Annotated in this window: 54 protein-coding genes (2 of these 54 cut by a window edge); 37 read left to right on the top strand and 17 right to left on the bottom strand. The window is 63.4% G+C overall.

Annotation, left to right across the window (positions count from 1 at the left end; all coding sequences use genetic code 11):
• Positions 1-38: the 3' portion of a DoxX family protein gene (locus AB0N72_RS05965; RefSeq protein WP_363930041.1), read on the top strand. It extends 403 nt beyond the left edge of the window; 38 of the gene's 441 nt are visible here — the last part of the coding sequence; its start codon lies beyond the left edge, outside the window; its stop codon occupies positions 36-38.
• Between the two features lie 28 nt (positions 39-66).
• On the opposite strand, the gene AB0N72_RS05960 is transcribed toward AB0N72_RS05965, so the two are convergent.
• From AB0N72_RS05960 to AB0N72_RS05930, 7 genes are all read right to left on the bottom strand, one after another.
• On the bottom strand, positions 67-1,137 hold the full coding sequence (locus AB0N72_RS05960) for a Gfo/Idh/MocA family oxidoreductase (RefSeq protein WP_363930040.1): 1,071 nt from the start codon (positions 1,135-1,137) through the stop codon (positions 67-69).
• Between the two features lie 78 nt (positions 1,138-1,215).
• Positions 1,216-1,908: an ABC transporter ATP-binding protein gene (locus AB0N72_RS05955; protein WP_363930039.1), complete on the bottom strand. Its 693-nt coding sequence runs from the start codon at positions 1,906-1,908 to the stop codon at positions 1,216-1,218.
• A gap of 2 nt (positions 1,909-1,910) precedes the next feature.
• The gene (locus tag AB0N72_RS05950) at positions 1,911-3,356 is read right to left on the bottom strand and encodes an FtsX-like permease family protein (protein ID WP_363930038.1); all 1,446 of its coding nucleotides are present in this window, start codon (positions 3,354-3,356) and stop codon (positions 1,911-1,913) included.
• Positions 3,357-3,544: 188 nt separating this feature from the next.
• Entirely contained in the window at positions 3,545-4,642 is a 1,098-nt protein-coding gene (locus AB0N72_RS05945) for a sugar-binding protein (protein ID WP_363930037.1), read from the bottom strand.
• Positions 4,643-4,713: 71 nt separating this feature from the next.
• Complete coding sequence (gene mmsB / locus AB0N72_RS05940) at positions 4,714-5,985, bottom strand: multiple monosaccharide ABC transporter permease (protein WP_363930036.1); 1,272 nt, start codon at positions 5,983-5,985, stop codon at positions 4,714-4,716.
• A gap of 45 nt (positions 5,986-6,030) precedes the next feature.
• The gene (gene mmsA / locus AB0N72_RS05935) at positions 6,031-7,587 is read right to left on the bottom strand and encodes a multiple monosaccharide ABC transporter ATP-binding protein (RefSeq protein WP_363930035.1); all 1,557 of its coding nucleotides are present in this window, start codon (positions 7,585-7,587) and stop codon (positions 6,031-6,033) included.
• Positions 7,588-7,717: 130 nt separating this feature from the next.
• Positions 7,718-8,908, bottom strand: a complete 1,191-nt coding sequence (locus AB0N72_RS05930; RefSeq protein WP_363930034.1) for an ROK family transcriptional regulator — start codon at positions 8,906-8,908, stop codon at positions 7,718-7,720.
• A gap of 264 nt (positions 8,909-9,172) precedes the next feature.
• Here AB0N72_RS05930 and AB0N72_RS05925 point away from each other — a divergent pair, with 264 nt between their 5' ends.
• Positions 9,173-10,015, top strand: a complete 843-nt coding sequence (locus AB0N72_RS05925; RefSeq protein ID WP_363930033.1) for a carbon-nitrogen hydrolase family protein — start codon at positions 9,173-9,175, stop codon at positions 10,013-10,015.
• On the opposite strand, the gene AB0N72_RS05920 is transcribed toward AB0N72_RS05925, so the two are convergent.
• Both AB0N72_RS05920 and alr read right to left on the bottom strand, forming a co-directional pair.
• Entirely contained in the window at positions 10,012-11,619 is a 1,608-nt protein-coding gene (locus AB0N72_RS05920) for a PucR family transcriptional regulator (RefSeq protein ID WP_363930032.1), read from the bottom strand. The genes AB0N72_RS05925 and AB0N72_RS05920 overlap by 4 nt on opposite strands.
• Entirely contained in the window at positions 11,609-12,841 is a 1,233-nt protein-coding gene (gene alr, locus AB0N72_RS05915) for an alanine racemase (protein ID WP_363930031.1), read from the bottom strand. The genes AB0N72_RS05920 and alr overlap by 11 nt, the downstream gene beginning before the upstream one ends.
• Before the next feature lie 110 nt (positions 12,842-12,951).
• On the opposite strand from alr, the gene AB0N72_RS05910 reads away from it, so the two are divergent.
• Entirely contained in the window at positions 12,952-14,466 is a 1,515-nt protein-coding gene (locus AB0N72_RS05910) for an amino acid permease (RefSeq protein WP_363930030.1), read from the top strand.
• Entirely contained in the window at positions 14,463-16,169 is a 1,707-nt protein-coding gene (locus AB0N72_RS05905) for an FAD-dependent oxidoreductase (protein WP_363930029.1), read from the top strand. Before AB0N72_RS05910 ends, AB0N72_RS05905 begins: the two co-directional genes overlap by 4 nt.
• Before the next feature lie 91 nt (positions 16,170-16,260).
• Here AB0N72_RS05905 and AB0N72_RS05900 read toward each other — a convergent pair whose 3' ends face one another.
• Positions 16,261-16,782: a gamma carbonic anhydrase family protein gene (locus AB0N72_RS05900; protein WP_363930028.1), complete on the bottom strand. Its 522-nt coding sequence runs from the start codon at positions 16,780-16,782 to the stop codon at positions 16,261-16,263.
• A gap of 89 nt (positions 16,783-16,871) precedes the next feature.
• On the bottom strand, positions 16,872-17,723 hold the full coding sequence (purU, locus tag AB0N72_RS05895; protein WP_363930027.1) for a formyltetrahydrofolate deformylase: 852 nt from the start codon (positions 17,721-17,723) through the stop codon (positions 16,872-16,874).
• A gap of 231 nt (positions 17,724-17,954) precedes the next feature.
• Here purU and glyA point away from each other — a divergent pair, with 231 nt between their 5' ends.
• The 14 genes from glyA to AB0N72_RS05825 all read left to right on the top strand — a co-directional run bounded on the left by glyA (position 17,955) and on the right by AB0N72_RS05825 (position 30,094).
• Positions 17,955-19,253 (top strand): serine hydroxymethyltransferase, encoded by a 1,299-nt coding sequence (gene glyA, locus AB0N72_RS05890; protein ID WP_363930339.1) that lies wholly within the window; start codon positions 17,955-17,957, stop codon positions 19,251-19,253.
• Positions 19,254-19,386: 133 nt separating this feature from the next.
• Positions 19,387-20,280, top strand: coding sequence for a bifunctional methylenetetrahydrofolate dehydrogenase/methenyltetrahydrofolate cyclohydrolase (locus AB0N72_RS05885; protein ID WP_363930026.1), 894 nt, complete (start codon positions 19,387-19,389; stop codon positions 20,278-20,280).
• Positions 20,281-20,468: 188 nt separating this feature from the next.
• The gene (locus tag AB0N72_RS05880) at positions 20,469-21,665 is read left to right on the top strand and encodes a histidine kinase (RefSeq protein WP_363930025.1); all 1,197 of its coding nucleotides are present in this window, start codon (positions 20,469-20,471) and stop codon (positions 21,663-21,665) included.
• The gene (locus tag AB0N72_RS05875; protein ID WP_363930024.1) at positions 21,662-22,327 is read left to right on the top strand and encodes a response regulator transcription factor; all 666 of its coding nucleotides are present in this window, start codon (positions 21,662-21,664) and stop codon (positions 22,325-22,327) included. Before AB0N72_RS05880 ends, AB0N72_RS05875 begins: the two co-directional genes overlap by 4 nt.
• A 139-nt stretch (positions 22,328-22,466) precedes the next feature.
• A complete protein-coding gene (locus AB0N72_RS05870) occupies positions 22,467-22,787 on the top strand; it encodes an SHOCT domain-containing protein (protein ID WP_363930023.1) in 321 nt (106 codons plus the stop codon).
• Between the two features lie 153 nt (positions 22,788-22,940).
• Positions 22,941-23,870, top strand: a complete 930-nt coding sequence (locus AB0N72_RS05865) for an ATP-binding cassette domain-containing protein (protein WP_363930338.1) — start codon at positions 22,941-22,943, stop codon at positions 23,868-23,870.
• A 7-nt stretch (positions 23,871-23,877) separates the two neighbouring features.
• Complete coding sequence (locus tag AB0N72_RS05860) at positions 23,878-24,729, top strand: ABC transporter permease (RefSeq protein ID WP_363930337.1); 852 nt, start codon at positions 23,878-23,880, stop codon at positions 24,727-24,729.
• The gene (locus tag AB0N72_RS05855; RefSeq protein WP_363930022.1) at positions 24,726-25,559 is read left to right on the top strand and encodes an ABC transporter permease; all 834 of its coding nucleotides are present in this window, start codon (positions 24,726-24,728) and stop codon (positions 25,557-25,559) included. The genes AB0N72_RS05860 and AB0N72_RS05855 overlap by 4 nt, the downstream gene beginning before the upstream one ends.
• Before the next feature lie 125 nt (positions 25,560-25,684).
• Positions 25,685-26,251 carry a hypothetical protein gene (locus AB0N72_RS05850; protein WP_363930021.1) on the top strand — a complete coding sequence of 189 codons (567 nt, stop codon included), beginning with the start codon at positions 25,685-25,687 and terminating at the stop codon, positions 26,249-26,251.
• 10 nt (positions 26,252-26,261) lie between these two features.
• The gene (locus AB0N72_RS05845; protein ID WP_363930020.1) at positions 26,262-27,104 is read left to right on the top strand and encodes an exodeoxyribonuclease III; all 843 of its coding nucleotides are present in this window, start codon (positions 26,262-26,264) and stop codon (positions 27,102-27,104) included.
• 11 nt (positions 27,105-27,115) lie between these two features.
• Positions 27,116-28,228 (top strand): tryptophan--tRNA ligase, encoded by a 1,113-nt coding sequence (gene trpS / locus AB0N72_RS05840; protein WP_363930019.1) that lies wholly within the window; start codon positions 27,116-27,118, stop codon positions 28,226-28,228.
• Positions 28,229-28,232: 4 nt separating this feature from the next.
• Positions 28,233-28,910, top strand: coding sequence for a 2'-5' RNA ligase family protein (locus AB0N72_RS05835; protein WP_363930018.1), 678 nt, complete (start codon positions 28,233-28,235; stop codon positions 28,908-28,910).
• Positions 28,837-29,922 carry a YihY/virulence factor BrkB family protein gene (locus AB0N72_RS05830; RefSeq protein WP_363930017.1) on the top strand — a complete coding sequence of 362 codons (1,086 nt, stop codon included), beginning with the start codon at positions 28,837-28,839 and terminating at the stop codon, positions 29,920-29,922. The genes AB0N72_RS05835 and AB0N72_RS05830 overlap by 74 nt, the downstream gene beginning before the upstream one ends.
• Before the next feature lie 19 nt (positions 29,923-29,941).
• Positions 29,942-30,094 carry a hypothetical protein gene (locus tag AB0N72_RS05825; RefSeq protein ID WP_363930016.1) on the top strand — a complete coding sequence of 51 codons (153 nt, stop codon included), beginning with the start codon at positions 29,942-29,944 and terminating at the stop codon, positions 30,092-30,094.
• A 7-nt stretch (positions 30,095-30,101) separates the two neighbouring features.
• On the opposite strand, the gene AB0N72_RS05820 is transcribed toward AB0N72_RS05825, so the two are convergent.
• Positions 30,102-33,212, bottom strand: coding sequence for a glycoside hydrolase family 43 protein (locus AB0N72_RS05820; protein WP_363930015.1), 3,111 nt, complete (start codon positions 33,210-33,212; stop codon positions 30,102-30,104).
• Between the two features lie 109 nt (positions 33,213-33,321).
• On the opposite strand from AB0N72_RS05820, the gene AB0N72_RS05815 reads away from it, so the two are divergent.
• The gene (locus AB0N72_RS05815) at positions 33,322-34,623 is read left to right on the top strand and encodes a sugar ABC transporter substrate-binding protein (RefSeq protein WP_363930014.1); all 1,302 of its coding nucleotides are present in this window, start codon (positions 33,322-33,324) and stop codon (positions 34,621-34,623) included.
• A gap of 77 nt (positions 34,624-34,700) precedes the next feature.
• Here the strand turns inward: AB0N72_RS05815 and AB0N72_RS05810 are convergent, their stop codons facing one another.
• From AB0N72_RS05810 to sdhC, 5 genes are all read right to left on the bottom strand, one after another.
• The gene (locus tag AB0N72_RS05810) at positions 34,701-35,477 is read right to left on the bottom strand and encodes an alpha/beta fold hydrolase (protein ID WP_363930013.1); all 777 of its coding nucleotides are present in this window, start codon (positions 35,475-35,477) and stop codon (positions 34,701-34,703) included.
• 117 nt (positions 35,478-35,594) lie between these two features.
• A complete protein-coding gene (locus AB0N72_RS05805) occupies positions 35,595-36,377 on the bottom strand; it encodes a succinate dehydrogenase iron-sulfur subunit (RefSeq protein WP_142939921.1) in 783 nt (260 codons plus the stop codon).
• A complete protein-coding gene (gene sdhA, locus AB0N72_RS05800) occupies positions 36,377-38,176 on the bottom strand; it encodes a succinate dehydrogenase flavoprotein subunit (protein ID WP_363930012.1) in 1,800 nt (599 codons plus the stop codon). Before sdhA ends, AB0N72_RS05805 begins: the two co-directional genes overlap by 1 nt.
• Positions 38,177-38,288: 112 nt before the next feature.
• Entirely contained in the window at positions 38,289-38,765 is a 477-nt protein-coding gene (locus AB0N72_RS05795; protein WP_026542860.1) for a succinate dehydrogenase hydrophobic membrane anchor subunit, read from the bottom strand.
• A gap of 3 nt (positions 38,766-38,768) precedes the next feature.
• The gene (gene sdhC / locus AB0N72_RS05790) at positions 38,769-39,149 is read right to left on the bottom strand and encodes a succinate dehydrogenase, cytochrome b556 subunit (protein WP_018777254.1); all 381 of its coding nucleotides are present in this window, start codon (positions 39,147-39,149) and stop codon (positions 38,769-38,771) included.
• Between the two features lie 253 nt (positions 39,150-39,402).
• Between sdhC and AB0N72_RS05785 the strand changes: the two genes are divergently transcribed.
• The 18 genes from AB0N72_RS05785 to AB0N72_RS05700 all read left to right on the top strand — a co-directional run.
• A complete protein-coding gene (locus AB0N72_RS05785) occupies positions 39,403-40,536 on the top strand; it encodes a sugar phosphate nucleotidyltransferase (RefSeq protein WP_363930011.1) in 1,134 nt (377 codons plus the stop codon).
• A 109-nt stretch (positions 40,537-40,645) separates the two neighbouring features.
• Positions 40,646-41,851 carry an amidohydrolase gene (locus AB0N72_RS05780; RefSeq protein WP_363930010.1) on the top strand — a complete coding sequence of 402 codons (1,206 nt, stop codon included), beginning with the start codon at positions 40,646-40,648 and terminating at the stop codon, positions 41,849-41,851.
• A 121-nt stretch (positions 41,852-41,972) separates the two neighbouring features.
• Positions 41,973-42,407 (top strand): MarR family transcriptional regulator, encoded by a 435-nt coding sequence (locus AB0N72_RS05775; protein WP_363930009.1) that lies wholly within the window; start codon positions 41,973-41,975, stop codon positions 42,405-42,407.
• 37 nt (positions 42,408-42,444) lie between these two features.
• Positions 42,445-42,876: an organic hydroperoxide resistance protein gene (locus tag AB0N72_RS05770; RefSeq protein WP_363930008.1), complete on the top strand. Its 432-nt coding sequence runs from the start codon at positions 42,445-42,447 to the stop codon at positions 42,874-42,876.
• A complete protein-coding gene (locus AB0N72_RS05765) occupies positions 42,873-43,889 on the top strand; it encodes an NADP-dependent oxidoreductase (protein WP_363930007.1) in 1,017 nt (338 codons plus the stop codon). Before AB0N72_RS05770 ends, AB0N72_RS05765 begins: the two co-directional genes overlap by 4 nt.
• 282 nt (positions 43,890-44,171) lie before the next feature.
• Complete coding sequence (locus tag AB0N72_RS05760; protein WP_363930336.1) at positions 44,172-45,239, top strand: BMP family ABC transporter substrate-binding protein; 1,068 nt, start codon at positions 44,172-44,174, stop codon at positions 45,237-45,239.
• A 128-nt stretch (positions 45,240-45,367) separates the two neighbouring features.
• Positions 45,368-46,888, top strand: a complete 1,521-nt coding sequence (locus tag AB0N72_RS05755; RefSeq protein WP_363930006.1) for an ABC transporter ATP-binding protein — start codon at positions 45,368-45,370, stop codon at positions 46,886-46,888.
• Positions 46,878-48,227: an ABC transporter permease gene (locus AB0N72_RS05750; RefSeq protein WP_363930005.1), complete on the top strand. Its 1,350-nt coding sequence runs from the start codon at positions 46,878-46,880 to the stop codon at positions 48,225-48,227. The genes AB0N72_RS05755 and AB0N72_RS05750 overlap by 11 nt, the downstream gene beginning before the upstream one ends.
• On the top strand, positions 48,224-49,513 hold the full coding sequence (locus AB0N72_RS05745; protein ID WP_363930004.1) for an ABC transporter permease: 1,290 nt from the start codon (positions 48,224-48,226) through the stop codon (positions 49,511-49,513). The genes AB0N72_RS05750 and AB0N72_RS05745 overlap by 4 nt, the downstream gene beginning before the upstream one ends.
• Before the next feature lie 2 nt (positions 49,514-49,515).
• Positions 49,516-49,920 (top strand): cytidine deaminase, encoded by a 405-nt coding sequence (locus AB0N72_RS05740; protein ID WP_363930003.1) that lies wholly within the window; start codon positions 49,516-49,518, stop codon positions 49,918-49,920.
• Positions 49,917-51,227, top strand: a complete 1,311-nt coding sequence (locus AB0N72_RS05735; RefSeq protein WP_363930002.1) for a thymidine phosphorylase — start codon at positions 49,917-49,919, stop codon at positions 51,225-51,227. Before AB0N72_RS05740 ends, AB0N72_RS05735 begins: the two co-directional genes overlap by 4 nt.
• Before the next feature lie 87 nt (positions 51,228-51,314).
• On the top strand, positions 51,315-51,965 hold the full coding sequence (locus tag AB0N72_RS05730; protein ID WP_363930001.1) for a DedA family protein: 651 nt from the start codon (positions 51,315-51,317) through the stop codon (positions 51,963-51,965).
• A 174-nt stretch (positions 51,966-52,139) separates the two neighbouring features.
• Entirely contained in the window at positions 52,140-52,850 is a 711-nt protein-coding gene (locus tag AB0N72_RS05725) for a DedA family protein (RefSeq protein WP_363930000.1), read from the top strand.
• Positions 52,851-52,878: 28 nt separating this feature from the next.
• Positions 52,879-54,021 carry an adenosine deaminase gene (locus AB0N72_RS05720; RefSeq protein WP_363929999.1) on the top strand — a complete coding sequence of 381 codons (1,143 nt, stop codon included), beginning with the start codon at positions 52,879-52,881 and terminating at the stop codon, positions 54,019-54,021.
• A 61-nt stretch (positions 54,022-54,082) separates the two neighbouring features.
• Positions 54,083-54,682: a MazG nucleotide pyrophosphohydrolase domain-containing protein gene (locus tag AB0N72_RS05715; RefSeq protein WP_363930335.1), complete on the top strand. Its 600-nt coding sequence runs from the start codon at positions 54,083-54,085 to the stop codon at positions 54,680-54,682.
• Positions 54,683-54,798: 116 nt separating this feature from the next.
• Positions 54,799-56,079: a phosphopyruvate hydratase gene (gene eno / locus AB0N72_RS05710; RefSeq protein ID WP_363929997.1), complete on the top strand. Its 1,281-nt coding sequence runs from the start codon at positions 54,799-54,801 to the stop codon at positions 56,077-56,079.
• Positions 56,080-56,208: 129 nt separating this feature from the next.
• A complete protein-coding gene (locus AB0N72_RS05705; RefSeq protein WP_363929996.1) occupies positions 56,209-56,934 on the top strand; it encodes a septum formation initiator family protein in 726 nt (241 codons plus the stop codon).
• 68 nt (positions 56,935-57,002) lie between these two features.
• Positions 57,003-57,671, top strand: the 5' portion of a protein-coding gene (locus AB0N72_RS05700) for a DUF501 domain-containing protein (RefSeq protein ID WP_363929995.1). It continues 6 nt past the right edge of the window; the window shows 669 of its 675 coding nt (coding positions 1-669); it begins with the start codon at positions 57,003-57,005; the stop codon falls past the right edge of the window.

Below are 57,671 nucleotides of genomic sequence, written 5' to 3'. Positions count from 1 at the left end.
GCAAACTGGCAAGGCAGCCGGGCAGGCGCGGCGCGTAACCTTCGGCTTAACCCGCGCGGGTTAACATCAGCGGGCATCGTTCGGATAGCGGACCCCCAGCTGTGATCGAACGCCGTCGAAGAGGCGCATCACATTGATCGAGTCTTCAAGCGGCATCACCGGACTTTCGGTGAGTCCCTGCTGAACACAGCGCGTCACCTCGCGGAGTTCGTACGTGTACCCGGTGCCTGCGACGTCGAAGCGCTCGGTCCGCGGTTCGTCCCAGCCAATCCTGACAAGCAGCTCGCGGGGATTGTTCACTGAACCCACGGTCTGCAGGAATCCGAGTCCTCCTGCCACGGTCGCGGTCCTGGGCCCGTGCGCCATCAAGGATGAGGTCAGTTGAGCTTGGGCACCTGTGTCGTAGCCGAGGGTCAGGGCATTCTGCGTGTCCACTCCGTCCTCGTTCAGCGCACCAATCGCAGTGACGGACTGGGGAAAGCCGAGTGTACCCAGCGCCCACAGCAAGGGATACACCGTGATGTCCAGCAGCGCGCCGCCACCGTCGTTGAGGGCCCAAATACGGGCTGAAGGATCATATGGTGCCGGAAATCCAAGGTCCGCGCTGACCCACTGGAGCTGCCCCAGCTCACCGGATGCCGCGATCTCAAAAGCCCGCTGCATGCTGGGCAGGAAGCGGCTCCACACAGCCTCCATGAAAAACACGTTCTGCTCACGGGCGATCCTTACCAGCTCCGCGGCCTCCCGGGCGTTGATGGTGAGGGCCTTCTCGCACAGCACATGCTTCCCGGCACGCAAGGCCGCCGACGCAATATGGAAGTGCTGGGCATGGGGTGTTGCCACGTAGACCACGTCCACTGCGGGATCCTCCACCAAACGCTGGTAGCCGGGTACCCCGGCGTCGTCTCCGTACGCCTTGGCGAACCCCACCTCGTGGGCGAAGGCGTCCGCGGCAGCCTGCGTGCGGGAGCTGACGGCGTAAAGTTCCGCGTCCTCCAACAGTGACAGGTCCTGGGAGACGCTGTTGGCGATGTTTCCCGTGGACACTACACCCCACCGCAGAGTCCTCCCTGTGCCTGCCCGGGGATCTTTGTTGCTTTGCGAGGACAACCACGGCACGGCGATAGGAAGAGTCATGAGTGACATCCTCTCACTTCCCGAAAGTAACCGGAGAAACCCGTCGCCGTAGGGGACAACCCATTCATCGCGTCAAGGTCATCGACGCGATCCGGTTCTGACCTCCTCGGTGAGCCGGCCTTGCTGAAGGCGGAAGCAGCGTTCCGTTTTCTGCGCCAGGGTGCGGTCGTGCGTAACCACCAGGATGGTGGTGTTGTGATCGCGGCTCAACGAGCTCAACAGTTCGATGATGTGCTCACCGGTTTGCTCGTCGAGGTTGCCGGTGGGCTCATCGGCCAGGATGAGTTTGGGCTCGTTGGCCAGCGCCCGCGCAATCGCCACGCGCTGCTGCTCCCCGCCGGACAGCCGGTTGGTACGGCGCGAGTGCTTTTCAGGATCCAGCTGCACCTGCTCCAGCAACTCCTTGGCCCGGTTCAGCCTCGCCCCCTTGCGGACACCCGCGAACTCCATGGGCAGCATGACGTTGTCCACGGCACTGAGGTTCGGGATCAGGTTGAACTGCTGGAACACGAACCCGATGTCCCGCCGGCGGTACTCGGTCAGCTTGCCGTCCGGCAGCCCCGCCAGGCTGACGCCGTCCACGACGACGTCCCCTGACGTGGGCTTGTCGAGCGCACCCAGGAGGGACAACAGTGTGCTCTTGCCGCTGCCGCTCTTGCCCACGATGGATGACAACGAGCCCCTTTCGAGTTCGAAGCTCACACCGTTGACCGGCTTGATGGTCCGGTCTCCGGACTTGAATTGGCGGACCAGGTCTTTGACTTCAATCACGGCTATTCTCCTCGGAGTACTTCGATGGGACGGATACGTGCGGTCAGCAGCGCCGGAACCAGCGCGCCGATGATGGCGACGGCGAACACAGCTGCGATGCCCGCTGCAAGGACGCCGGGGGAGACGCTCGCGGTAACGGAGGTGAGCAGTTGCGAAGCCCCGCCGAACGCACCGCCACGGCCACCGAAACCCCCGCCACCGGGGATAGCGCCGTTTGGCACGGCACCGGCGAGGCCGCCCGCACGCTGGGTGGGTGCCGCCGTCGTGGTGGTATTCGAACTGATCAACGCCGACGCGATGCCGCCGCTGGCGAACGAGGCAATGACCGCGCCTACTACGCTGCCCATGGCTACGAGCACCAGTGACTCGAGCACAAACTGCAGTCCTATGGTTCGGTTGGGGGCGCCGATGGCCTTCAGCACACCGATTTCGCGACGGCGCTCGCGGACCAGCATGACCATGATCAGGAGGATGATGATCCCGGCCGTCGCGAGGGCCGCGATGAAGGCAACCATGGAAATGCCCTTGACGCTGTCCAGGGAGCTGACGGCGGTTTCCAGGTTCCGTTGGCCCTGGGTGACGTCCGCCTTGTCCGCACCGAGCGCGCTCTGGACTGCCGTTTTGGTGCTGTCCACGTTCTCCATGCTGTTGACCGTGACGATCATGGTTGAGAGTTCGTCGGGTGTAGCGGCCAGGGTCTGGGCTTCGGGGAGGGTCACGTAGACGGCGTTGTTGCCGAACGCTGTTCCGGCGTCGAAAATGCCTGCAACGGTGAAGGACTTGTCCTGGATGGTGAACGTGGACCCGACGCTCAAGTTGTTCTTTTCCGCCAACGAAGTACCCACCAGAGCCTTCTCCGCGGCCGTGGTGTAGTCGCCCAAGCCGGTGCCGCTGGTGATATTCAAGGCCTTGCCGGTGGTGTCCACCTCCGCGCCGATACCGGTAGCCGTGATGGGAAGGGATCGTGCGGGCTGGGCTGTGGCGCCGGTGGTGCCTGTGTTTCCGTTCGCGTTGTTGCGGTTGCCCAATGTGCCGGCGTCGATGGCGGCCGTCAGGCTGGTGCTGACCGACGCCTGCTGGCCGCCGGGACCGAAGCCCCCACCCGGGCCGGCCTGTTGCGTAGTGCCGGTAGTGCCAGTTGTGGCGGTCTGCAGGCGCAGGGCCTTCGTTCCCACCACCGACGTCACATTGGCGACCGATGCCGCCGTCTGGGCTTGCGCCGTCGTCAGTGGTTCGCCGCCGCCTTCGAAACCTTGCCCACCGGCGGGGTTCACCGTCAAGGTGGTCCCAACTGAAGCGTTAAGCTCCTGGACCTTGGCCCCCACGGCCTGGTTGGCCACGAGCATGGCCAACGCCAAGCCGATTGCTACGGCGAGGACGGCGACCACCGCCGCCGTTCTGATTTTGTTGCGGAAGGCATTGCCTACGCTCCGGGCAAGGACGCTCACGTTTCTCCTCTGGACCTGCAAGTTTGTCGGCCCACACGGCGCGGGCTGCAGGTCCAACATTGCTGAGTGCTGCTGTGCGGCGCACCAGCCGAAGCTATGCGTGGGCTGTGAAATCCCGGCTGAACACAGAAAAAGACCCGGCCCGCCTAGTGGCGGACCGGGGCTTCCCGTGCTGTGAAAAAGCGGTGTTACTTGGTGATCGGGCCCAATACCGGATCGTCGACGTATGCCGTCTTGACGTTCTCCTTGGTCACGATCTGTGGCGGCAGGAGGAAGGCCGGAACGGTCTTGACGCCGTTGTTGTAGGAGTCCTTGTCGTTGATTTCCAGCTGCTTACCAGCCTGGAGGTCCTTCACCATGGTGATGGCGTGCTCAACGAGCTTGCGGGTGTCCTTGTTGATGGTGGAGTACTGCTCGCCAGCCATGATCGACTTCACGGACTCAACCTCGGAGTCCTGGCCGGTCACGATGGGGAGCGGCTTGCCTGCACTCCGGACGGAGGTCAGTACCGCGCGGGCCAGGGTGTCATTCGGGGACAGGACACCGTCCAGGGCAGCGGTGCCGTAGCTGCCCGAGAGCAGTGCGTCCATGCGCTTCTGGGCGTTTTCCGGCTTCCAGCCCTGGGTAACGGCCTGCTCGAACGAGGTCTGGCCGGAGACTACCTTGAGGGTGCCGTCGTCGATCTTCGGCTTCAGCACGCTCATGGCGCCGTTGAAGAACACCTTGGCGTTGGCATCATCCGGGGAACCGGCGAAGAGCTCGATGTTGTACGGACCGCTTGCCTTCTTGGCCTTCATGCCGTCCAGCAGGGCCTGGCCCTGGAGCACACCAACCTTGAAGTTGTCGTACGCCACGTAGTAGTCCACGTTGTCCGTGTTCAGGAGCAGGCGGTCGTAGGCGATAACGGTAGCGCCGGAGTCCTTGGCCTGCTGGAGCTGCGTACCCAGCTGGGCGCCGTCGATGGCTCCCACGATGATGACCTTGGCACCCTTGGTGACCATGGCACTGATCTGGTTCTGCTGCTCGGACACGCCGCCGTTGGCGAACTGGACGTCGGCCTTGAAGCCGGCGCCGGTGAGGCCATCGTTGAACAGCTTCTCCGCGAGAACCCAGTTTTCACTGGTCTTCTGCGGAAGTGCGACGCCGATCAAAGAGTCCTTGGGGAACGCTTCCCCGCCTGCTGTGCTGCTGCTTGAGCCGCTGTCAGTGCGGCCGCAGGCTGTCAGCGCCAGTGCCGCGATGGCAGCGACTGCTGCTGCCTTTCCTGCTTTACCAAACATTCGCATATCTTGAGTCACTTTCTGTGTGGGTGGGGTGGAGCGAGTCTTCTGGGTGGAGAAGTGTGAAGTGAAACCGCTCAGGCTTCCTTGGAGATGACCTCCCTGGTGGAGGTGGCTTCGTCGGGCTTGAGCTCGTTGTTGTTGCGCTGGAAATTCTTGAGCAGCATGCCGGTGATGGAACGCTTGCCTTGGGACTTGTTGTAGACATCGAAGGCAACGGCTGCCAGGAGCACCAGGCCCTTGATGATCTGGGTGAGGTCCGCGCCGACGCCCAGGAGCTGGAGGCCGTTGTTGAGCACTGCCATGACCAAACCACCGACGATCGAGCCGATCACCGTACCAACACCACCGGTAACGGCAGCGCCACCAATGAAGACGGCGGCGATGGCGTCCAGTTCCCAGCCCACGCCGTCGAACGGACCCGATGCCGTGGAACGGCCAACGAAGATCATGCCGGCAAGACCTGCCAGGACGGACATGTTCATCATGACCATGAAGTTGACCTTCTTGGACTGGACACCGGACAGCTCGGCTGCGTGGCGGTTGCCACCCACGGCGTAGACGTGGCGGCCAAGGACCGTCTTGTCAGCGATGAAGCCGTAGATGAGGACCAGGACTGCGAGGATCAAGCCCGGGATGGGGAAGGACGTTCCAGGGCGGCCAGTGGCGAAAAGGTACGTGGCGTAGAGGATGGCGCCGCAGATCAGGACCAGCTTGGTGACCTCAACCCAGAGCTCGGGAACGTCGGCACCCAGTGCTTTGTTCGCGGCGCGGGCACGCAGGGACATGATGATGACGAACGCTGCGGCAAGGATGCCAAGGAGCAACGTGAGGTTGTTGAAGCCCGTGTTCGGTCCGATTTCAGGCAAGTAGCCGGAGCCGAGGAACTGGAAGTCCTTGGAAACGGGGATGGTGTTGGACTTGCCCACGAACTGGTTGAAACCGCGGAAGAGGAGCATGCCTGCCAGCGTCACGATGAACGCAGGGATGCCCACGTACGCCACCCAGAATCCTTGCCAGGCGCCAATCACAGCACCAAGGAGCAAGCCGAACAGGACGCCCGCCCACCAGGGGAGCCCCCAGTCGCGCATTGCCAGGGCTACGAACACGCCCACGAATGCTGCCACGGAACCCACAGAGAGATCGATGTGGCCGGCGATGATGACCAGGACCATGCCGATGGCCAGGATGAGGATGTAGGAGTTGCCGTTGAAGAGGTTGATCACGTTGCCGGGGGTCAACGTGCGGCCGTCGGTGAAGATCTGGAAGAAGACGATGAGTGCCACCAGGGCGAAGATCATGCCGAACTGGCGGGTATTGCCACCAAATAGCTTCTTGAGCGCGTTCATTGTTTTGGTCCTTGTGTCAGGAAGGGGCGGGGCTGGGCCAAAGGGTCAAGCTGCTTTGCGGGAGGAAGTCATCAGCTTCATGAGGCTTTCCTGGCTTGCTTCGTTCTTGTCGAGGACACCGGTGATGGCGCCTTCGAAGATGGTGTAGATGCGGTCGGACAGGCCCAGGAGTTCTGGAAGCTCCGAGGAAATGACAATCACTCCCTTGCCTTGGTTCGCCAGCCTTTGGATGATGCCGTAGATCTCATACTTGGCGCCGACGTCAATGCCACGTGTGGGTTCGTCCAGGATGAGCAGGTCCGGATCGGTGAACATCCACTTCGCCAGCACCACCTTTTGCTGGTTGCCACCGGAGAGTTTGGCTACGCCTTCCTCAACCGATGGGGTCTTGGTCCGGAGCGACTTCCGGTATTCCTCCGCGACGCTGAATTCCTTGCGGTCATCCACTACCGAGTAGTTGCTGATGGCGCGAAGGTTGGCCGCCACGGTGGTCGTCTTGATGTCGTCCAGCAGGTTCAGACCCAGCGACTTCCGGTCCTCGGTCACGTAGCCGAGTCCGGCGTCGATCGCGGCGCGGACGCTGCGGATCTGGATCGGCTTGCCGTCCTTGTAGATCTGGCCCTTGATGAACCGGCCGTAGGAGTGGCCGAACACCGAGCGAGCCAGTTCCGTGCGGCCGGCGCCCATGAGGCCTGCGAAGCCAACGATTTCGCCGCGACGCACAAAGAAGTTGGAGCCCTTGCAAATCAGCCGGTCCTGGATCTGCGGGTGTCCCACGGTCCAGTCCTTGACCTCGAAGAAGACCTCGCCGATCTTGGGCTCGTGGTCCGGGAAGCGGGATTCAAGCGTCCGGCCCACCATGCCCTTGATGATGCGGTCCTCGTCCACGCCGTCGCGCTTGACGTTCAGTGTTTCAATCGACTTTCCGTCGCGGATGATGGTGATTTCGTCCGCGATCTGTTCGATCTCGTTGAGCTTGTGGGAAATGATGATCGAGGTGATGCCGCGGCCCTTGAGGCCGAGGATCAGGTCCAGCAGGTGTTGGGAGTCCGATTCGTTCAATGCTGCCGTGGGCTCGTCCAGGATCAGGAGCTTCACGGATTTGTTCAACGCCTTGGCGATCTCCACCAGTTGCTGCTTGCCGACGCCGATTTCCTTGATGGGGGTGTCCGGGTCTTCCCGCAGGCCAACGCGCGCAAGGAGCTCGAGGGAGCGCTTACGTGCCTCCGCCCAGTCAATGACGCCCCACTTTGTGGGCTCATTGCCAAGGAAGATGTTCTCCATGATGGACAGTTCCGGGATCAGTGCCAGTTCCTGGTGGATGATCACGATGCCCGCTGCCTCGCTGGCGCGGATGTCCTTGAACTGCTGCGTCTCGGCCTGGTACACGATGTCGCCCGTGTAGCTGCCGTAGGGGTAAACCCCGGACAGGACCTTCATCAGCGTGGATTTGCCTGCACCGTTCTCACCACAAATAGCGTGGATCTCGCCGGCCATTACGCGCAGGCTTACATTCGACAAGGCTTTCACTCCAGGGAATTCCTTGGTGATGGAGCGCATCTCCAAAAGGATGGGCTCGCCTTGCGTGTCGAGGGTTGTCATCAGCCCTTACGCCTCCAATGCATGACTTCGTTGTCGGCCCCGCAAACGGCGGAGCTGTCTGATGAAAAAGTAAACTGGATCACCTATCTTGTCGTCAAGACTTGAACGCATGATCCAGCTAACGATTTCGTTACCTACCAGTAATACCCGCGTGCTGGAACACCAATGCGGCCGCTCCAAGGGCCTCCGCGCGCGCACCCAGCGAGGACATTGCAAGGTGCGTTGTTTCGCCAACTACGGGCACGGCGTGCCGCACCAGGCCCCGCCGGATGGGGTCCAAAAGGAGGTCCCCAAGTCCTGCCAGCGGTCCACCGACAACAATCACTTCGGGGTTGATCAGGTTCGAAACGTTCCCCAAAGCACGGCCCACGGCGAGGCCGGCGTCGTCCACTACGCGTTGGGTCGCGGAGTCTCCGGCGAGGCAATTGCGGACGATGTCCTGCGGCGTCAACAGGGTGTCCTGGCCGCGCCCCAACAGCTCGATCATGGTGGTGGTGGACGCTATCGTTTCGAGGCAACCCCGGTTCCCGCAGCGGCACACGAGGCCGTGCTCGTGGATGGTCGCGTGGCCGATTTCACCGGTGATGCCAACGTTGCCGTAGTACGGGAATCCATTGAGGATCAGGCCCGCGCCGATACCCGAACCGATCTTGAGGAACATGAGGTTGGAGACCCCGCTGTGGGGCCCCCATGTAACTTCGGACAAGGCGCCGAGATTGGCGTCGTTATCAACAAAGACGGGGCAATTCAGGGCTTCTTCCAGCCGATGGAGGATGTCGATGCCCACCCACTCGGGGAGGATGGCGCCCTGTGCCACCGTGCCGGATCTGCGGTCGATCGGGCCGGGAATGCCGGCCCCGGCACCCACCACCGCGGTCCTGTCGATGCCGTTTTCGCGGAGCAGTTTTTCGAGCAAACGGACTGCTGCGGCGATGCCTTCCTCGGCCTGGTGCCCCAGGGGCAATTCGATGTAGTCCTCGGCAATTACGTGGTAGCCCAGCGACGCCAGGACCACCCGCAGGTGGCGGCGACCGAAATCGATTCCGACGGCGACGGCACCGTTGCTGTTCAGCCTCACGTTGGTTGCCCGGCGGCCGGAGCTCGTGGTTGGTTCCGTGGAGACCAGCCCGGCGTCCTGCATGATCTTGACGATGTTGGAGATTGTGGCGGTAGAGAGCCCGGTCTGCCGTGAAAGCTCTGCCTGCGTGGATGGCCCGTTCAGCAAGCACTCGATGATGCGCTGCTGATTGAGGTGGCGGAGCGCGGACTGCGAGCCGGGTTTTCTTGGGTGGCTCTTCGTTGAGCGCTGCGTAGCGGGCATGACAAGAAGATTGCCCCAGAAGATGTGTTGTAGTCAAGAAGTGAACGCAGTGAGTCAACCGTTGCTTACATACTCCAACGCAAAGGTGCCTATCAAGTACCCCTTTTGGCCCCCGTTATGCAGGGATGGGCGTGCATTGCGTCCCGTATCCGGGGCTGCCGGGTCCAATTGCCTCGCCGCGCACGAACGGGCTGAGCCTAGGCTTGGATCAAGAAGAAGTTCCGCCCTCCAATGGCGGGAACCAGGAGAACAAAGGTGGTAAAGATGCTGCTCGCAGTCCTGCAAGCCAACGCCTCCGTGATGGACGTTGATGCCAACCTGCGCACGATCGATGACGCAGCACGACGTGCCGCACAAGCAGGGGCCGGGCTGCTGCTCACGCCAGAGCTTTTTCCCGTGGGCTACGCGCCGTTGCGGCTCCACGCAGAATTGGATCCAGCGACGTTGCCGGCTGTCCGCGAACGCCTGGCCGGGATCGCGCGCACGCACGGTGTCGGGCTTGTTTACAGTCTCCCGGCCGTGGCAGAGCGGGACGAAAGGCACGACGACGGCGCGCAGCCGCCTCACGCTGGAACCTCATGGCACATCACGGCTACTTTGCTCGACGCGTCGGGCAACGAAGTGCTCCACTACGCCAAGGTCCACCTTTTCGGTGCCGAGGAACACAAGGCGTTCGTCGGCGCTGAAGAACCTCCCGCCGTCGTGGATTTCAACGGAATCCGTACCTCCATGCTGATTTGCTACGACGTCGAATTCCCGGAAGCAGTCCGTGCTGCCGCCACCCGCGGCGCCGAACTCCTGCTGGTTCCAACAGCACTGTCAGCCGGGTTCGACAACGTGCCGCAGGTCCTTATCCGTGCCCGGGCATTGGAGAGCCAGCTGAACGTGGCCTACGCCAACCATTCAGGGCACGAGGACGTCTACAACTTCCTGGGTGGCAGTGTTGTGGCCGGTCCCGATGGGTCGCTTCTGGCCGCAGCGGGGGAGGGGGCGACTTTGCTGTTCGCGGAAGTTGGAACGGAAACAGTAAAAGCAGCCCGCGACGAAGTCCCGTACCTGCGCGAGCGCAGGCCGGAACTGTACCGGGAGTGGGGCCAGCAGGCCTAGGCAATGGCCTCGCGGTCCACCGCCACGAGTTCGTCCACGTACTGCAGTGCAATCCACAGCTCGGCCCGGACCTGGGCCTGGTTGAGGTCCATGTCGAGGAGTTCTCCCACTACGCCGATCTGCCGCCGCACACTGTTCCGGTGCAATCCAAGGAGCTTGGCCGAGCCGTCCCAGCTGCCGTTTTCGCTGAGCCATCCGCGCAGGACTGACAGCAGCGGATCCCGGCGGTCGGGCTCGAGCGAGAGCACGGGCGCAAGGAGGCGTTCGGCGAGCATGACGCCCGCATCCCGGCCCAACAAACCAGTGACGGACCATGTCACTTCATCCACGCGTGCGCTCATCCCGCTGGAAACGACGCGGCTTCGCAGCGAACTCGCCCGCTGGTAGGCCGCCGGGAGCCCGTGCAGTTCGGTGGGCTCACCAATCACCAGGCGCCACCCAAGCTTCTCGACCTCGGCCAGCAGCGAATCGTCAACGCGCAGCCGCGTGATCGCCGCGAAACCATACTCGGTGATTTCCACGAGTTTGGTGTCGAAAAGCCGACGCCATTGGAGCACCTCGCGGACCGGTCCATCGTCCACGCAACCGTCCACCCGGACGCCTTGGATAACCCGCATCTGAGCGGACCGCGTAGAGGACAAACTTTGCGCCAGCAAGTCCTTCAGCCCGTTGACGTGCTTCGTTCCGCCCGAGACCAGCGATTCCGGATGCAGCAGCACCGCCGTCGCCAATTGGCTCGGAGCAAGGGAACCACTGGTCCGCTGCCGCACCAGCAACTCGAGCAACCCCACGGCCGCTTGGACCACGTTGTTCTGGGCAGGCGTCAGTGGGGCGTCGGAGCCCAGGATCAACGCGCCGAGGTTCGCGTCCTTGGTGCTGCGGAGGGGGTGCCCAAAAACCAGCGCCGATCCCGGTTGCTCAAAACCATCCATCTCCACGCGCGGACCGCTGCCGGACAGCAGCCGTTCCAGCATCGGTGCCAGCAATGAATGCTCGACGCCGTTGCTGCCGCCGGCATTGTGCCCGCGGGCCCGGACCCGTCCGTCCGCCCCCACCAGCAGGGCCCACACGGGCACGCGTTGGACGAGGGCCGCCAGGAGTTCATGTTCCGGCCGGGGGGAGAGGACCGCGCGCATGAGTTGGCGGTTGGTCTCAGCGAGTTGCCGGAAGACGCGGGCGTTGTCGGATTCCAGAAGTTGCGAGAAGGACAGCCCGATCGCGGCGAAAGGCACGGACTCCGGAACCTCGAACAGGGTGAGGTTGTGCTTGCGGCATGCCTGGACCAGGACGTCCGGAACGGCGTCGAAGTACGGCCGGATGCCGAAGCCCAGTGCAGCGACCTTGGCGTCCACGAGCCGGCGGACGTAGGCGTCCACCTTGGCCGCCGAGCCGCCCTTCCCAAGGAAAGGCAGCCCGGCGGTGAGGAGGAACTCGCCCTCCGGCAGGTATGGCGTGGGGTCTTCGAGCTCACTGGGTTCCACCCACCGCAGCAGCGAGGCGCCGCTGCCGCCGTCGTGAAGCATGGTCAACTCCGGCGGCAGCTGCTCAACGAACTGTTCGAGCGTGACGAAACTGAGGCGGGCGGTGGCGGGCTCAGGCGACATTGCCCTGCCCGGCGGATGCCGGCTCCTGGTAGTCGGGGCACTCGTAAGCGGTAGTGGAGTAGGCACGCGGGAGGCGTGGCGCGATCCTGTTGATGATCTCGTCGCCGTGGCTGCCGATCGCGGCGCCCCAATCATCGGCGCTCGCGGCTCCGCACGCCGGGTCTCCGAACAGGACGGCGGTGTCTCCCACGGCGATACCGGACGCGTCCGGTCCGAGGTCCACCATGAACTGGTCCATGCAGACCTTACCGATCACGGGAACGCTGCGGCCCGCGATGTTCACTACCGAGCGGCCGCTGATGCCTTTGGGGATGCCATCTGCGTAACCGAGGGGGATCAGTCCCAGGTACCTCGGTTCGTAGGTGATGGCTTGGTGCTCGTAGCTCACGCCTGTGCCTGCGGGGACTTTCTTGACCATCACCAGGGGTGCCGTGACGCTGAGCGCAGGGCGCAGGCCGAAGTCGGCGGGGTCCAGGTGGTCGGCGGGAGCGAGGCCGTAAATCGCCAGGCCGGCCCGCACCATGTCGAAGTGGAATTCCGGGCGGTCCAGGATATTCGCGGAGCTGGAAACGTGCCTGAGCTCGGGCGTCAGTCCGGCGTTTTTGGCCTCGCGGACGGCGTCCTCGAACTCAGCGACGGCGGCTGCGTTGCCAGGGTGCGCGGGAACATCGGCCCAGGCCAGGTGGGTCCAGAGCCCCCGGACGCGAAGGGTGCCCTCGAGCTCGGATTGCCGCGCTTGCGCCACGAGCTCTGCCCAGTCTTCCTTGCGTGCCCCGCCGCGGCTGAGGCCGCTGTCCAGTTCCAGATGCACGACGGCGGGACGGCCGAGGCGGGCCGCGATGCCTGCCAGCACCTCCAGTTGGCCAACGCTTCCGAGGGATACGTCGATGTCGTTTTCCAGGGCCTCCAGGATTGTGGCGCTCGTCTGGGATGCCAGATACAACCAGGAAAGGATGGGCAAAGTGATGCCGGCTTTGCGTAGTGCGATGGCTTCGGTCAGCTGGGCCGTGCCCAGCCAGTCGGCGCCGGCTTCCGCTGCCGTTCGGGCAACTTCCACCAGGCCGTGCCCGTAGGCGTTTCCCTTGACGACTGCCATAAAGAAAGGCGCTTCGGTGCGCTTCTTCAGGGCTTTGACGTTGTCTGAAATAGCGGACAGGTCAACGGTGACCTGCCCGGAGAGGGCTGCTGAAGCTGCCTCTTGATAGTGTGCATTACGTCTCATGGTTGAACACTATAGGTCATTTTGCACCGTGGTGAGAGGTGGCTCACATGCCAGTCTTGTGGAGGGGAAATCGAAACTACTTGGAAGGGACGTCAAGGGTGACTGTGCCTGTGAACACCGAAAACCCAGCGGCGGTGGGCGCTGCGAGGCCGAGCCTCGGAGCCCAGTTGCTGCGTCGTAAGCCCATTGGGGAAATGGTCAGTGAGTCCGGAAGCGGCGAGGGCGGCACTCCGCTGGTCCGCAGCTTTGGAGTGCTGCAACTGACCATGATCAGCGTCGGCGCCACCCTCGGCACCGGCATCCTGGTCATTCTTGGCGAATCCGTGCCGCTGGCGGGACCGGCCATCTGGATCTCCTTCGTCATAGCCGGACTGGCTGCCCTTCTCTCAGCGGTGTCCTACGCGGAGATGGCCGGGCTGGTTCCGGTGGCCGGGTCCAGCTACTCGTATTCCTACGCCACCATGGGCGAGGGCATGGCCTGGATCTGTGGCTGGTGCCTGGTACTCGAGTACGCGGTGTCCGTGGCCGCCGTCGCAGTGGGCGCGGGGCAGTACGTCAACGAGACCCTGGCAGCCTTCGGGCAGTTCCTTCCGGACGCACTGTCCCAGCCGCCGGGGGACGGCGGAATGGTCAACGTGCCCGCCGTCGTCATTGTGGTCTTCGCCATGATCCTGCTGGTCCGCGGCGCCCGTGAAAGTGCGTGGATCAACACCGCGATTGTCATCATCAAGGTCGGCATCCTGATCTTCTTCTGCGCCGTGGCCTTCACCGCATTCAACGCAGGCAACTTCGAACCCCTCATGCCGATGGGTGCCGCAGGTGTTTCGGCTGCCGCATCAAGCGTGTTCTTCTCCTACATCGGCTTTGACGCCGCCTCCACCGCCGGGGAAGAAGCGAAGAACCCCAAGCGCGATCTGCCCCGGGCCATCATGCTTTCCATGGTGATCGTCACCAGCATCTACGTCCTGGTCTCCGTTGCTGCCATTGGTGCCCGGCCCTGGGGATGGTTCGACGGCACGGAAGCCGCCCTGGTCCAGATCCTGCACGAGATCACAGGCCAGCCATGGATTGCCCTGGTCTTCTCCATCGGCGCCGTGCTGGCGATCGCGAGCATCGTCCTGACAGTTCTCTACGGCCAGACGCGCATCATGCTCTCCATGTCCCGCGATGGCATGGTGCCCAAGGTCTTCGGCCGCGTCTCCCGCCGCACCGGCACCCCGGTGGCCGGAACGCTCATCATTGGTACCGCCGTCGCCCTAACTGCAGGCCTGGTGCCCCTGGGCGCCCTTGCAGACGCCACCAGCATCGGCACGCTCTTCGCGTTCGCCCTGGTGAACGTCGCAGTGATCTACCTGCGGCGTAACCGCCCCGACCTTGAACGCAGTTTCCGCGTTCCCCTGTACCCGATCACGCCGATCCTCGGCGCCCTGATGTGCGCCTACCTGATGCTCAACCTGGGTGCCGATACCTGGATCACCTTTGGCGTGTGGATGCTTGTGGGCATCGCTGTCTACTTCGGCTACGGACGCCGGAACTCCAAGGTAGCCGCGCTCAGCGAGCAGGACTACCGTGAACTGACAACCAGGGCCGCGGGCCCGGAACCTGTGAAAGCAGCAAAGCCATGACCATCGCCACCGAACTTCCCACCGCCGATGCCGTAGCCCCCGCGCCGGGCGCCACGGAAGCCCCGATCACCATGTTGAACCCGGACTTCCCCTTCAGCTACGACCACTACCTGGCGCACCCGGATGGACTCGGTTCCATCCCGGAGGAACAGTACGGTACCGAAGTTGCCGTCATTGGTGCGGGGCTCTCGGGACTCGTCACTGCCTACGAACTGATGAAGCTCGGCCTCAAGCCGGTCATCTATGAGGCCGACCAGATCGGTGGCCGGCTCCGGACGGCAAGCTTCCCCTCCGCACCTGGAGTGGTGGCCGACCTCGGCGGCATGCGCTTCCCGGTCTCGGGCAAGGCTTTCTACCACTACGTGGACCTGCTCGGACTCGACACCAACGAGTTCCCCAACCCCATGGCGCCGGCAACGTCCAGCACCGTGATCGAACTCGCAGGCAAGAAGCACTACGCCACCACGGCTGATGAGCTGCCGGAATTCTTCCGCGAAGTCGCCGATGCCTGGAAGGCCGCGATCAACGACGGCGCCGCGTTCGCCGAGATGCAGGAAGCCATCAAGGCCCGCGACACCAAGCGGATCAAGGAACTGTGGAACGCGCTCCTGCCGGAACTGGATGAGCAGACCTTCTACGGCTTCATCGCCGCCAGCAAATCCTTCAAGGAAGCCGGCTTCGCGCACCGTGAGGCGTTCGGCCAGGTCGGGTTCGGTACGGGTGGCTGGGACACCGACTTCCCCAACTCCATCCTCGAGATCCTGCGCGTCGTGTACACCGATGCGGATGACCAGCACCGCTCCATTGCGGGAGGAGCGCAAAGGCTCCCCGAGGCACTGTGGAACCACGCGCCGTCGGGCATTAAGCACTGGCCGGAAGGAACCTCGCTGGCCTCGCTGCACTCAGGTTCGCCGCGCGGCGCCGTGGACAACATCCGCCGTGCAGAGAACGGAGATCTCGTGGTGAGGGAGAACTGGGGCCGCGAAGCCACCTACCAGGCCGTGGTCACCACCTGCCAGTCCTGGCTGCTCTCCACCCGCATCCACACTGAAGAGGCCCTGTTCCCCGCTGAGATGTGGACCGCGATCGAGCGCTCCCACTACATGCAGTCGTCCAAGACCTTCGTGATGGTGGACAGGCCGTTCTGGAAGGACATCGACCCGGAAACCGGCCGCGAAGTCCTGTCCATGACCCTCACCGACCGACTCAACCGGGCAACGTACTTGCTCGACGACGGCCCGGACAAGCCCGCTGTCATCCTCCTGTCCTACACATGGAACGATGACGCACTGAAGTGGCTCGCCCTCACCGCGGAGGAACGCGTGAAGCTGATGCTCCATTCGCTGGAGCAGATCTACCCGGGTGTGGACATCGCCAGCCACATCGTTGGCCAGCCGATCACTGTGTCCTGGGAAGCGGACCCCAACTTCATGGGTGCATTCAAGGCCAACCTGCCCGGGCACTACCGGTACCAGCAGCGGTTGTTCACGCACTTCAAGCAGGACAAGCTGCCGCAGAGCCAGCGCGGCATCTTCCTGGCCGGCGACGACGTCTCCTTTACCGCCGGTTGGGCCGAGGGTGCAGTGACCACCGGGCTGAATGCCGTGTGGGGCGTAGTGAACCACCTCGGTGGGTCATCCGTGGCTGGCAACCCCGGTCCTGGTGACGTGCTGGACGAGCTCGGCCCGATCAGCCTGGACTGATTTTCCGGGACCAGGACCTCCAACGTTGCGAGGCCTGCTCTGCGCCCCAAACCCTCAAGTCCGGGATGCAGAGCAGGCCTCGCATTGTTGTTTAAGAGGCGTGCATCTCCCGATGCGCAGCGGCCAGCTCCTTATAGTGCGCAGCGTTGTGCTTGACGCCCTCGAATTCCTCGTCCGTCAACTCGCGGCGAACTTTTGCGGGCACACCCGCCACCAATGAGCGCGGGGGAATGACAGTGCCTTCCAGGACCACGGCGCCGGCTGCAATGAGTGAGCCCGTGCCAATCACCGCGCCGTTGAGGATGGTGGCGCTCATGCCGATGAGGCAGTCGTCCTCCACGGTGCAGCCGTGGACCACCGCGCTGTGACCCACGGAGACGCGCTCGCCAACTGTGCAGGGGAAACCGGGATCGGCATGCAGGACCACGTTGTCCTGGAGGTTGGATCCTGCGCCAACTTTGATCGCGGCGGTATCAGCCCGGACGGAGACGCCGTAGAACGCGCTGGAGTCCTCGGCCAGCGTCGCCTTTCCGATGATGGACGCTGTGGGTGCCACGAAGGCGGTGTCATGGATGGCCGGGGTGTCCCCGGCGAAAGTGTAAGAGGGAGCCATGAGCCCCAGCATATTCCCAACTAAGTAGCAGTTCAGGTCGTTCTCAGCCTTGGTAACGACCTGAACTGCTACCTAGTTGGGTGCAGGGGTTAGTTGAACACCACGGTGCGGGTGCCGTCGAGGAGAACCCGGTGCTCGGCGTGCCACTGGACTGCCTGGGCCAGCGTACGGCCTTCGACGTCGCGGCCCATTTGGACGAACTGGGCAGCGGTGCGGGCGTGGTCCACGCGGATGACTTCCTGCTCGATGATCGGTCCCTCATCGAGGTCGGCCGTCACGTAGTGGGCCGTGGCGCCGATGATCTTCACGCCGCGGGCATGTGCCTGGTGGTAGGGCTTGGCACCTTTGAAGGACGGCAGGAAGGAGTGGTGGATGTTGATGGCTTTGCCGTTCAACTCCGTGCATAGATCGTTGGAGAGTACCTGCATGTAGCGGGCAAGCACGGTGAGCTCGACGTCGTGCTTAGCAATGAGCTTCAGCAGCTGGGCTTCGGCTTGGGACTTGGTTTCCGGTGTCACCGGGATGTGGTGGAACGGGATGCCGTAAAACTCCGCCAACGCTTCGAGGTCGCGGTGGTTGGAAACGATGGCCGGGACCTCGATGGGGAGGGTTCCGGCGCGCTGCTGGAACAGGAGGTCGTTGAGGCAGTGGGCATCCTTGGAACACAGAATGATGGTGCGCACCTTTTGGCCCACAGGGTTGATCTGCCACGTCATGCCGAAGGTTTCGGCCACAGGCTGCAGTGCCGCCGTCAGTTCCGCCTGGGTGCTCGACGTCGTTGCCTCCACGCGCATGAAGAAGTTGCCTGTGGTGGGGCTTCCGTACTGTTGCGAATCGGCGATGTTGCACCCCGCGCCAAGGAGGGCGCCGGCAACAGCATGGACGATGCCGGGACGGTCGGGGCAGGAGAGGGTCACAACAAAAGCGGTGGAGTCAGTCACACAGACAAGCCTACCGGTGCTGCCTTGTTGTACTGTTAATGGGTCGCAACTGGCGTTGGGTGGACTACCACCAGGGAGCGGCAATCACGAAGACCACGGATCGTACGCCTGGGCCGAGGGTCATGTCTTACCGTCGCACGCACGTGACCGATGCCTCCTGTAACCAAGAGGACGCGGGAATGCTGCTGCCGGTAGCCTGACCTGTAGCACCACCCGTTCCCTAGCCAGGAGATCTCCGTGACTACCACCACTTCAGCGTCTGTCAGCAACCAGTCGCTCGCCGAACTCGACCCCGAGATCGCAGCAGTCCTTGACCAGGAGCTTGGCCGCCAGCGCGGCACCCTGGAAATGATTGCCTCAGAAAACTTCGCCCCCCGCGCCGTTATGGAAGCCCAGGGCTCCGTCCTGACCAACAAGTACGCCGAAGGCTACCCGGGCAAGCGCTACTACGGCGGTTGTGAATACGTCGACGTCGCTGAGCAGCTTGCCATCGACCGCGTCAAGGAACTCTTCGGTGCCGAGTTCGCCAACGTCCAGCCGCACTCCGGTGCCCAGGCGAACGCTGCAGCACTCTCGGCCATGATCACCCCGGGCGACAAGATCCTTGGTCTCTCCCTTGCCCACGGTGGCCACCTCACCCACGGTATGAAGCTCAACTTCTCCGGCAAGCTGTACAACGTAGCCGCTTACCAGGTTGAAGAAGACAACTTCCGCATCGACATGGACAAGCTCCGCGAGCAGGCCATCGCCGAAAAGCCGCAGGTCATCATCGCCGGTTGGTCCGCGTACCCCCGCCACCTCGACTTCGCTGCCTTCCGCTCCATCGCCGATGAAGTTGGCGCACTCCTTTGGACGGACATGGCGCACTTCGCCGGACTGGTTGCAGCAGGCCTGCACCCGAGCCCGGTGCCGCACTCCGACGTCGTCACCTCCACCGTGCACAAGACCCTCGCAGGCCCGCGTTCGGGCGTGATCCTGGCCAAGGAACAGTACGGCAAGAAGATCAACTCCAACGTCTTCCCTGGCCAGCAGGGTGGACCGCTCATGCACGTCATCGCGGCCAAGGCTGTTGCGTTCAAGATTGCCGGCAGCGAGGAGTTCAAGGAGCGCCAGGAGCGCGTCCTCGAAGGCGCCAAGATCATTGCCGACCGCCTGAACCAGTCCGACGTCGCAGAAGCCGGCGTTTCCGTCCTCACCGGCGGCACCGACGTCCACCTGGTCCTGGTTGACCTGCGCAACTCGCAGCTGGACGGCCAGCAGGCCGAGGACCTCCTGCACTCCGTTGGCATCACCGTGAACCGCAACGCTGTTCCGTTCGACCCCCGCCCGCCGATGGTCACCTCCGGCCTCCGCATCGGTACGCCTGCCCTGGCTACCCGCGGGTTCGGTGCTGCCGAGTTCACCGAGGTTGCCGAGATCATCGCCACCGCGCTGAAGGCAGGTTCCGCTACGGACGTTGAGGCCCTCCAGGCCCGCGTCGACAAGCTCGCCGCTGACTTCCCGCTGTACCCGCAGCACGAGCAGTGGTAAACAGCGGTTCCCGCGACAACAAGCGCTGAAAAAGCACTACCCGGGCACTGAACCGGAGCCAACGGGATCCGCCGCCACACCTTCGGCGGCGGGTCCCGTTGGCATGAGCCTCCCACCAGAAAGAGCAGATGGAATGACACAGTCCACCGCACAGATCCTTGACGGCAAGGCCACCGCCGCAGCCATCAAGGCAGAACTGACCACTCGCGTTTCCGTCCTCGCCGGCAAGGGAATCGTTCCTGGCCTGGGCACGATTCTGGTGGGTTCAGACCCCGGCAGCACCTGGTATGTGGGCGGAAAGCACAAGGACTGCGCCGAGGTAGGCATCCAGTCCATCCGCCGCGACCTCCCTGAGGACATCTCCCAGGAAGACCTCCTGAAAGTGGTCCAGGAACTCAACGAGAACCCCGAGTGCACCGGCTACATCGTGCAGCTCCCGCTGCCCAAGCACATCGACCAGGACGTCATCCTGGAAGCCATGGATCCTGACAAGGACGCCGACGGCCTGCACCCCATGAACCTCGGCCGCCTGGTGGCCAACGTAAACGGCGAGATGAAGTCCCCGCTGCCCTGCACGCCCAAGGGCTGTGTGGAGCTGCTCCGCCGCCACAACATCGAACTCAAGGGCAAGCGCGTCCTGGTGGTGGGCCGCGGCGTCACCATCGGCCGCCCCATCGGACTGCTCCTGACCCGCAAGGAAGTCAACGCCACGGTGATCCTCGCCCACACCGGAACCGTGGACCTGCCAGCAGAACTCAAGCACGCCGACGTCGTCATTGCCGCCGCCGGAGTGCCGCACATGATCAAGGCTGAGGACCTCAAGCCGGGCGCAATAGTGCTCGACGTCGGCGTCAGCCGTGTGGACGACGGCAACGGCAAGGCTGTTGTCACCGGAGACGTGGACCCGGCAGCTGCCGACGTCGCCGCCTGGCTGTCCCCGAACCCGGGCGGCGTGGGCCCGATGACCCGGGCGATGCTGCTTGCCAACGTGGTGGAGAGCGCCGAACGCCAGGCGGGCATCGCCTAGGTTCCCGCGAACTGGCCGGCGCCCATTACGGGGCGGAGCTGCCGGGGATGCGGTGCGCACGGCATCCCCGGCAGCTAACCCCCGAAACGGGCGCATGCTTGCCGAGCAGGGCGCCTACTCCCCACGGAGTAGGCGCCCTGCTCCGTTAACCCGACGACGCTGACGGCAACCACGGCTAGGCTCTGTATATGCAGCCCCGTTCCCCTGAGTCCTGGCGGCATCCGGGGGCTTCGCGATACCCGGGTCCCCGCCGTTTCACGGGCCCGCCCACAAGCTTCATCGTCATTACGGTTGCTGTGATCCAGATCGTGGGGACGCTGTTTTCCGCTGGACACCAGGATGGCCCAAGGCCCTTGGACCTGCCCGCGATCGTGCTGCTCCTTTCCGGTCCGGCAGGGCTGGCCTTCCGGAAACGTGCGCCGCAGGTAATGCTTCCGGCCGCGCTTGTCGCCACCGGAACCTATCTGGCGTTGGGTTACGCCTGGGGGCCCATTGTCTTGTCCTTGGCCCTGGCCATCATCATGACGGCGGCAGCTGGCCTGCGCTGGCAGGCGTGGACCGGTGCCGGGATAGCCGCAATGGCCGTTGTCGCAGCCGCTGCGCTGACGGGGGACGAAACCTGGCCCGTGCGTGCGTCCGCGGGGGTGGCGTGGGCAGCGATCCTGGTGCTGCTAGGGCAGGGGATCCGACGCCGGAGTGAACGGTTTGCCGAGTACCGGCGCCGCCGCGAGTCGGCCGAGAAAGCAGAACGGGACGAGTACAGGCTCACGCTGGCCCGGGACATCCACGACGTCGTGGCCCACTCCCTGTCCATGATCAACGTCCAGGCATCGGTGGCCCTGCACGTTGGTGCCGACGATCCGGAGAAGCTCAGGCCCGCCCTCGAAGCCATCAAAGCCGCCAGCAAGGAGTCCCTCACCGAAGTCCGCCAGCTCCTGGGCGTGTTGCGCGAGGATATCCCGTTGGCACCTGCCGCGTGGCCCACGCTCGCCCGCATCCCCGAGCTGGCCCGCATCCCCGAGCTGGTCAGGAACGCCGAGGCCGGCGGCCTGCACGTGACCTTGGAGGACCACGCCGACCACCAGCTCGTGGGCCCCGCCCAGCAGGAAGCCGCCTACCGGATCGTCCAGGAAGCCCTGACCAACGTCGGACGGCACTCAGGTGCCCAAGCCGCCGTCGTGCGCCTTGCCCAAACCGGCCAGGCGCTGACGGTGACTATAGAGGACGACGGCGGCGGCATGGGCGGCGCGGTTGCCGGCAACGGCCTCACGGGGATGCGGGAGAGGGCGGTGGCGTTGGGCGGTTCGCTCGCGCTTCACGAACTGGAACCGGGCCTGCGCGTTCACGCAGTCCTGCCATTACCAGCGGAAGGAACCCGCCCATGATCCGCATCCTCCTGGCCGACGACCAGACCCTCATCCGAGCAGGCTTCCGAGCGCTCCTCGACGCCGAGGCGGACATGGAGGTGGTGGGGGAGGCCGGCACGGGCCAGGACGCAGTCCGCCTGGCCTCGCGCGAGAAGCCCGACGTCATCCTCATGGACATCCGGATGCCCGACGAAGACGGCCTCACTGCCACCCGCAAGATCCTCGGTGATCCGGCCCTGGCCGGCACGCGGGTCATCATCCTCACCACCTTCGAGCTCGACGACTACATTGCAGAGGCCGTCCGGGCCGGTGCCGCGGGGTTCCTGGTCAAGGACACCGAACCGACGGAACTCCTCCGCGCCGTCAGGGTGGTCCACGACGGCGACGCCTTGCTTTCCCCTTCCGTGACGCGCAGGATCATGGCCCAGCTGGCCTCCCAGAGCCGCGCCGCGGGAAAGATAGTCCCGCTCGATCAGGTCACCGACCGGGAACGGGAGGTCCTTGCGCTGGTGGGCGAGGGCCTGAACAACGCCGAGATCGCAGGGCGGCTCTTCATCACGCCCCTCACGGCCAAGACCCACGTGTCCCGCATCATGACAAAACTGATGGTCCGGGACCGCTCCCAACTGGTGGTCCTCGCCTATGAATCCGGACTGGTGAAGCCGGGCTGGAGCAGCTGACCCACTCCCCGCGGAGTACGCGGCCGCACCAAGGTGACTCCCGACGCCGGATGCCCCACCCGCCGTCGCTGAAGAGACTTGAACCAGAGCCGAAAGACGGTTCCCGCCGGCATTGGCGGAGAGAGTTTGGATCACCGACATGTTCACTGCATTGACGTCAATTGTTGGCGAAACCACCACGCTGGGAGCCTCACTGGGGCAGGTGCCGGCCATGGTCGTCGCCCACGGTCCCTGGGGAGACGGCGTTGCGTGGCCGTTCTTCCTGCTGTTCCCGTTGTTCTGGATCGTAGTGATCGGTTTGATCATTTTCACGGCCCGCAGGACATGGCGCCGGAACCACCAGTGGGCTGCGACGCAAGGTGCGGAAGGCGTGCTCCGCGAACGGTATGCACGTGGGGAGATCGATGAGACAGAGTTCCGGCAGCGGCTGGAAGTATTGCGCTCGCAGCCGTCGTCGTGACGGATGCCGGGCAGGTAACCCCTCCGCGGCTAAATCCAGAAAGTTGCGGAATACATCTTTCACATATTCCCGGGCGCTACTAGTCTGCTGAGGGTGCACAATGAAGCAACCCGCTCCGCAAACCCTTCAGAATCGTCGCAAACCAGCCTCGACATGGACCAGCCAACCGTCATCAGCGCCCGGAACCTCACCAAGGCCTACGGCGACCTCACAGCCGTCGACAACATCTCCTTCGACGTGCCGGCGGGCGAGTCATTCGGACTGCTCGGTCCCAACGGGGCAGGCAAATCCACCACCATGAAAATGATCGGCGGCGTCTCCCAGCGGACGTCCGGTTCGCTGAGCATCATGGGCCTGGACCCCGAATCCCACGGCCCCGAGGTCCGTGCGCACCTGGGCGTGGTCCCGCAGCAGGACAACCTGGACGAGGAGCTCAAGGTCCGCGAGAACCTGATCGTCTACGGGCGCTACTTCGGCCTGCCGCTGAGCTACCTGCGCCCGAAAGCCGACGAACTCCTGGAATTCGCGCAACTGACGGACAAGGCCAACTCGAAGGTGGACGCGTTGTCCGGTGGCATGAAGCGGCGCCTCACCATTGCCCGTTCGCTCATCAACGAGCCACGGATCCTGCTCCTGGACGAACCCACCACAGGCCTGGACCCCCAAGCGCGCCACATTCTCTGGGACCGGTTGTTCAGGCTCAAGGAACGGGGCGTGACGCTCATCCTGACCACGCACTACATGGACGAGGCCGAACAACTGTGTGACCGCTTGATCGTGGTGGACAAGGGCCGCATCATGGCCGAGGGCTCGCCCGCCGCACTGATCCGCGAGCACTCATCGCGTGAAGTACTTGAGCTCAGGTTCGGATCCGAGCGAAACGCGACCATCGGCGTCGAACTCCAAGGCATCGGCGAGCGGCTGGAGACGCTGCCTGACCGCGTGCTCATCTACACGCACGACGGCGAGGCAGCGCTGGAGCAGGTCACTGCCCGCGGCCTGCGGCCCATGACATCGCTGGTGCGCCGCTCATCGCTGGAGGACGTGTTCCTGCGCTTGACCGGGAGGAGCCTCGTTGACTGAGGAACCGCTGAGCAAGGCGACCACGACGGCGGAGCCCCCTTTGCGGGCACACTCACCGGAGGTCTCGGCCGCCAGGGCGCGCCGCTGGGGTTCCTTCTACTACGCGGAACAAGTACTCCGCGTTATGCGCAACTACGGCTGGTCCGTGATCCTGTACAGCGTAGGGCAACCCGTGGCGTACCTGTTCGCCATGGGAGTTGGCCTTGCCACCCTGGTGGATGCCAACAGTGCCTCGGCATTCGGAGGTGTCAGCTACCTCGAGTTCGTGGCGCCCGCCTTGCTGGTGTCCGCAGCGGTGATGACGGCGTCGGGGGAGTTTTCCTACCCCATTATGGACGGTTTCAAATGGCGCCGGGTGTTTTATGGGCCGCATGCGTCTCCGTTGACGCCGCAGCAGATCGCCAGTGGACATGTCATGGCCAGCTCCCTGCGGTTCCTGCTGCAATCGGTGGTCTACTTCGCCGTGGTGGCCATGTTTGGCGCTTCGCCGAGCCCCTGGGGTTGGGTCTCAGCGTTGGTAGCTACTGTTGCGGCCCTGAGTTTCGGCCTGCCGCTCATGGCCTACGCGGCGAGCATCACCCAGGACAAAGGGCAGTTCGCCCTGGTGCAGCGCTTCATTGTGATGCCCTTGTTCCTGTTCTCCGGAACGTTCTTTCCGTTGGACACACTGCCTCTTGCGGTGCGCTGGATCGGCTGGATTTCGCCGGTCTGGCATGGAACCGAGTTGGGCCGCGTGTTCACCTACGGCATGGATGAGGACCCGTTGCTGACCATCACCCACGGAGTGTTCCTGGTGGCGGCAGCCGTTGTGGGCTGGGTGCTGGTCCGCCGACAATTCGTGAAGAGGATGGGCTCATGAGCGTCTTGACGGGTGGCCACAGCGCTACCGATCTTGCCCGCGAACGGAAGTTCGGCTCCTTGTACTCCCGCAACGCGCGGGCCGTGGTGGGTCGCGGTCTGATGGCGGCCAAGAGCAGCACGTGGCTCGTCATGGTGTCAGGGTTTTTCGAGCCCGTGCTTTTCCTTTTGGCCATGGGCGTGGGCATGGGCTCGATCGTGGGTACCGTCCAAGGCCCGGGTGGCCAGGAAATCAGCTACGCCGCGTACATTGCCCCTGCGCTACTGGCGGTCTCGGCCATGAACGGCGCTATTTACGACTCCACCTGGAATGTCTTCTTCAAGATGAACTTCGCCAAGCTCTACCAAGGGATGCTCTACACCTCCCTGGGACCGCTGGACGTTGCCATCGGTGAGATTTTCCTGGCTTTGTTGAGGGGGCTTCTGTACGCCACCGGGTTCACCGCGGTGATGGGTGTCATGGGGCTGCTCACCAGCTGGTGGGCCATCCTGGTCATCCCGGCTTCGGTGCTGATCGCCTTTGGTTTCGCGAGCTTCGGCATGGGCATTACAAGCTTCATGAAGACGTTCCAGCAAATGGACTGGATCAACTTCTTCCTGTTGCCCATGTTCCTGTTCAGTGCCACCTTCTACCCGCTCAGCGTGTATCCGCAACCGATCCAGTGGTTCATCCAGGCGATGCCGCTGTGGCATGGCGTGGAGCTCCTCAGGCAGATCAGCGTGGGCTCGTTCAGCCCCGCGACGGCCATTCATGTGGGCTACTACGTGGTGATGATCGGCCTGGGAATCATGCTCACCACCGGAAGGCTGCGCCGGCTGTTCCTCAAATGATGGAGTTTTTGTACAGCTAATGCCCTTAAAGAGGCGTCTAAAGGGCAAGAGCTGTACAAAAACTCCCGTGTTCGCCGTCCGTGGAAGAGTGCCGGGCACCTTTCGGCGTTTGAGAGAATGGGGTCATGCAATCTCTCGGTGACCCGCACCCGTCCACGTCCTCCGCCGGTAAAGGCATGTTCAAGGGCTTCCGCATCGGCGGCCTGGGGATGACAGTCGTCATCATCGCCTTCCTGGTGGCCGTCATCTTCGCGGCCAACCAGAACGATGTCGTCGGTTGGGTGGTCGCTGTAGTGGCCTTTGGTTGGCTGGCTCTTGCCACGTTCGTTGTCCTGAGCATCCGGCGGGCAGCCCAGCGGGCAGGTGCAAAACTGAGCGAAGCCCAAGCGGCCTTCAACTCGGCAGCCGGCCGCGCGCCGTCGTCGAACGTTGCTGACAACGGCGGCACCCGGGTGGTTGCCGAACGAAGCCAGGCGGACGAGGTCCGGGACCTGAAGTTGGACCACTCCTTCAAGATCGTCCAGGTGCAGGTCCGCGTGGTGGACGAGGAACGTGCCAAGGGTGCTGCCGCAAACCAGGACACCATCAACCGCGCACTTGAAACCATCGCCATTACGGCCACCAACGCCAGGGACATGATCAAGTCCTCCGGTGGCTCGGAGGAGCCCGTTGCCGGCACCATCATCGACTAGAGTAGAGCGGGTGAGTACGGCATTGAAGAAGGACTTCCTTCGCATCGCATCAGTCAACGTCAATGGCCTGCGGGCTGCCTACAAGAACGGCATGGCGGAGTGGCTGGAGCCGCGCGAGGTCGACATTCTCTGCCTCCAGGAAGTCCGCGCCCCCGACGACATCGTCAGGAAGCTGATCGGCGAAGGCTGGCACATTCTCCACACCGAGGCTGAAGCCAAGGGCCGGGCCGGTGTTGCCATTGCTTCCCGTGCGGAGCCCACGGCTACTCGGATCGGGATTGGTGACCCCTACTTCGACACTTCGGGGCGTTGGGTCGAAGCCGACTTCAACGTCAGGAATTCCGCGGGGGAATCAGCCACGCTCTCGGTGGTCAGCGCCTACGTCCACTCAGGCGAAGTCGGAACGCCCAAGCAGGACGACAAGTTTCGCTTCCTGGACGCCATGATCACCCGGCTTCCGGAACTCGCCAAGCACAGCGACCACGCCTTGGTGGTTGGCGACCTCAACGTCGGACACACGGAACTCGACATCAAAAACTGGAAGGGCAACGTCAAGCGTGCCGGCTTCCTCCCGGAGGAAAGGGCCTACTTTGACCGTTTCCTCGGCGAAGAAATCGGATGGAGGGATGTCCACAGGGGCCTGGCAGGAAATGTCGCCGGCCCCTACACCTGGTGGTCCCAGCGCGGTAAGGCCTTTGACACTGACACAGGCTGGCGCATCGATTACCACCTGGCCACCCCGGATCTTGCCGCAGCCGCTTTCTCGGCTGTGGTGGACCGTGCGCCTTCGTGGGACACCCGCTTCTCCGACCACGCACCGCTGGTAGTCGACTACCGGCTCCAAGTTCCCTAAGGTATTCCTCCATGACAAGTTCCACCACGACTGAAACCGGTACCTCCACCGCCGAGCAATCGGTGACGTCCACCAAGCTGGCAGTTGGCGCCAAGCACCGGGTGCTTTCAGGCATGCAGCCCTCCGCCGACTCCTTGCACTTGGGCAATTACCTCGGCGCCCTGGTCAACTGGGTCCGCATGCAGGACGAGTACGACGCCGTCTTTTTCATTCCGGACCTGCACGCCATCACAGTGCCGCAGGATCCTGCCGAACTCGCCCGGCGCACCCGGGTCACAGCTGCCCAGTACATTGCAGGCGGCGTGGATGTAAACAAGTGCACTTTGTTCGTCCAGTCCCAGGTTCCTGAGCACGCCCAACTGGCCTGGGTCCTGAACTGCATCACCGGCATGGGCGAAGCCGCCCGGATGACCCAGTTCAAGGACAAGGCCCAGAAGCAGGGCTCGGACCACGCCAGCGTAGGTCTTTTCACCTACCCCATCCTGCAGGCCGCGGATATCCTCCTGTACCAGCCGCACGGCGTGCCGGTGGGCGAGGACCAACGCCAGCATGTGGAACTCAGCAGGGACCTCGCGAACCGCTTCAACAGCCGGTTCGGCGAGACATTCCAGGTGCCCGAGGCCTTCATCCAGAAGGAATCGGCAAAGATCTACGATCTCCAGAACCCCACGGCCAAGATGTCCAAGTCCGCGGAATCACCGGCCGGCCTTATCAACCTGCTGGACGATCCCAAGATTGTGGCCAAGCGCATCAAATCTGCGGTCACGGATACCGAAACCGAGATCCGCTATGACCGCGAGAACAAGCCAGGTGTTTCCAACCTGCTGACGATCTACTCGGCCATCAGTGGTACTCCGGTGGAGAAGATCGTGGCCGATTACCAGGGCAAGATGTACGGCCACCTCAAGGTTGACCTGGCGGAGCTCGTATCCGGTCACCTTGCCCCCATCCGTGAACGCGCCAACGAACTCCTGGCAGATCCCGCGGAACTGGACCGTCTGCTGGCCCATGGTGCTGACAAGGCGCGCGAAATTGCTTCTGCCACGTTGGCTGACGTCTACTCCAAGGTCGGCTTCCTGCCTTACCGCGGGGATGCATCCAACGGAATCCAGGGAGTCCGCTAACTTCATGTGCTCTGCTGGCCAGCTCAACGTCACGTCCGACGCCCGCAAGGGCGCGGGTCCTGACCACTCTCGCCAGCCTGCTGTCACCGGCGCTGACTGTGGCGCCGGTGACGCCATGTGCGTTGGCGTGATCCTTGGCTTCCCGCCCGAGATAGCCCGTGAGCTCCAGGAGTGGCGGGCTTCCTTCGGTGATCCGATGGCTGAGGTCATCCCGGCCCACATCACGTTGATCACCACAACGCCCACCCAGGACTGGGACGCTACCCGCGAGCATGTCAGGGAAGTGGCCCGTACCCAGGAACCGTTCCACATTACGATTTCCGGTACGGGTTCATTCCGGCCTGTCTCGCCGGTGGTGTTCGTCAACGTCGAAGAGGGCTTTGAGGAATGCGTGCAGTTGCACGAGAAACTCCAGACCGGTCCGCTCGAACGAATGCTTCCTTTCCCTTACCATCCGCACGTCACCGTGGCTCACGACGTCGCCCAGGAAAATCTTGATGAGGCCGAAACGGTCCTCAGAGATTACCGGGCCACCTTCCCTGTGGTTAGCATGGGACTTTACGAGCACGACACCAATGGAATTTGGCAGCTACGGGAAGAGCTCGACTTTGGCGGCGATACTGACGAAGAACAGCAAGCGGATTCAGGCCACGCAGGCGGACGCTCCTCCGCTGCCAACTGAGCTGGCAAAACTCAAGCTCGAGCTACTCCATAAACGGCAGGACTGGGGCCACGCCAAACGGGCAGGGGATGGGCTGCTGAAGAAAGCAGGCGCCTTTTTCGCGTTGTTCATGGCACGGCTGAACACCAACCGGGCCATGCGTTCGTTCCAGCACTACACGCGCCAGCACGGGCCCCTGTTGAGCGCAGGCATCGGCTTCAACATGTTCTTCTCCGTGACGGGCCTGCTGACCACCGGCTTTGCCATCGCAGGCATCGTCCTGGGAGGCAACCCGGTCCTGGAGGACGCCGTCATTCGGAGCGTGGCCGCCGCTGCTCCCGGGCTGCTGCAGGTGAACGGTGGCGAGGGGCTGGTGGATCCACAGTCCCTGCTGAACCCCTCCGGCCTGGGCTGGACCGCGGTGATCGCAGCTGCTGTCACGATCTTCACCTCCCTGGGCTGGATCGCCAGCGTCAGGGAAGGCCTGCGTGGGGTGATGAACGCCGGTCCTCTGGTTCGCAACGCCATCCTCCAAAAGCTCATCGACGCCGGCACCCTGTTGCTGTTGGGCGTGATCCTGGTGGTCAGTGCTGGTGCATCGCTGATTTTCGGTACCGCGGCAGACTGGTTCTTCGACCTGCTGAAGCTCGATGAGAACGTTGCCGCACCCATCGCCGGGGTCGTCAAGGTCGTCGTCCCGCTCCTGTTGAACTGCGCGACGGCGGCAGTTCTGTTCCGCGTCGCGGGCGGCCTCTCGTTGAGCCGGCGGGCGTTCCTTGAAGGGGTGGTGCTTGCCGGCGTCGGCACCACGGTCCTGCAGTTCTTCAGTACCGAGTTGCTGGCCCGGTCCGGAAACAATCCGGTCCTGGCCTCGTTCGCCATCATTATCGGCCTGCTGATCTGGTTCAACCTGGTGAGCCAGGTGTACCTCGTTTCGGCTTCATGGTCCGCGATCCGGGAGGCGGACACGGCGTCGGGAGAGAGCCCGCGGAAGAAGGTCCTCGGTTCACGTCGCGTGGCACCGCGTACTTGACGGACCCAGCGGAGCCGGAATGAACAATCATCTGTGGATCGCCTGCCTCTTGGGCGCCGCCGCCGGCCTGATCGTGGGTCAGCTGATCTTCAACTCGCCCTTTCTCGGCATCCTCCTGGGCGTCGGCCTGGGCGCCCTGGTTGGGGCGGCAGTAGGTCCGCGCCGCGGCTGAACGGGCGTTAGGGAGCTTTCACCAGGCCCTCCCATGAGACTTTCCATTCCGGCGGAAATCCCGGCGCATGCCGTTCCGGGCCGTTGTCCCAGCCGGCAGCCATGAGCGCCACCGCGGCCAACAGCCCTCCATTTCCCGGCAGGTAGAGCGGCAAGGAATCGGTCTGGCGGTTATGGCCGTTGGGAAGGACGGTGTTCTTGCCCGCAGTGAGGAGCAACGCATCCACGGCGGCCTCGGGATCGCCCAGGCGTGCGGCGGTCATGGCCATTACTGGATAATCCCAACCCCAGGTACTTTCCCAGTCCCAATCCGCCAGGACGTCCTTGAGGGTGGCCCGCATGATCGCAGGATCGATCAGCCCAGTCTGCGGCAGCACACCCAGCGCGCAGAGCATGGAGGGGTGGTCGGTACGGATAGTGAAGGGTTCCACGTCAATGGCTGCGTACACCCCGTCCACCACTCGCGGTGCCACCATGCCCTGGGATACCGCCGTCCATTCCTCCACAGGCTCCAGTCCCAGGCGTTCGCGCCAGGACGCAGCTGTTTGGAGGGCCCACTGCCAGTACGCCAGCTCAAAGGTGGGATTGGTGACTGCGGCCCTGATATCGCCGTAGCTCTCCTGCGCCGGAATCAGGGGCGGGCCCAGCTCAAAACCGCGGGACGTCGCATGCGCAAAGCTGGCCATGAACGCGGCCGATTCGAACACGATTTCCGCGAACTCTTCCAGGACGTCCTGACTGGGGTTGGCCCGGTAAACAAGCTCGGCCAGGTAGATCGGGTGCGGCTGCTGCCAGATCAGGAACGTGCCGATCGGGCTGGGGCTCTCCCGGCCGTCCGGCCCTACCTGCTTCGGCCAGCGGACGCCGTCGAAGCCCTGCGCTTTCGCGGTTTGCCGCGAGGTCTCCAGGATCGTGGAGTACCAGCGCAGGGACGGCAGCAGCAGCTCCACCCGGTTCCAGTGCGCAAAATGCGCCGCATGCCACCAATGCATCTCCAGGTGGAAGCGGCCTCGCCACGAGTTGCATACAAGCCCTGTTTCCTGTGGTGGCAGCGAACCGGCACAGTTGATCGCCGTCAAGTATTGGGACAGCACAATCCTGCGCTCCAGCTCCTGGGCCCGTGGATCCTCCGGCGCGTGGAGCTCGATAGCTCCACCCGACCGCCAAAACCCGGGCCAACGCTCCGCCGAAGCGGCTGCAATTCGACTGCCAGGATCAAGCACGACGCCGGTACCCGCCTGAGGGTCGCCGCCCAGGTCAAGCGTCGTGTCACCGCCGCTGTGGTCACCCCGAGGAAGACAGTCGCCGTCGCCGTCGGAGATGAAGGCAACGCTGAAGTCCAGGACGGCGCCCGCAGCAGGCCCGGATTTTTCCGACGAACAAACGCGGAGCCTGTGCTCCTGGGTTTGTTCAACCGTGAAGTCCCGGCCAGTGATAACCACGCGGTAGCGGGAGTCATCCAGCTCGCGGTGGGCAGTCCAAGCACCGAGGTCCTCGAGAGCTTCCAGGGGCTTCGTTTGAGCCAGAACCGTGCTGTGCGCGCCCGGCTGGGACCAATCGGCCGCGTTATGCCAGGCCTCCGATCCGTACGGGAAGGCGACTCCCACCACCAAACCGGCCCCGAGCGCAGCCGACTCCACTCGGAAGCCGAGTTCGTCCCGGTCCGGGTGGCACGCCGTCGTGACCTTCACGCGGTGTCCGGCCAGTGTGAAGCGGCTGCTCACCACGCCAGTCCACAAGTCCAGCGTCTGCTTCGCGTCAGTGATCTCTTCCGGCCGGACGGCACGCTCCACGCCCTCTTCCATCCACCGGAGGCCGATGCGTCCCAAGTCGAGCCGGTGGGAGTTCGCGCGCAGCCACTCCTCGGCGCGGGAGGTGTTGGTTTCGCGGTCATTGACGATGTCGCCCACCATGTCTACGTAGGGGACAGGGCCGCGGGGCGAATCGTAGAGGACAGTGGATCCGGCGAGGTCGTAGGGTTCCGCCGGAGGTATGGTGTGCCAACCCCATTGGGATTGCGTGCCCAGGAGCGTGCCCGGCGCCAGGTCATCGCGGGAAGCCACTGGGTAGGACTCCGGCAGCGTCTGGAGGCCGGTGAGGTCCATGGTGAAGGCAAATTCGCCGTTGCCAACGGATACGGGGCTGCGTGGGTCCAGCTCATGTTGGCTGACGTTGTGCCGCCGTACCAGTGCCTCGCGATCGATGGCGGCACGGGATTGTGCTGTTTCGAAAGGCTCCAGCACCACCGTTTCCTCCAGCTCCCGCAGCCGGAAGAACGCCGCCCGCTCGTTGGGGCTCTTGTTGGGCTGGTGCAAGGTGAGGAAGGGGCTGCCGTCCAGCTTCCGGCCAATCATGCCGTGCCCGCCGTCGGCTCCCCAGAGGGGTTCCTGCTCCTGGGTCCAAGGGCCGAGGACTGTTCCGGATTCGCTTCGCGCGATTCCCATGGCGTAGCCGTGGTCACCGAAGCTGGACCACAACATGATGAGGTTGCCACTGGGGAGCCTGTGGAGGAAAGGCCCGTCCGTGATGTACGAAGGCATGTCCCTGTCCGAAGGCCGGTCCAGGGCCCGCGACCAGGGTGCGTCGGAAGCCTTGAACAGCACCGTGGGTTCTCCCTCGGCAGAGCGGAGGTCCTGGCTCAGCCGCCGGGCAGCGATGGTGCCGTCGATGACCTGCTTCCACTCGTTGCAAAAGACCAACCACGGGGCGCCTTCCTGGTCCACGTGAAGAGTTCCGTCAAGGCATTCCCAGTCCTCCGGGGTAACTGGTCCATCACTCCATGGCTCGTAGGGGCCCTGCGGGTTCGACGCGGACAGTATCTGTGTCCCGCGGCAACGGCCCGGGGCTGTGAAGGTGGCAAACATGAAATAGCGCCCGTTGTATAGGTGGACTTCGGGCGCCCAGTACTGCTCTTTGCTCCAAAAATCCGGGTCGGGACGAAAAGCAGGGATCGGGCCCTCCCACTCCTCAAGGTCGCTGCTTCTGTAGCAGTCGAAACCCGTAGCCGCCCCGGTCCAGATGTTCTTGTCCGTGCTGCCAAACAGGAGGTACTCCTGTGATTCAGGCAGCGTCAGGACGTAGGGATCCCGGATTTGGATGTCTTCCAGGCGTTGTGGCACGGCGGGCTCCTCTGGAGGTGAATAGTTCAAGCTCAAAACTATTGACGAATATACACCGGCTTGATACGTTTCAGGAACCGTTTTCTTGAGCCTGAAAGAAGCTTACCCAATGACGCGTAAATCTCTCCGAAACCTTCGAAAATCCTTGGCAATCCTCACGGCCGTAAGCATGCTTGGCCTGTCCGCTGCATGTTCCAGCCCCTCCTCGAACCAAGCCGAGGACGGCCCGGTGGAAATCCGCTTTTCCTGGTGGGGCAACGCTTCCCGTGCCGAGCTGACCAACAAGGCCATCAAGGAATTCGAGGCAGCAAACCCCAACATCAAGGTCAAGCCCGAGTATGGCGACATCAGTGGCTACTTCGACAAACTGGCCACCCAGGTTGCAGCAAACGATGCTCCCGATGTGATCACCATGGGTGGTGCCTACCCGGCTGAATACGCCAACAGGGGAGCGCTCCTCGATCTGTCAAAGGTGCAGGGCTCGCTGGACCTGTCAAAGATGGACGAAGGTGCTTTGGAAAACGGTCAGATCCAGGGCAAGCAATATGGTGTCTCCACCGGAGCCAATGCCCTGGCGGTTGTGGTGAATCCGGCGGTCTTCCAGGCAGCCGGAGTCGCGCTTCCAGACGACAGCAAATGGTCCTGGGACGATTTCGCCAAGGTAGCCGGGGATGTCACGGCCAAGAGCCCCAAGGGGACCTACGGGACGGCAACTGTCCTCACCCATGACTCGTTGGACGCGTTCGCACGCCAACGCGGCAAGTCCCTGTACACACAGGACGGACAGTTGGGACTGGACAAGGACACCGTGCAGGACTACTTCGACTTTTCGCTGAAGCTCAGTGAGTCGGGCGCGGCTCCCAGTGCCTCGGAGACGGTGGAGAAGCTCAATGTCAGTACCGAGCAGACGCTCATGGGCATGGGCCAGGCGGGCATGATGCTCACCTGGAGCAACTCACTTTCCGCGCTGAGCAAGGCCTCGGGAGCGGACCTGAAGTTGTTCAAGCTCCCCGGAGAAACTCCCACTCCTGGCATCTGGCTCCAGTCCTCGCAGTTTTACACCATCTCCGCCCGCAGCAAGCACACGGACGCCGCCGCCAAACTGGTGAACTTCCTGGTCAACAACGAGGCCGCTGCCAAGATCATCCAGAGCGACCGCGGCGTACCCAGCAACTCGGGCATGCGGACAGCCATCAAGGACCTGCTCACGCCACAAGGAAAGGTCGAAGCTGCCTACATCGACCAGATCGGCACCATGGACTTTGCCCCGACGTTCATCGGCCCTACCGGTTCAACCGCTGTTTCGGAGATTACGGCCCGTATCAACACGGACGTCCTCTTCAAACGGCTGACCCCGGAGAAGGCGGCCGAGCAGTGGCTCAGCGAGAGCAAAGCCGCCATCGGCAAGTAGGCAACACCAACGCGGGGTCACTTATGGCCCATCCGGAGGCGGATTATGGGCCCTAAGTGACCCCGCGTTGCTTTTAATCAGTGGGTGTCGCGGATTTCCAGGTAGGGGTCGGCCCAGGCGCCGATGATCCGGGCCACCCTTGCAGCCTGGCCCTTCCCCGTGAGGAGGTGCTCGCTGCCCTCCAGTGAGATGAAGCTGCGTGGGTGCCGGGCGGTACGGAAGATCTCGCTCGCGTTGTCGATCCCCACGGTGTTGTCAGTAGGGGAGTGCATCACCATCAGCGGCTTGTGGAGCGTCCGGATGCAATCGCGCAGGTCGGCGCTCTCCACGTCCTCCACGAAGTGGCGGCGAACCTCCATCGGCCGCCCACCCAGGTCAACCACGGCGCTGCCGTCGCGAAGGATCGAGTCGATCTCGGCGTCGAACATGTGCTCCACGTGCTTGGGCTCGTAGGGCGCCGCAACGGTCACTACTGCGTTGAGGCCCGGAATATCGCGGGCAGCAGCAAGGACAGCCGCGCCACCGAAGGAATGGCCCACCAGCAAGGAGATGGCACGTCCCGTTTCCCGCATGAATGCCGCGGCGAGGATCGTGTCGGCCACCTTGACGCTGAAGGAGCCGGCGGACCACTCGCCCGCCGAACCGCCAAGGCCCAGGTTGTCGAACCGGAGCATCCCCACGCCCTGCTCCGCGAGGCCTTTGCAGATCCGCGAAGCGGCCGGACTGTCCTTGCCGAGCGTGAGCCCGTGCGAGTACAAGCCCCAGCCACGCACAGGCCCTTCCGGGACGTCCACGATTCCGGCCAGCGTATCGCCGGTGCTTCCCGTGAAGCTGATCTTCTCAGAACGTGACACGCGGGTCTCCTTGCGTTGGGATATGCGGTTGCGGCAGTTGATTAACGACGACGGCGCCCCTCACCTGCAGTGGTGAGCGGCGCCGTCGTCGTGCTGTTCTTTTGGCTGAACGGCGAACTAGATCTTGCGGGCCAGGATGGCTTGCTTGACCTCGGCAATTGCCTGGGTCACCTGGATACCACGCGGGCATGCTTCCGAGCAGTTGAAGGTGGTGCGGCAACGCCACACGCCTTCTTTGTCGTTGAGGATCTCAAGGCGCATGTCGCCGGCGTCATCACGGGAATCGAAGATGAAGCGGTGTGCGTTGACGATTGCCGCCGGCCCGAAGTACTGCCCATCGGTCCAGAAGACCGGGCAGGACGAGGTGCAGGCGGCGCACAGGATGCACTTGGTGGTGTCGTCAAAGCGCTCACGGTCCTCGACGGACTGCAGGCGTTCCTTGGTGGGCTCGTGGCCCTTGTTGATCAGGAACGGCATGACTTCGCGGAAGGACTGGAAGAAGGGTTCCATGTCCACGATCAGGTCCTTCTCCACGGGGAGGCCCTTGATCGGCTCGACGGTGATGGGCTTGGAGGTGTCCAGGTCCTTCAGCAGCGTCTTGCAGGCGAGGCGGTTGCGGCCGTTGATGCGCATGGCATCCGAACCACAGACGCCGTGGGCGCAGGAGCGGCGGAAGGAAACACTGCCGTCGATTTCCCACTTGACCTTGTGGAGGGCGTCCAGCACACGGTCCGTGCCGTACATGGTCAGCTTGTAGTCATCCCAGCGGGCCTCTTCCGAGATCTCGGGATCGTAGCGGCGCACGCGGAGGGTGATGTGGAACGTGGGAATTTCACCGTCGCCGGCAACGCTCGCCGGGAGCTCGATCTTGGATGCGGGCTCTGCCATTTCGGTCGTCATTAGTACTTACGCTCCATCGGCTCGTAACGGGTGAAGATCACGGGCTTCGTCTCCAGACGGATGCCCGCAACGGATTCCGCCGAGGAGGCGGCTGTGACGGAAGTGTCCAGGTAAGCCATGGAGTGCTTCATGAACTTTTCGTCATCGCGGTCCGGGAAGTCCTCGCGGTAGTGGCCGCCACGGGATTCTTCGCGGTGCAGTGCGCCAACGGTCATGACCTTGGCCATGTCCAGCAGGAAGCCCAGCTCCACTGCTTCCAGAAGGTCCAGGTTGAAGCGCTTGCCCTTGTCCTGGACGGTGACGTTCTTGTACCGCTCTTCGAAGGATGCGATGTCGCGAAGGACCTGTTCCAGCGACTCCTTGGTACGGAACACCTGCATGTTGGCATCCATGGTGTCCTGCAGTTCCTTGCGGATCTGGGCGACGCGCTCGGTGCCGTTGCCGTTGAGCAGGCCTTCCAGGATGCCGCGGGTCATTGCCTCGGGGTCTTCGGGAAGTTCGACGAAATCGGCTGTCTTGGAGTACTCGGCAGCGGCGATACCAGCACGCTTGCCGAAAACGTTGATGTCCAGGAGCGAGTTGGTGCCCAGGCGGTTGGAGCCGTGCACGGAGACGCACGCGACTTCACCGGCTGCGTACAGGCCGGGAACGATCGTGTCGTTGTCCTGCAGCACCTCAGTGGTGATGTTGGTGGGGATGCCACCCATGGCGTAGTGCGCCGTGGGGAACACGGGAACGGGATCGGTGAACGGTTCCACACCCAGGTAGGTGCGGGCGAATTCGGTGATGTCCGGAAGCTTGGCCTCGATGTGTGCCGGCTCAAGGTGGGTCAGGTCCAGGAGGACGTAGTCCTTGTTCGGGCCACAACCCCGGCCTTCACGCACTTCGTTGGCCATGGCGCGGGCCACGATGTCACGGGGTGCGAGGTCCTTGATGGTGGGGGCGTAGCGCTCCATGAAGCGCTCACCTTCGGAGTTGCGCAGGATGGCACCTTCACCACGTGCGCCCTCGGTGAGGAGGATGCCCAGGCCGGCGAGGCCGGTCGGGTGGAACTGGAAGAACTCCATGTCTTCCAGCGGGATGCCGCGGCGGAACGCGATGCCCATGCCGTCGCCCGTAAGGGTGTGGGCGTTGGACGTGGTCTTGAAGACCTTGCCCGCGCCACCGGAGGCGAACACCACGGACTTGGCCTGGAAGACGTGCAGTTCGCCGGAGGCGAGGTCGTAGGAGACCACGCCCGCAACGCGCTTCTGCTTGTACGGCGTACCGTCTTCGCGTACGGCGTCTTCCTCGACGATCAGCAGGTCAAGGACGTAGTACTCGTTGTAGAACTCAACGTTGTGCTTGACGCAGTTTTGGTACAGGGTCTGGAGGATCATGTGGCCTGTGCGGTCGGCTGCGTAGCAGGCGCGGCGGACGGGAGCCTTGCCGTGGTCACGGGTGTGGCCACCGAAGCGGCGCTGGTCGATCCGGCCTTCGGGGGTGCGGTTGAACGGCAGACCCATCTTCTCCAGGTCCAGCACGGCGTCGATGGCTTCCTTCGCCATGACCTCGGCTGCGTCCTGGTCAACCAGGTAGTCGCCACCCTTGATGGTGTCAAAGGTGTGCCATTCCCAGTTGTCTTCTTCGACGTTGGCCAGTGCTGCACACATGCCACCCTGGGCTGCACCGGTGTGCGAGCGGGTGGGGTAGAGCTTGGTCAGTACCGCTGTGCGTGCGCGCTGACCGGACTCGATCGCGGCGCGCATGCCGGCGCCACCTGCACCGACAATGACGACGTCGTACTTATGGACCTGCATACCAGATGCTCTCTCTTTCAAAAATTCAGATGGTCGGCGGAGGCTGCTCCGCTACGTCAGGCGAACCGGTTCACTCCGAGGAGGCGCCGGACCGCCGCTGTGGCACAGCCCCCTACGGGGCCGGGCAGAATCCGCCAGGCAGCTGAACGCCGTCGACGACGGGGCACGGGTTGAAGGTGAAGATCACCAGGGTGCCCAGGATGATGATGACCAAGGTGGCCGCGTAAAGGACCATCTTGAGCCAGAAGCGAGTGGAATCCTTCTCGGCATAGTCGTTGATGATGGTGCGGACGCCGTTGGTGCCGTGCAGCATGGCAAGCCACAACATGGCCAGGTCCCAGAACTGCCAGAAGGGATCGGCCCACTTGCCGGCGACGAAACCGAAGTCGATAGCGTGGATGCCTTCGCCCACCAGCAGGTTCACGAAGAGGTGGCCGAAGATCAGCACCACCAGGACGATGCCGGACAGGCGCATGAAGAGCCAGGCGATCATCTCGAAGTTGCCGCGGCTGGAGCCGGTGCGGTTGTACTTCGGGGCGATCTTGCCCGAGCCGATTTTGCCGCTGCGGGGGGATTCGATGGTTGTCATGGCTTAGTGGCCTCCCAGCGCGAGGGAAAGGTGGCGGATGGCGAAGCCGGCGAACGTGACCAGCCACAGCGCAAGCACGACCCACAGCATCTGGCGCTGGTACTTCGCGCCCTTCTTCCAGAAGTCGATCGCGATCACACGCAGGCCGTTGAAGGCGTGGAAGATGATCGCGGCGACCAGGCCCGTTTCCCCCAGGGCCATGAGGGGGTTCTTGTAAGCACCAATGACGGCCGTGTAGGCCTCAGGGGACACGCGCACCAATGAGGTGTCCAGCACATGGACCAACAAGAAGAAAAAGATCACTACACCGGTAATACGATGTCCAACCCAGGACCACATGCCTTCACGGCCGCGGTACAAGGTGCCAGCTGGTTTTGTCGGCACTGATTAAACCTTCCTGCAACACAGCGGCGCTGGCATGGGATCCATGCGGGGGGAACGCCTGCTGCGAGAGCACTCGTAGCTCACGCCTAAATCTAGGCTTCGCTCACAGCATATTCAATTTAGGGCGGACTTCTCTGGTTGTTAATTCCATGTTTCCTGCCCGGATTCAGGCGATTTTGGGTACTGCCTGAGACGAACGCCACATGCGTGGCGTTCTGCGAAGCTTCACGGTTGCGTCGGATAAAGTGTTGCGGTGAGTACAGAAGACGCGAAATACCCGGAATCGCCCATGAACCGCTTCCATGCGGTTATTCCGGCGGGCGGTGTGGGGACCCGGCTGTGGCCACTCTCGCGTGCCGCTGCGCCCAAGTTCCTGCACGACCTGACCGGTTCCGGCAGCACATTGTTGAGGGCTACCTACGATCGGCTCGAGCCCCTGGCCGGTGAACGCGTGTTGGTAGTGACGGGTGAAGCCCACCGTGCGGCTGTCTGCCGCCAGCTCCCCGAAGTAGGGGACGACGAACTGGTCCTTGAGAGCGAACCCAAGGACTCCGGCGCCGCCATTGGCCTGGCTGCCGCCATCCTTTACCGCCGTGACCCGGACACGATCATGGGCTCGTTCGCGGCCGACCAGGTCATCAGCCCCGACGACCTCTTCCAGGAGACAGTCCGGGAAGCGATCTACACCGCTGCCATGGGCAAGATCGTCACCATCGGGATCAAGCCCACCCACCCCTCCACGGGGTTCGGCTATATCCGCTCCGGTGCTGCCCTCCACATTGATGGTGCCCCGAATGCGCTGGCCGTGGCGGAGTTCGTTGAGAAGCCCAGCCAGGAAGTTGCCAACAAATACGTCGAAGCAGGCGATTACGTCTGGAACGCAGGCATGTTCGTGGCTCCGGTGGCCTTGATGCTCAAGCACCTCGAAGCCAACCAGCCGGAGCTGTTCGCGGGCCTCCAGGAGATCGCCGAAGCATGGGACACTCCGCAGCGTGCTGAAGTGACGGCACGGGTGTGGCCCACGCTGCCCAAGATCGCGATCGACTACGCCGTAGCGGAGCCGGCAGCGGCAGCCGGCGATGTCGCCGTCGTGCCTGGCACCTTCCGTTGGGACGACGTCGGCGACTTTGCCGCGATCGGTCGCCTCAACAACGCCGGCGACGTCGATGAGGTGACGGTTCTCGGCGAGGGTGCACGTGTGTTCGCGGAGAACGCCAGCGGCGTGGTGGTCTCCGACACCAAGCGCGTCATTGCCCTCATCGGGATCAAGGACGTGGTCATCGTGGACACGCCGGATGCACTCCTGGTCACTACCAAGGAACATGCGCAACTGGTCAAAGGCACTGTCGACGCCCTGAAAGCCAGCGGCGATACTGACGTCCTGTAACACCCCGCTTATACCGTCAGCCACCTCTTTGGTTCTCCTGCGCCTGAACGCAGCGTAACCAAGAGGTGGCTTTCGTTCTTCGGGGGCCGCGCATGGCTAGAGTTGTGACGTGCGCAATTACTCGACTGAAACCGAGCCCACTCCCGTTGTCGGTCCCTGGGTTGACGAATTCCTGCCCGGACTCATCGACTTCCGCCGGGACCTCCATGCGCACCCGGAACTTTCCTTCAAGGAGTACCGCACCACGGACAAGCTGGTGGAGCGGCTGGAAGCAGCAGGTCTGAAGCCCCGCAGGCTCGAAGGAACCGGGCTGACCGTCGATGTCGGGGAGGGGCCTATCGCCACCGCCCTCCGCGGGGACATTGATGCCCTGCCGATCATTGAGGAAACCGGGCTCCCTTTCGCCTCCAAGAACCATGGCGTCACCCACGCTTGCGGGCACGATATCCACACCACCACCATGCTGGGAATTGCCCTGGTGCTGCACCGCATGCATAAGAACAATCCGCTGGGCGGCACCGTGCGCATCATCTTCCAGCCTGCGGAAGAGACCATGCCTGGTGGGGCGTTGTCCTGCATTGAGCAGGGGGTCCTGGAGGGCGTACCGCGCATCCTTGCGCTGCACTGCGATCCCCGGATCAACGTTGGCCAGATCGGTACCCGCATCGGTGCCATCACCTCGGCCTCGGACACCATCAAGATCGAGCTCTCCGGCAGGGGCGGGCACACCTCCCGTCCGCACCTTACCGAAGATCTGGTTTTTGCCTTGTCGCAGATTGCCGTGAATGTTCCGGCTGTCCTCTCGCGCCGTGTGGACGTCCGGAGCGGCGTTTCGGTGGTGTGGGGCCAGATTGCCGCCGGTTCGGCACCCAACGCGATCCCGGCGTCGGGCTATATGGCAGGCACCATGCGCTGCCTGGACCGGGACGCCTGGCACAGTGCAGGGGAGTTGCTCGATGACGTGGTCAAGCAGGTAGCTGCGCCCTATGGCGTTGATGTGCACCTGGAGCACACCCGCGGCGTACCTCCTGTTGTGAATTCCGAACATGAGACGGCCCTTATCGAGGCATCGGCCCGTGCCGAGCTGGGCGAGAACGCGGTAGTCCTGACTCCGCAGTCCATGGGCGGCGAAGACTTTGCCTGGTTCCTCGCTGATCTTCCCGGAGCCATGATGCGTCTGGGCACGCACACCCCCGGCGGGGAAGAGTATGACCTCCACCGCGGCGATTTCATCGTGGACGAGCGCGCACTGGGCTACGCGGTCCGTGTCCTCACGGGCGCCGCGCTCCGCACCATCCGGGACCTCGAGCAGTAACCCAACTGGGTCGCAGTTCAGGTCGTTTTGAGCGCTCAAAACGGCCTTATCTGCGACCCAGTTGGTAGGGGTTTGCCGCAATGAGTTGTGCACAATTGAATTGTGTACTATCGTTTTTCCCATGAGTGATGCACCCCGACTCCGCCACCAGGTCTGCTTCGCGCTGTACTCGGCGTCGAAAGCGGCGACGGCGGTCTACCGCCCCGTCCTTGACGACCTCGGGCTGACGTATCCGCAGTACCTGGTGATGCTGGTGTTGTGGGAGCAGGAACCGCGCAGTGTGCGCGAGCTCGGCGCGGAACTGGGGCTTGACTCCGGCACGTTGTCGCCCCTGCTCAAGCGCCTTGAAGGAATGGGGCTCGTGGAGCGGAAGCGGTCCGCCGAGGACGAGCGCCGCGTGGACGTGGTCCTGACCGACGCCGGAACTGCCTTGAGTGCCCGGGCGCAGGCAGTGCCCCAGCGGTTGGCCGACGCGGCCGGACTCTCCGCCGCAGAAATCGGGCAGCTCCACGAAACCCTCGGCAAGCTCACCGCGGCCCTGAACAGCTCACTCTGACATTTTTCACGCCATTCCCGAAGAGAAACGGAACCCCATGAAGACTCTCTACACAGCAGAGGCGCTGGCCTCCGGCGAAGGCCGCGACGGCAACGCCCGCACCAAGGACGGCAAGCTGGATGTGGCCCTGGCCAGCCCGGTGGAACTGGGTGGCAACGGCCAGGGAACCAACCCCGAGCAGCTTTTCGCGGCCGGTTACGCCGCGTGCTTCCACTCCGCACTGCGGCTGGTCGGCCGCAAGGAGCGTGCCGACGTCAGCGACTCGGCCGTTGCGGCCAAAATCCACTTTGGCGCACTCACCGACCGCGAAGGCTACGGACTGGCTGCTGAACTGGAAATCGCGTTGCCGGCCCTGGACCGCGAAACCGCCGAAGCCCTGATGGCCAAGGCGCACCAGATCTGCCCCTACTCCAACGCAACGCGCGGAAACATGGCCGTGGACCTCAAGCTCGTGGAGTTTGCAGCATGAGCGCCGGAATGCCGCTGCAAACCCGCGAAATCCACCTCGCATCCCGCCCCGTGGGTCGCCCTGCGCCTGAGAACTTCCGCCTGGAGCAGGCCACAGTGCCCGAGCTCGGCGAGGGCCAGCTTTTGGTGAAGAACCAGTTCATGTCCGTGGATCCCTACATGCGCGGGCGCATGAACGACGTCAAGTCGTACTCCGCGCCGTTCCGGCTGGACGCAGCGCTCGACGGCGGTGCCGTAGGTGAGGTGATCGCGTCCCGTTCGGACGCGCACAAGGTGGGTGACGTCGTCGTGCACCAACTGGGGTGGCGCGAACACGCCGTGGTGGATGCCGCAGCAACCACTCCGGTGCCCAAGGGGCTTGCTCCCACCTCCGCTTTCCTGGGCGCACTGGGTATGACGGGCCTTACCGCCTATGCGGGCCTGCTCAAGGTTGCCGAGTTCAAAGAGGGCGACGTCGTGTTCGTCTCCGGGGCCGCAGGCGCCGTCGGCTCCATGGTGGGCCAGATTGCCAAGGCCATGGGAGCTTCGAAGGTCATCGGCAGTGCGGGCTCGCCGGAGAAGGTGGCCCGGCTGTTGGAGCTGGGTTTCGACTCCGCGTTCAACTACAACGATGGCCCGGTCCTGGAGCAGCTCCTGGAAGCTGCGGGGGAGCGCGGCATCGATGTGTACTTCGACAACGTGGGCGGGGAGCACCTCGAGGCCGCATTGGCAACACTGACCGTGGGTGGCCGGGTGGCCATGTGCGGCGCCATTGCCCAGTACAACTCCACCGAGCCGCCGGCCGCTCCGCGGAACATGGCAGTGGCCATCGGCAAGCAGCTGACCCTCCGCGGCTTCCTCGTGGGCGGGCAGCGCCAGCATGCCGCCGAGTTTGCCCAGAAGATGGCCGGATGGCTTGCCGATGGAACCATCAGCTACGACGAGACGATTGTTGATGGCCTGGAAAATGCGCCGCAGGCCTTTATCGATTTGTTGGACGGAGCCAACACCGGAAAGATGCTCGTCCGGCTGTGACGGTTGCGTAGCCGGGTGTGACTTGCGCACCCGGCTACTGCTTGGTAACAAAAAGTCAACAATCTGACCGGGAGAGCGCCTTTGTGCTATCCGGGTGTGTTGTAGGCCACTAGGGTGGTGTCATCAATGCGCTTCGGCGCAGCTGCGAGCATCAGTGAAAACAGAATTTCTGCCTCAGGTATTGGAAACGGACACTCATTGACCATCCGTCGTAGCGCCAATCACTTTCTTCCTGGAGGAAAATTGAAGAAACCACTGCGTGCCACCCTGAAGCGCGGTTCAATGGCCGGTGTTGCAACCGTCGGCGCAGCAGCGCTCCTGCTGACCGGCTGTGGCCAGGCCCCCGACGCCGGATCCGGCGCCGCCACCAAGAGCGACTTCCTCGGTTGCATCGTTTCCGACTCCGGCGGATTCGATGACCAGTCCTTCAACCAGTCCTCATACGAGGGACTGAAGAAGACCGAAAAGGACCTGGGCATCCAGACCAAGTCGGCTGAATCCAAGGCAAACAGCGACTTTGAAACCAACCTCAACGGCATGGTCTCCGCTGGCTGCAACCTGACCATCACCGTGGGCTTCCTCCTGGGCGATGCCACCAAGGCCGCTGCCGAGAAGAACACCGACAAGCACTTCGCGATCATCGACTTCGCCTACGACGCTCCGATCGCCAACGTCAAGCCGGTGGTCTATGACACCGCCCAGGCTGCCTACCTGGCTGGCTATACTGCCGCAGCAACGTCCAAGACCGGCAAGGTGGGAACCTTCGGCGGCATCAAGATCCCCACTGTGACGATCTTCATGGACGGTTTCTACGACGGCGTCCAGGCCTACAACAAGGCCAAGGGCAAGAACGTCCAGGTTGTCGGCTGGGACAAGAACACCCAGGACGGCTCGTTCACCGGTGACTTCGAGAAGCAGGACACCGGCAAGCAGGTCACCATCAACCTGCTGGACCAGGGTGCGGACATCGTGATGCCCGTGGCCGGCCCGGTGGGCAAGGGTGCCGGCGCCGCGCTTAAGGAAGCCAAGGCTGCAGGCAAGGACGTCAAGCTCATCTGGGTTGACTCCGACGGTTACCTGACGGCTCCGGAATACAAGGACCTCATGCTGACCTCTGTGGTCAAGCAGATGGGCGAGGCCGTTGAAACCGTGGTGAAGGATGACAAGGACGGCAAGTTCAGCAACGAAGCCTACGTTGGCACGTTGAAGAACGACGGCGTGGCCATTGCACCGTTCCACGATCTCGACTCCGCGGTTTCTTCCGAAACCAAGTCCGAACTCGACGCTCTGAAGGCGGACATCGTCTCCGGCAAGCTCGTGGTCGAATCGAAGGCCAGCCCCAAGAAGTAAGCAATTCCTGGACGCGCCGCCAGTACCGAGCCCCGGTACTGGCGGCGCGTTTTTGCCCTGACTAGGCTGATCCCAAGCCAACGGCTTGCGGCAGCAAAGTCCCTCGGACTCACAGAACGGTGGGAGTTGTGAAACTCGAATTGAAGGGGATCTCGAAAGCCTTCGGGACCTTCTACGCCAACCAAGACATCGACCTCGTGGTCGAATCCGGCCAGATCCATTGCCTCCTCGGCGAAAACGGTGCCGGCAAATCAACCCTCATGAACGTGCTTTACGGGCTCTACGAGCCCACGGCAGGCCAGATCCTGGTGGACGACAAACCCGTCAGCTTCCGCGGCCCCGGTGATGCCATGGCAGCCGGCATCGGCATGGTGCACCAGCACTTCATGCTGGTCCCGGTATTCACGGTTGCCGAAAATGTAGCACTCGGTGCTGAACCGACAAGCTTTGGCGGCGTCCTCAGCATTGATGAAACCCGGAAGCAGATCCGGGAAATTTCCGACAAATACGGCTTCGACGTTGATCCGGACGCACTGGTGGAGGACCTGCCCGTCGGCGTCCAGCAGCGTGTGGAGATCATCAAGGCACTGGTGAGGGAAGCCAAAGTCCTCATCCTGGACGAGCCCACGGCCGTGCTCACCCCACAGGAAACCGACGAACTGCTGGACATCATGCGCCAGCTCAAGGCCGGCGGGACGTCCATTGTCTTCATTTCGCACAAGCTGCGGGAAGTGAAGGCCGTTTCCGACGTCATCACCGTGGTTCGACGCGGCAAAGTGGTGGGCGACGCCCCTCCCACGGCATCTGCCACCGAGCTCGCCTCCATGATGGTGGGACGCCCTGTGAGCCTGAGCCTCAACAAGGCCGCTGCGCAGCCCAAGGAAACCACGTTCGTCGTGGAAAACCTCACTGTCCGCGCCTCCAACGGGACCAACGTGGTGGACGGAATCAGCTTCGATATCGCGCAGGGCGAGATCCTCGCCATCGCCGGCGTCCAGGGCAACGGTCAGACTGAACTGACCGAAGCGATCCTGGGCATCCAGGAACACGTCACCGGTTCGGTGGTCCTGGACGGCAAGCAACTCCTTGGCCTGCCCGTCAAGGATGTCCTGCGTTCCGGCGTCGGGTTTGTTCCCGAAGACCGGACCGTGGACGGCTTGGTGGGTCCCTTCTCCGTTGCCGAAAACCTGGTGCTTGATCTGTACGACCAAGCACCATTTGCCAGCGGCATCAGCATGAAGCCTGCCAAGGTGGCTGAACATGCGAAGGCCAAGATCGAGGAATTCGATATCCGGACTCCCTCCGCGGGCTCGGCTGCCGGAACCTTGTCCGGCGGCAACCAGCAAAAAGTCGTCATGGCCCGTGAACTGTCACGGCCGCTGCGGTTGTTCATTGCCAGCCAGCCAACCCGTGGCGTGGACGTGGGTTCCATTGAATTCCTGCACAAGCGCATCGTCGCCGAGCGTGACGTAGGAACACCGGTGATGATCGTTTCCACCGAGCTTGATGAAGTGATCGAGCTCGCGGACAGGATTGCAGTGCTCTACAAGGGCAAACTCGTGGGAATTGTCCCGGCGGGCACGCCCCGCGACACGCTCGGCTTGATGATGGCCGGCGTCGGCCCGGAAGGAGGCTCCGATGACCACTAGCAGCGACGGGTCCACCAAGGACCAAACCCCTGCAGAGTCCACCGCGGCAGTGCAGGCAGCAGATGTTTCCCTGGATACCGCAGGCGGGACACTGGAGCCGTCCATCGTCCCGGTCTCCTCCCAGAGCGGCGACCCCGGGCACCAACAGGGCAGCCTAATGCGCCGCATTGTGATGGGCAATGGCTTCGTTTCGGTTTTGGCCGTCATAGTGGCGCTTTTCCTCGGTGGCCTCCTGATTGCCAGCACGGATTCCCAGGTTGCCAAGACTGCCGGCTATCTTTTCGCCCGCCCCAGCGACTTCCTGACTGCGCTGTGGTCGGCCATGACGGACAGCTACGTAGCGCTGTTCCAAGGCTCGGTTTTCAGCCCCCGGGAAGGCTTCAAGCCCATCCTCGAAACCATGACCGTCGCCACGCCCTTGATTTGCGCAGGCCTCGGTGTGGCCCTGGCTTTCCGTGCGGGCCTGTTCAACATCGGCGCGCAGGGCCAGATCATCATCAGTGCAACCCTGGCCGCCTACGTGGGATTCACCTGGCACCTGCCTTTCGGGCTGCACTTGCTCCTGGTGATCATCATGGGCGTCCTTGGCGGAGCTGCATGGGGTGCAATTGTTGGCATCCTCAAAGCCAGGACCGGTGCACATGAGGTCATCGTGACCATCATGCTGAACTACGTGGCCTTGTTCCTCCTGGACTTCCTCCTGAACACCTCCGCATTCCGCCGCCCGGGAGACAACAGCCCCATTTCGCCGCGCTTGGATGAATCTGCCACCTACCCCGTGCTCATCCCGGGATCCCGGCTCCACGTGGGTTTCCTGGTAGCAGTCGCACTGACCTACGGCGTGTGGTGGTTGTTGAACAGATCCACCATCGGCTTTGAATTCCGTGCCGTTGGCGCAAACCCCATTGCCGCGCGCACAGCGGGCGTCAAGGTACCCCGTGCCACGATCCTGGTGATGGCCCTGGCTGGTGCCCTGGCAGCATTCGGTGGCGTAGCCCAGGTTGCAGGCACGGAGAAGGTCCTCACCGGTGGTGTGGCCGCACAAATAGGTTTCGACTCCATCACCGTTGCTTTGCTGGGCCGCAGCACGCCGTGGGGGACGTTCTTCGCCGGGTTGCTGTTCGGTGCGTTCCGTGCCGGTGCCGTGCAAATGCAGATCCAAACAGGAACCCCCATCGACATCGTGCTGGTGGTCCAGTCCCTGATCGTCCTGTTCATCGCTGCACCGCCCCTGATCAGATCGATCTTCCGGTTGGAAAGCAAGAAAAAGAAGAAGAACAAGACACCGAAGGCGGCTCCGCAAGCTGCCCTTGCCAACGCCACCGGAGGTGCCAAATGAGCGCGACAACCACCGCTCCAACATCGGGGTCCACGGCCGTGCCCGCCTTCCGGCCTTCGCTGAAGGTCCCGGTCTCGCTGGGCGTCCTGGCGCTCATCGCGCTGGTCTTCTTCGGCTTCCTGGGCTCGAACAAGACCGCCGAGATGAAGATCAGCGACTCCGGTGACGCCGTCGCCGTTCCTGCCTTGATGATCCCTGGCCAGGTTGGCGGTGTGGTGCTTGGCATCCTGCTGCTGGCCATGGCCGCCTACTCGATCTATCGCTGGACGCAGGGAGAAAAGTCGCCGAAGTGGCTTCCCATCGCGTTTGCCGTGGTGTTCGTGTTCGCCCTCCTGGTGTGGATCGTGGCCGGCGCACGCCAGCCCTCCATATCGCTCGCAGGCCTGGTTGCCGGTTCTGTGACCCTGGCAGTGCCCCTGGTCTTCGGCTCGTTGTCGGGCGTGCTGTGTGAGCGTGTGGGCGTGGTCAACATCGCCATCGAAGGCCAGCTTCTGGGCGGCGCGTTCACCGCAGCCTTGGTGGCCACCATGACCGGGAGCCCGTACATCGGCCTGATCGCTGCAGCCGCTGCAGGCGCGGCAGTGTCCATGGTCCTGGCGGTCTTCAGCATCAAGTACCTCGTGAACCAGATCATCGTCGGCGTTGTGCTCAACGTGCTGGTCTCCGGTCTGACGGGGTTCCTGTACGGCACCCTGATGGTTCCCAACAAGGAGCAGTTCAACACCCCGGGCCGCCTGGACATCCTGCCGATCCCGCTGCTTTCGGACATCCCCATCATCGGGCCCATCCTGTTCGAGCAGTCCATCGCCGGCTACCTCATGTACATTGCCGTGGCCGTGGTGTGGTTCGGGTTGTTCAAGACGCGTTGGGGCCTCCGTGTCCGTGCAGTCGGCGAGCACCCGCAGGCCGCGGACACCCTGGGCATCAACGTCAACGCCACCCGCTTCTGGAATGTCACCTTGGGCGGTGCCATCGCCGGTATCGGCGGTGCGGTATTCACGCTGGTGACCATCGACTCCTTCACCAAGGACATCTCCGGTGGCCGCGGCTTCATTGCCCTGGCTGCCCTGATCTTTGGCCGATGGAACCCGATCGGTGCGTTCCTGGCCTCGCTGCTCTTCGGTTTTGCGTACAACCTGCAGTCCATCCTGGGCATCATCGGTACGCCGGTGCCCAGCCAGTTCATGGCCATGCTCCCGTACCTGGTGACCATCTTCGCCGTCGCCGGCCTTGTGGGTAAGTCGCGGCCACCGGCCGCAAGCGGCATACCGTACGTGAAGGGTTGACGATGCCCGAACACGACGTCGATTGGCCCGCCCTTGAAGCGGCCGCGAAACAGGCCATGGAGCGTGCCTACGCCCCGTACTCGAAGTTCCCGGTGGGGGCTGCGGCCCTCACCGAGGACGGCAGGATCATCAGCGGTTGCAACGTCGAAAACGCCAGCTACGGCCTGACCCTGTGCGCAGAGTGCGCCTTGGTGGGCCAGCTGCACATGAGCGGGGGTGGGAGGCTTGCAGCCTTCTATTGCGTCGACGGCCAGGGAAGCATCCTGATGCCGTGCGGACGCTGCCGCCAGTTGCTCTACGAATTCAGGGCCCCCGGCATGCAGCTCATGACCACCCAAGGCATCAAAACCATGGACCAGGTACTGCCCGACGCCTTCGGTCCCGAACACCTGGAGGAAACCCCGTGACCAGTTCAGAAGCGTTCGACGCCGTCCAGATCATTTCCATCAAGCGGGACAAGGGCACGCTCACGCCGGAGCAGATCGACTGGACCATTGATGCCTACACCCGCGGGGTCATTGCCGAGGAACAGATGGCCGCGTTGAACATGGCCATCCTGCTCAACGGCATGGACCGCCAGGAGATCTCGCGGTGGACTTCGGCGATGATCGCCTCCGGTGAACGGATGGACTTCTCGTCGTTGACCACGCCCGACGGCGGCCGGAAGGCTACCAGCGACAAGCACTCCACCGGTGGGGTAGGGGACAAGATCACCTTGCCGCTCGCCCCGCTGGTGGCAGTGTTCGGCGTCGCCGTTCCGCAGTTGTCCGGCCGGGGCCTCGGCCACACGGGTGGAACCCTGGACAAGCTCGAGGCGATTCCCGGATGGCGTGCCAACCTCAGCAACGACGAGATCATGGCCCAGCTCCAGGACGTGGGCGCAGTGATCTGTGCTGCCGGCTCCGGCCTGGCACCCGCGGACAAGAAGCTCTACGCCTTGCGTGACGTCACCGGAACAGTGGAGGCCATTCCGCTGATCGCTTCCTCGATCATGAGCAAGAAGATCGCCGAAGGCACCGGGTCTTTGGTGCTGGACGTCAAGGTGGGTTCCGGGGCTTTCATGAAGGACGAAGCCCGTGCCCGGGAGCTCGCGGAAACCATGGTGGCCCTGGGCAAGGACGCCGGCGTGCACACCGTTGCGCTGATTACCGACATGTCCACGCCGCTCGGACTGACTGCGGGCAATGCGATCGAAGTGGAAGAGTCGGTGGAGGTCCTGGCGGGCGGCGGTCCGGAAGACGTCGTCGAACTGACCGTCCGCCTGGCCGAAGAAATGCTGGCCGGTGCCGGCATCCACGATGCCGATCCCGCCGCTGCGCTCAAGGATGGCCGGGCCATGGATGTCTGGAACCGCATGATCCAGGCACAGGGCGGCGATCCCCGGGCTGCATTGCCGGTGGCCAAGGAATCCGAGGTTGTCTATGCCCCAGCGGACGGCGTGCTGGTGGAATTGGACGCGCTCTCCGTGGGAGTCGCCGCCTGGCGCCTGGGTGCAGGCAGGGCGCGCAAGGAAGACGCGGTACAGGCGGGGGCCGGCGTCCGGATGCACGCCAAGCCCGGGGCCCTGGTGCGGGCAGGTGAGCCGTTGATGACGCTGCTTACGGACACCCCGGAGAAGTTTGAGCGTGCAAAGGAAGCCCTCCAGGACGCAGTGGTCATTGCCCCTGAGGGTTCACGTCCCGCCCGTCAGCTTATTATCAGCCGGATCGCCTAGGCTGGGTGGTTCCGGGCCGTCCTCCAGGACGGCCCGGAACATTCGTCATCCGGCGCCTGTGGGGGAGCCGCCTACCTTAAGGAAACCGTGCAGGGCATCAACGACTTCATCCTCGCCGCAGCGGAACAGCCGTGGGTGTTGTTCCTGGTGCTCGCCTGCTGCTTGATCGACGGCTTCTTTCCGCCGATTCCCAGCGAGTCCGTGGTGGTGGGGCTGAGCGCAGTTTCCGGCAGCAGTGGATCGCCGAACATCTGGTTGCTGGGATTCATGGCGGCGCTGGGTGCCTTTTCCGGGGACAACATCGCGTACATCATCGGCAACCGGATCGGAACCCAGCGCTGGGGTTGGATGCGCCGGCCGAGGATGCAGGGCGCTTTCCACTGGGCGGGCAAAGAACTTCGACGCCGGGCCGCCTCACTCATCATGGTGGCCAGGTTCATTCCCATCGGGAGGGTAGCGGTCAACCTGACAGCTGGTGCCACGCACTTCAACCATCGCCGCTTTGTGATGCTGACCGCGGTTTCGGCAGTTCTTTGGGCGACGTACTCCGTGGTGCTGGGCTACTTCTTCGGCGTCTGGTTTGAGCACAACCACTTGCTGGGCGCAGTCATAGCCATCGTTGTGGCCGTGATCCTTGGCGTCATCATCGACCGCATCATCAGCCGGGTGCGCGGTTCCGTGCCCCTGGATGGCAAGAACATCCCCGAGCAGGATGCCCCGCCTCCACCCACGGTATGACGCCGGGGGCCACCCAAGATCAGTCCGCCGGTTGACGCCTCCGCAACGCCCGGCCGATAGCGTTAAGCGTGTGATCCCAAGGCTGGGGCGTAGCGAACGACGTCCCGGCCGTGGGACACTAAGAGCGACTTCGGTCACACTGTCAAGTCATATTCATCTAGGAGCTACCGCCGCGTGGAGTTTTTGAACCAAATGCTCGAGCATGCAGCCGGGCAGCCCTGGATATATCCGGTCCTCCTGGTCTTTTTCTTCATCGACGGATTTGCCACCATCCTCCCCAGCGAAACAGCAATCGTTGGCCTCTCGGCGCTGTCCCTTCACAGCGGAGAACCCAACCTTTGGATCCTCGGCGCGACCGCCCTGGTGGGGGCCATGGCGGGCGACAACATGGCATACATGCTCGGCCGCAAGATCGGCCTCACGCGATGGAAGTGGATGCGCCGGCCCAAGGTGCAAAAGATGTTTGCGTGGGCCCAGTACGAACTGGACAAGCGTGGCGCTGTGCTTATCTTTACGGCCCGCTATATCCCCTGGGGCCGCGTGGCGGTCAACTACGTTGCTGGGCAGACCGGATTCCGGCACCGGACCTTCTTCCTTCTCGACGCCTTCGCCTGCGTCACCTGGGTAGCGTATTCCATCGGGATAGGCCTGCTTGCCGGGCAGTGGGTCCACAACAATCCGCTCCTGGGCGTGGGTATCGCAGTTGCCTTCGCCGTGGTGTTGGGTATCGTCGTCGATCACGCGCTGCGCTGGTGGCACAAATACCTCGAGAAGAAGGACCACTCCAAGGAGGCCGCGGCAACAGCCGAGGCGCCCACGGCGGAAAAGCCGGAGAAGTCCCAAAAGGCGATTGTCGGCGTCGACCGTTCCAAGCCCGCTGGCTAAGGTCCGGCCGTCCCCCTAGTCTTAGTACGTGACTGAGCCCATACTTGACGCCGCCCCTGCCCTCGACTTCGATCTGAAGAGCCTGCCCAAGGTTTCCCTTCACGACCACCTGGACGGCGGCCTGCGCCCCGCCACCATCATTGAATTGGCTGAAGCTGTTGGCCACACGCTGCCTTCCACCGATGCTGTTGCCCTCGGTGAATGGTTCCGCGAGTCAGCCGACTCCGGCTCGCTGGTGCGGTACCTCGAAACCTTTGACCACACCATCGCCGTCATGCAGACCAAGGAAGGCCTGTTCCGGGTCGCCAAGGAATTCGTAGAGGACCTGGCCGAGGACGGCGTCGTGTACGGCGAAGTCCGCTGGGCTCCCGAGCAGCACCTTCAGAACGGCCTCACCCTGGATGAAGTGGTGGAGGCCGTGCAGGCGGGCCTCGAAGCAGGCGTGGACGCGGCAGAGGAGCGGGGCCAGCAGATCCAGGTGGGCCAGCTGATCACCGCCATGCGTCACGCAGACCGCGGCCAGGAAATCGCTGAACTCGCAGTCCGCCACCGGGCCAACGGCGCCGTCGGCTTTGATATCGCAGGGGCTGAGGACGGCTTCCTGCCCTCGCGCTTCAAGGATGCCTTCACGTACTTGGCAGAGAACAACTTCCCCGCCACGGTCCACGCCGGTGAGGCCGCAGGCCTCGAGAGCATCCAGTCCGCTCTGGTGGACGGCCGGGCCCTGCGCCTGGGCCACGGCGTGCGGATTGCCGAGGACATCTCGGTGGAGTTTGAGGACAATTCGGAGGACGACGGCGAGGACACGGTCGGCCTGGTGACCATCGGCAGCGTGGCTGCCTGGGTCCGCGACCGGGGCATCGCCCTGGAGATCTGTCCGTCATCCAACCTCCAGACCGGCGCGATCTCCGGCTTCGGCGACGGCATTGAAAGCCACCCCCTGGACATGCTGTTCCAGCTGGGCTTCAACGTGACCATCAACACCGACAACCGCCTCATGAGCGGCGTCACCTTGACCGATGAGTTCGAGCTCCTGGTGGAAACCTTCGACTACGATCTCGACGACCTGCTGGAACTGACGCTCAACGCAGCGGAGGCAGCGTTCCTGCCGTTGGATGAACGCGAAGCGTTGGTGGAGTACATCAATGACGCCTACGCCAACCTCGGCTAGCGGTTCGAGCCTCGGGACCCTCATAGGAACAATCGCCGCACTGCGTGAGCACTGTCCCTGGATGGGTGCGCTGACGCATGAGTCCCTGGTGGAGTACTTGATCGAGGAAGCCTACGAGGTTGTGGACTCGATCGAGGCCGGCTCTGTTGACGACGAGCTCCGCGGCGAGCTGGGTGATGTGCTGCTTCAGGTAGTGCTGCACGCCCGGCTCGCCGAGGAACGTGGCAGCTTCGACTTTGAGGCTGTCGCCGAGGGCATCAATGCCAAGATGGTCCGGCGCAACCAGCACGTCTTCAAGGCCGACGGCTCCTTGCAGGAGAGCTTCCCGGCAAGCGTCGAGGAAATCATCACCAAGTGGGACGCCGCCAAACGTGCGGAGAAGCCGGAGCGGACTGATCCCTTCGAGGGAATTCCGCCCCACCTTCCGGCCTTGGCCGCGGCTCAAAAATCCTTGGACCGGGCGGCCCGCGCCGGCCTTCAGGTGGAGGTCCAAAGCCGCACTGCCGCCGTCGGAATTCCTGCCATCCCTGCCTCCGAAGAGGCGCTCGGTGAGCTGCTCCTGGCGGTTGTCGCCGGGGCCAGGGAGCAAGGACTCGACGCCGAACGGGCCCTCCGTGCCGCCGTTCGATCGTTTCAGAACAGCCAGGCCCAGCCTTCATGACGTGAAAGGTTGGAATCCGTTCCGTAACCTGAGCCACTCTGGACTACGCTAGTAGCGACGAGGACGTTGAGAATTTCCCTCCTCATTCCTGTAATTTGCCCATAAGGAGCACATCCATGGCGCTTATCGATGCCATCCACGCACGCGAGATCCTTGATTCCCGCGGAAACCCGACCGTAGAAGTCGAGGTCCTGCTCTCCGACGGCCAGATCGGCCGCGCAGCAGTTCCCTCCGGTGCTTCCACCGGCGAGCACGAAGCTGTCGAACTCCGCGACGCAGACAAAGGCCGTTACCTCGGCAAGGGTGTCCAGAAGGCCGTAGACGCCGTCATCGACGAGATCTCCCCGGCCCTCATTGGCTTTGACGCCACTGACCAGCGCAGCATCGACCAGGCCATGATCGACCTCGACGGCACCCCCAACAAGGGCAAGCTCGGCGCCAACGCCATCCTGGGTGTTTCCCTGGCCGTGGCCAACGCTGCAGCAGCTTCCGCTGACCTGCCGCTGTACAAGTACCTGGGTGGCCCGAACGCCCACGTACTGCCCGTTCCCCTGATGAACATCCTCAACGGTGGCTCGCACGCCGACTCCGATGTGGACATCCAGGAATTCATGATCGCCCCGATCGGCGCCGAGACCTTCTCCGAAGGCCTGCGCTGGGGTGTCGAGGTCTACCACAACCTCAAGTCCGTTCTGCAGGAAAAGGGCCTCTCCACCGGTCTCGGCGACGAAGGTGGCTTCGCCCCCAACCTGCCGTCCAACCGCGCAGCACTGGACCTGATCACCGAAGCCATCAAGAACGCCGGCTACACCCCGGGCACGGACATCGCCCTTGCACTGGACGTGGCTTCCTCCGAGTTCTACAAGGACGGCGCCTACCAGTTCGAAGGCAAGGCACTTTCTGCCACCGAGATGAGCGCCTACTACGCTGAGCTCGTTGCCGACTACCCGCTGGTTTCCATCGAGGACCCGCTGGACGAGAACGACTGGGAAGGCTGGAAGACCCTCACCGACACCATTGGTGACAAGGTCCAGCTGGTTGGCGATGACCTCTTCGTCACCAACCCGGTCCGCCTGCAGCAGGGCATCGACGCCGCAACGGCCAACTCCCTGCTGGTCAAGGTCAACCAGATCGGTTCCCTGACCGAAACCCTGGACGCCGTTTCCCTGGCCCAGCGGTCCGGCTACACCACCATCACCTCGCACCGCTCCGGCGAAACCGAGGACACCACCATTGCTGACATCGCCGTTGCCACCAACGCCGGTCAGATCAAGACTGGTGCCCCGGCCCGCTCCGAGCGCGTTGCCAAGTACAACCAGCTGCTGCGCATCGAAGAAGAACTCGACGACGCCGCACGCTACGCCGGCCGCAGCGCGTTCCCGCGTTTCAAGGGCTAGCCTTCAGCGAAAACAGCTGACCGGTGGCTATGGTGGAAAGACCATGGCCACCGGTTCTGTTTAAGCTGGCCAGGTTCGAAAGCAAGCGCTGCAACCCGCCAGGCAAGCACCGGGCATTACAGGAGTGTCATGGCCACCCGTCGTCCAAAAGTACCCAGGGCCGACGCCCTTGGCCGCCCTGCAGGCGCGGCACGCCCCGCCGGGACGCCCGCTTCCTCCCGTCCTGCCTCCGAGGACGCGGACATCATCTCCTTGGGTGCCACGCGCGCCACAGATAAATCGTCGGCGCCCAAATCGTCGACGACGCCGGCCCGCGCCACAGTGCCCGGGCCAGGCGGCAAAGCCGCAACCGGCGCGGGGAAGCCGGGCGGAAGCAAAGGCGCCACCGGCAGCAAGGCGGGCACAACCAAGGACAAAGCACGCTCGACACGTCCGGCTGATGAGGAGTCCGAGCACCTCGACCCCGTGCCCGCCAAAGCCTTCTCCGGCAGGATGCTTGCGTTGGCAGTGGTGATGATTGCCATCACCATCCTTTTGGCGCCGACAGTGAAGATTTTCCTGGAGAAGCGCTCGGAAATTTCCGCCCTTGAAGCCGAGATTGCCAGCCGGAAGGCCGAGCAAACAGAACTCAACAAGCAGATCTCGCGGTGGCAGGATCCCAACTATGTGAAACAGCAGGCCCGCGACCGCATTAACATGGTTATGCCGGGTGAAACAGGTTACTGGGTGTTTGGCGGGGAAGATGCCGCCGGCACGCCAGGTGGCCGCACCGGCTCCGGATCAACTGCAAACCCGGAGAATCTGCCATGGGTGGATGCTCTCTGGGAGTCCATCAGACGATCGGCAACTGACTAGACGCGGCGCCCACCGCCGTCGTGTCCGCATGGGACACGGCAAAAAGGGCAGGAAGGTTGGCAGCGCAAGTGGAAGAGAACACTGCAGCCGTGCCGCAGGAATCCCGCCAGCCATCAGCACACGACCTCGAGGTCCTCAGCCGCCAGCTCGGCAGGCCTGTCCGGGACGTCGTTGAGATCCCCGCGCGCTGTGTGTGCGGCAACCCGCTGGTGGCGGCAACTGCCCCCCGGCTCAGCAACGGGACACCGTTTCCCACCACCTTCTACCTGACCCACCCCGTGATCACGTCCGCGGTGTCGCGGCTCGAAGCGGGCGGGCTCATGAACGAGATGAACGATCGCCTGACCGGCGACCATGAACTGGCAGATGCCTACAGGGGCGCCCATGAGGCCTATCTGCAGGCCCGAAACGATATCGCGGACCGCTCAGGTACCGGTGCCGTTCCTGAAATCGACGGAATCTCCGCAGGCGGCATGCCCACCCGCGTAAAGTGCCTCCATGTCCTGGTGGGCCACTCGTTGGCTGCCGGTCCCGGGGTGAATCCGCTCGGAGACGAAGCGTTGGCAGCCATCACCGAATGGTGGACCAAGGACCGCTGCTACTGCGATGGCGCCTGGGACACTGCTGGCGAGGCGCCCTCCAGGGACCTGAGCCGCCACGGTCCGCAGGGACTGCCGGACATCGTGGGCCGGCCTGCACCGGTGCGCAAGTCGAAGTCCGGAGCGGAAGAGGGAACT

Origin of the sequence: Paenarthrobacter sp. NPDC089307, assembly GCF_040685055.1 — a bacterium.
Classification (GTDB): Bacteria; Actinomycetota; Actinomycetes; order Actinomycetales; family Micrococcaceae; genus Arthrobacter.
Note: the sequence above shows the minus strand (reverse complement) of the source record. Positions and strands in the feature narration are given on the sequence as shown.

Bases quoted from the DNA above. Each gene is read 5' to 3' on its own strand.
- trpS (WP_363930019.1), top strand. From the start codon at position 27,116: ATGACAAGTTCCACCACGACTGAAACCGGTACCTCCACCGCCGAGCAA.
- AB0N72_RS05900 (WP_363930028.1), bottom strand. From the start codon at position 16,782: ATGGCTCCCTCTTACACTTTCGCCGGGGACACCCCGGCCATCCATGAC.
- mmsB (WP_363930036.1), bottom strand. From the start codon at position 5,985: ATGAACGCGCTCAAGAAGCTATTTGGTGGCAATACCCGCCAGTTCGGC.
- mmsA (WP_363930035.1), bottom strand. From the start codon at position 7,587: ATGACAACCCTCGACACGCAAGGCGAGCCCATCCTTTTGGAGATGCGC.
- AB0N72_RS05775 (WP_363930009.1), top strand. From the start codon at position 41,973: ATGAGTGATGCACCCCGACTCCGCCACCAGGTCTGCTTCGCGCTGTAC.
- eno (WP_363929997.1), top strand. From the start codon at position 54,799: ATGGCGCTTATCGATGCCATCCACGCACGCGAGATCCTTGATTCCCGC.
- AB0N72_RS05815 (WP_363930014.1), top strand. From the start codon at position 33,322: ATGACGCGTAAATCTCTCCGAAACCTTCGAAAATCCTTGGCAATCCTC.
- alr (WP_363930031.1), bottom strand. From the start codon at position 12,841: ATGAGACGTAATGCACACTATCAAGAGGCAGCTTCAGCAGCCCTCTCC.
- AB0N72_RS05920 (WP_363930032.1), bottom strand. From the start codon at position 11,619: ATGTCGCCTGAGCCCGCCACCGCCCGCCTCAGTTTCGTCACGCTCGAA.
- AB0N72_RS05805 (WP_142939921.1), bottom strand. From the start codon at position 36,377: ATGACGACCGAAATGGCAGAGCCCGCATCCAAGATCGAGCTCCCGGCG.
- AB0N72_RS05905 (WP_363930029.1), top strand. From the start codon at position 14,463: ATGACCATCGCCACCGAACTTCCCACCGCCGATGCCGTAGCCCCCGCG.
- AB0N72_RS05705 (WP_363929996.1), top strand. From the start codon at position 56,209: ATGGCCACCCGTCGTCCAAAAGTACCCAGGGCCGACGCCCTTGGCCGC.
- AB0N72_RS05795 (WP_026542860.1), bottom strand. From the start codon at position 38,765: ATGACAACCATCGAATCCCCCCGCAGCGGCAAAATCGGCTCGGGCAAG.
- AB0N72_RS05885 (WP_363930026.1), top strand. From the start codon at position 19,387: ATGACACAGTCCACCGCACAGATCCTTGACGGCAAGGCCACCGCCGCA.
- AB0N72_RS05850 (WP_363930021.1), top strand. From the start codon at position 25,685: ATGCAATCTCTCGGTGACCCGCACCCGTCCACGTCCTCCGCCGGTAAA.
- AB0N72_RS05960 (WP_363930040.1), bottom strand. From the start codon at position 1,137: ATGACTCTTCCTATCGCCGTGCCGTGGTTGTCCTCGCAAAGCAACAAA.
- AB0N72_RS05945 (WP_363930037.1), bottom strand. From the start codon at position 4,642: ATGCGAATGTTTGGTAAAGCAGGAAAGGCAGCAGCAGTCGCTGCCATC.
- AB0N72_RS05750 (WP_363930005.1), top strand. From the start codon at position 46,878: ATGACCACTAGCAGCGACGGGTCCACCAAGGACCAAACCCCTGCAGAG.
- AB0N72_RS05740 (WP_363930003.1), top strand. From the start codon at position 49,516: ATGCCCGAACACGACGTCGATTGGCCCGCCCTTGAAGCGGCCGCGAAA.
- AB0N72_RS05855 (WP_363930022.1), top strand. From the start codon at position 24,726: ATGAGCGTCTTGACGGGTGGCCACAGCGCTACCGATCTTGCCCGCGAA.
- AB0N72_RS05930 (WP_363930034.1), bottom strand. From the start codon at position 8,908: ATGCCCGCTACGCAGCGCTCAACGAAGAGCCACCCAAGAAAACCCGGC.
- AB0N72_RS05865 (WP_363930338.1), top strand. From the start codon at position 22,941: ATGGACCAGCCAACCGTCATCAGCGCCCGGAACCTCACCAAGGCCTAC.
- sdhA (WP_363930012.1), bottom strand. From the start codon at position 38,176: ATGCAGGTCCATAAGTACGACGTCGTCATTGTCGGTGCAGGTGGCGCC.
- AB0N72_RS05825 (WP_363930016.1), top strand. From the start codon at position 29,942: ATGAACAATCATCTGTGGATCGCCTGCCTCTTGGGCGCCGCCGCCGGC.
- AB0N72_RS05875 (WP_363930024.1), top strand. From the start codon at position 21,662: ATGATCCGCATCCTCCTGGCCGACGACCAGACCCTCATCCGAGCAGGC.
- AB0N72_RS05880 (WP_363930025.1), top strand. From the start codon at position 20,469: ATGCAGCCCCGTTCCCCTGAGTCCTGGCGGCATCCGGGGGCTTCGCGA.
- AB0N72_RS05835 (WP_363930018.1), top strand. From the start codon at position 28,233: ATGTGCTCTGCTGGCCAGCTCAACGTCACGTCCGACGCCCGCAAGGGC.
- AB0N72_RS05760 (WP_363930336.1), top strand. From the start codon at position 44,172: ATGGCCGGTGTTGCAACCGTCGGCGCAGCAGCGCTCCTGCTGACCGGC.
- AB0N72_RS05870 (WP_363930023.1), top strand. From the start codon at position 22,467: ATGTTCACTGCATTGACGTCAATTGTTGGCGAAACCACCACGCTGGGA.
- AB0N72_RS05715 (WP_363930335.1), top strand. From the start codon at position 54,083: ATGGGTGCGCTGACGCATGAGTCCCTGGTGGAGTACTTGATCGAGGAA.
- AB0N72_RS05770 (WP_363930008.1), top strand. From the start codon at position 42,445: ATGAAGACTCTCTACACAGCAGAGGCGCTGGCCTCCGGCGAAGGCCGC.
- AB0N72_RS05745 (WP_363930004.1), top strand. From the start codon at position 48,224: ATGAGCGCGACAACCACCGCTCCAACATCGGGGTCCACGGCCGTGCCC.
- AB0N72_RS05765 (WP_363930007.1), top strand. From the start codon at position 42,873: ATGAGCGCCGGAATGCCGCTGCAAACCCGCGAAATCCACCTCGCATCC.
- AB0N72_RS05925 (WP_363930033.1), top strand. From the start codon at position 9,173: ATGCTGCTCGCAGTCCTGCAAGCCAACGCCTCCGTGATGGACGTTGAT.